Source organism: Listeria sp. PSOL-1 (assembly GCF_902806445.1).
Classification (GTDB): Bacteria; Bacillota; Bacilli; order Lactobacillales; family Listeriaceae; genus Listeria.
In genome coordinates this window covers 1,441,784-1,499,454 of sequence record NZ_LR760298.1, presented here as the reverse complement: position 1 = coordinate 1,499,454, position 57,671 = coordinate 1,441,784, and the positions used below count along the sequence as shown (strand labels likewise).

The 57,671-nt window shown below is 35.8% G+C and carries 47 protein-coding genes, 15 tRNA genes, 2 rRNA genes and 2 pseudogenes (1 of these 66 cut by a window edge); 48 read left to right on the top strand and 18 right to left on the bottom strand.

Annotation, left to right across the window (positions count from 1 at the left end):
- The 16 genes from G6Q10_RS07335 to G6Q10_RS07260 form a co-directional block, all read left to right on the top strand.
- Positions 1–125 (top strand): 23S ribosomal RNA (locus G6Q10_RS07335); it begins 2,809 nt to the left of the window's first position.
- 75 nt (positions 126–200) lie between these two features.
- A 5S ribosomal RNA gene (rrf, locus tag G6Q10_RS07330) occupies positions 201–316 on the top strand.
- A 12-nt stretch (positions 317–328) separates the two neighbouring features.
- Positions 329–404 (top strand) — tRNA-Asn (locus tag G6Q10_RS07325).
- A gap of 5 nt (positions 405–409) precedes the next feature.
- Positions 410–497 (top strand) — tRNA-Ser (locus tag G6Q10_RS07320).
- 24 nt (positions 498–521) lie between these two features.
- Positions 522–593: transfer RNA gene (locus G6Q10_RS07315), tRNA-Glu, on the top strand.
- 43 nt (positions 594–636) lie between these two features.
- Positions 637–712: transfer RNA gene (locus tag G6Q10_RS07310), tRNA-Val, on the top strand.
- A gap of 9 nt (positions 713–721) precedes the next feature.
- Positions 722–795, top strand: a tRNA-Met gene (locus tag G6Q10_RS07305).
- Positions 796–798: 3 nt separating this feature from the next.
- A tRNA-Asp gene (locus tag G6Q10_RS07300) sits at positions 799–874 on the top strand.
- 4 nt (positions 875–878) lie between these two features.
- Positions 879–951 (top strand) — tRNA-Phe (locus G6Q10_RS07295).
- Positions 952–968: 17 nt separating this feature from the next.
- Positions 969–1,052, top strand: a tRNA-Tyr gene (locus G6Q10_RS07290).
- A 13-nt stretch (positions 1,053–1,065) separates the two neighbouring features.
- Positions 1,066–1,139: transfer RNA gene (locus tag G6Q10_RS07285), tRNA-Trp, on the top strand.
- A gap of 11 nt (positions 1,140–1,150) precedes the next feature.
- A tRNA-His gene (locus tag G6Q10_RS07280) sits at positions 1,151–1,223 on the top strand.
- 22 nt (positions 1,224–1,245) lie between these two features.
- Positions 1,246–1,317: transfer RNA gene (locus tag G6Q10_RS07275), tRNA-Gln, on the top strand.
- 6 nt (positions 1,318–1,323) lie between these two features.
- A tRNA-Gly gene (locus tag G6Q10_RS07270) sits at positions 1,324–1,395 on the top strand.
- Between the two features lie 13 nt (positions 1,396–1,408).
- Positions 1,409–1,482, top strand: a tRNA-Cys gene (locus G6Q10_RS07265).
- 16 nt (positions 1,483–1,498) lie between these two features.
- Positions 1,499–1,582, top strand: a tRNA-Leu gene (locus G6Q10_RS07260).
- Positions 1,583–1,733: 151 nt separating this feature from the next.
- On the opposite strand, the gene G6Q10_RS10160 is transcribed toward G6Q10_RS07260, so the two are convergent.
- The 3 genes and pseudogenes from G6Q10_RS10160 to G6Q10_RS10155 form a co-directional block, all read right to left on the bottom strand.
- On the bottom strand, positions 1,734–1,982 hold the full coding sequence (locus G6Q10_RS10160) for an integrase core domain-containing protein (protein ID WP_163654659.1): 249 nt from the start codon (positions 1,980–1,982) through the stop codon (positions 1,734–1,736).
- Positions 1,983–2,042: 60 nt separating this feature from the next.
- Positions 2,043–2,543: an IS3 family transposase gene (locus G6Q10_RS07250; protein ID WP_163654657.1), complete on the bottom strand. Its 501-nt coding sequence runs from the start codon at positions 2,541–2,543 to the stop codon at positions 2,043–2,045.
- 46 nt (positions 2,544–2,589) lie between these two features.
- Positions 2,590–2,775 (bottom strand): annotated as a pseudogene (locus G6Q10_RS10155) (transposase); the annotation flags it as partial.
- A 295-nt stretch (positions 2,776–3,070) separates the two neighbouring features.
- Between G6Q10_RS10155 and G6Q10_RS07240 the strand changes: the two are divergent.
- The 4 genes from G6Q10_RS07240 to G6Q10_RS07225 all read left to right on the top strand — a co-directional run bounded on the left by G6Q10_RS07240 (position 3,071) and on the right by G6Q10_RS07225 (position 7,520).
- Complete coding sequence (locus G6Q10_RS07240) at positions 3,071–4,246, top strand: SIR2 family protein (protein WP_232057803.1); 1,176 nt, start codon at positions 3,071–3,073, stop codon at positions 4,244–4,246.
- The gene (locus G6Q10_RS07235) at positions 4,236–5,957 is read left to right on the top strand and encodes an ATP-binding protein (RefSeq protein WP_232057802.1); all 1,722 of its coding nucleotides are present in this window, start codon (positions 4,236–4,238) and stop codon (positions 5,955–5,957) included. Before G6Q10_RS07240 ends, G6Q10_RS07235 begins: the two co-directional genes overlap by 11 nt.
- 138 nt (positions 5,958–6,095) lie before the next feature.
- The gene (locus G6Q10_RS07230) at positions 6,096–6,677 is read left to right on the top strand and encodes a recombinase family protein (protein ID WP_163654655.1); all 582 of its coding nucleotides are present in this window, start codon (positions 6,096–6,098) and stop codon (positions 6,675–6,677) included.
- A gap of 141 nt (positions 6,678–6,818) precedes the next feature.
- Positions 6,819–7,520 carry a cell surface protein gene (locus G6Q10_RS07225; protein ID WP_163654653.1) on the top strand — a complete coding sequence of 234 codons (702 nt, stop codon included), beginning with the start codon at positions 6,819–6,821 and terminating at the stop codon, positions 7,518–7,520.
- Positions 7,521–7,539: 19 nt separating this feature from the next.
- Here the strand turns inward: G6Q10_RS07225 and G6Q10_RS07220 are convergent, their stop codons facing one another.
- Positions 7,540–7,707 carry a hypothetical protein gene (locus G6Q10_RS07220; protein ID WP_163654651.1) on the bottom strand — a complete coding sequence of 56 codons (168 nt, stop codon included), beginning with the start codon at positions 7,705–7,707 and terminating at the stop codon, positions 7,540–7,542.
- Between the two features lie 129 nt (positions 7,708–7,836).
- Between G6Q10_RS07220 and G6Q10_RS10130 the strand changes: the two genes are divergently transcribed.
- On the top strand, positions 7,837–8,169 hold the full coding sequence (locus G6Q10_RS10130; protein WP_163654649.1) for a PD-(D/E)XK nuclease family transposase: 333 nt from the start codon (positions 7,837–7,839) through the stop codon (positions 8,167–8,169).
- Positions 8,166–8,714: an Rpn family recombination-promoting nuclease/putative transposase gene (locus G6Q10_RS10125; RefSeq protein ID WP_163654647.1), complete on the top strand. Its 549-nt coding sequence runs from the start codon at positions 8,166–8,168 to the stop codon at positions 8,712–8,714. Before G6Q10_RS10130 ends, G6Q10_RS10125 begins: the two co-directional genes overlap by 4 nt.
- A 166-nt stretch (positions 8,715–8,880) precedes the next feature.
- Here the strand turns inward: G6Q10_RS10125 and G6Q10_RS07205 are convergent.
- Positions 8,881–9,159: pseudogene (locus G6Q10_RS07205) on the bottom strand (pyrimidine dimer DNA glycosylase/endonuclease V); the annotation flags it as partial.
- A gap of 528 nt (positions 9,160–9,687) precedes the next feature.
- Between G6Q10_RS07205 and G6Q10_RS07200 the strand changes: the two are divergent.
- The 3 genes from G6Q10_RS07200 (at position 9,688) to G6Q10_RS07190 (ending at position 11,832) form a co-directional block, all read left to right on the top strand.
- The gene (locus tag G6Q10_RS07200; RefSeq protein ID WP_232057801.1) at positions 9,688–10,188 is read left to right on the top strand and encodes a lacticin RM; all 501 of its coding nucleotides are present in this window, start codon (positions 9,688–9,690) and stop codon (positions 10,186–10,188) included.
- Between the two features lie 80 nt (positions 10,189–10,268).
- Entirely contained in the window at positions 10,269–10,922 is a 654-nt protein-coding gene (locus tag G6Q10_RS07195) for an ATP-binding cassette domain-containing protein (protein ID WP_163654646.1), read from the top strand.
- Positions 10,903–11,832, top strand: coding sequence for an ABC-2 transporter permease (locus G6Q10_RS07190; RefSeq protein WP_163654644.1), 930 nt, complete (start codon positions 10,903–10,905; stop codon positions 11,830–11,832). Before G6Q10_RS07195 ends, G6Q10_RS07190 begins: the two co-directional genes overlap by 20 nt.
- A gap of 136 nt (positions 11,833–11,968) precedes the next feature.
- On the opposite strand, the gene G6Q10_RS10150 is transcribed toward G6Q10_RS07190, so the two are convergent.
- Both G6Q10_RS10150 and G6Q10_RS07180 read right to left on the bottom strand, forming a co-directional pair.
- On the bottom strand, positions 11,969–12,187 hold the full coding sequence (locus G6Q10_RS10150) for a transposase (RefSeq protein ID WP_163654642.1): 219 nt from the start codon (positions 12,185–12,187) through the stop codon (positions 11,969–11,971).
- A 519-nt stretch (positions 12,188–12,706) separates the two neighbouring features.
- Positions 12,707–13,006 carry an MGMT family protein gene (locus tag G6Q10_RS07180; RefSeq protein ID WP_163654640.1) on the bottom strand — a complete coding sequence of 100 codons (300 nt, stop codon included), beginning with the start codon at positions 13,004–13,006 and terminating at the stop codon, positions 12,707–12,709.
- 113 nt (positions 13,007–13,119) lie between these two features.
- On the opposite strand from G6Q10_RS07180, the gene G6Q10_RS07175 reads away from it, so the two are divergent.
- Complete coding sequence (locus G6Q10_RS07175) at positions 13,120–14,151, top strand: nucleoid-associated protein (RefSeq protein WP_163654638.1); 1,032 nt, start codon at positions 13,120–13,122, stop codon at positions 14,149–14,151.
- Between the two features lie 17 nt (positions 14,152–14,168).
- Here G6Q10_RS07175 and G6Q10_RS07170 read toward each other — a convergent pair whose 3' ends face one another.
- Complete coding sequence (locus G6Q10_RS07170) at positions 14,169–14,561, bottom strand: lactoylglutathione lyase (RefSeq protein WP_163654636.1); 393 nt, start codon at positions 14,559–14,561, stop codon at positions 14,169–14,171.
- Positions 14,562–14,646: 85 nt separating this feature from the next.
- Between G6Q10_RS07170 and G6Q10_RS07165 the strand changes: the two genes are divergently transcribed.
- Positions 14,647–15,273 carry an MBL fold metallo-hydrolase gene (locus G6Q10_RS07165; RefSeq protein ID WP_163654634.1) on the top strand — a complete coding sequence of 209 codons (627 nt, stop codon included), beginning with the start codon at positions 14,647–14,649 and terminating at the stop codon, positions 15,271–15,273.
- 113 nt (positions 15,274–15,386) lie between these two features.
- The gene (locus G6Q10_RS07160; protein WP_163654632.1) at positions 15,387–16,754 is read left to right on the top strand and encodes an Nramp family divalent metal transporter; all 1,368 of its coding nucleotides are present in this window, start codon (positions 15,387–15,389) and stop codon (positions 16,752–16,754) included.
- Here the strand turns inward: G6Q10_RS07160 and G6Q10_RS07155 are convergent.
- Complete coding sequence (locus G6Q10_RS07155; RefSeq protein WP_163654630.1) at positions 16,751–17,434, bottom strand: VIT1/CCC1 transporter family protein; 684 nt, start codon at positions 17,432–17,434, stop codon at positions 16,751–16,753. The genes G6Q10_RS07160 and G6Q10_RS07155 overlap by 4 nt on opposite strands.
- Positions 17,435–17,601: 167 nt before the next feature.
- On the opposite strand from G6Q10_RS07155, the gene G6Q10_RS07150 reads away from it, so the two are divergent.
- From G6Q10_RS07150 to G6Q10_RS07140, 3 genes are read left to right on the top strand one after another with little or no spacing between them, the layout of a single operon-like run.
- Positions 17,602–18,675, top strand: a complete 1,074-nt coding sequence (locus G6Q10_RS07150; RefSeq protein WP_163654628.1) for an FAD:protein FMN transferase — start codon at positions 17,602–17,604, stop codon at positions 18,673–18,675.
- Between the two features lie 40 nt (positions 18,676–18,715).
- Entirely contained in the window at positions 18,716–18,979 is a 264-nt protein-coding gene (locus G6Q10_RS07145) for a transporter permease (RefSeq protein WP_163654626.1), read from the top strand.
- Positions 18,976–19,818: an SLC13 family permease gene (locus tag G6Q10_RS07140; RefSeq protein ID WP_163654624.1), complete on the top strand. Its 843-nt coding sequence runs from the start codon at positions 18,976–18,978 to the stop codon at positions 19,816–19,818. Before G6Q10_RS07145 ends, G6Q10_RS07140 begins: the two co-directional genes overlap by 4 nt.
- 157 nt (positions 19,819–19,975) lie before the next feature.
- On the opposite strand, the gene G6Q10_RS07135 is transcribed toward G6Q10_RS07140, so the two are convergent.
- A tRNA-Ser gene (locus G6Q10_RS07135) sits at positions 19,976–20,065 on the bottom strand.
- Positions 20,066–20,201: 136 nt separating this feature from the next.
- On the opposite strand from G6Q10_RS07135, the gene G6Q10_RS07130 reads away from it, so the two are divergent.
- From G6Q10_RS07130 to G6Q10_RS07070, 13 genes are all read left to right on the top strand, one after another.
- Positions 20,202–21,116, top strand: a complete 915-nt coding sequence (locus G6Q10_RS07130; protein WP_163654623.1) for an aldo/keto reductase — start codon at positions 20,202–20,204, stop codon at positions 21,114–21,116.
- A gap of 214 nt (positions 21,117–21,330) precedes the next feature.
- Complete coding sequence (locus G6Q10_RS07125) at positions 21,331–23,505, top strand: peptidoglycan D,D-transpeptidase FtsI family protein (RefSeq protein WP_232057800.1); 2,175 nt, start codon at positions 21,331–21,333, stop codon at positions 23,503–23,505.
- Between the two features lie 98 nt (positions 23,506–23,603).
- Entirely contained in the window at positions 23,604–24,485 is an 882-nt protein-coding gene (locus G6Q10_RS07120; protein WP_163654621.1) for a metallophosphoesterase, read from the top strand.
- Between the two features lie 176 nt (positions 24,486–24,661).
- Positions 24,662–25,417 carry a hypothetical protein gene (locus tag G6Q10_RS07115; protein WP_163654619.1) on the top strand — a complete coding sequence of 252 codons (756 nt, stop codon included), beginning with the start codon at positions 24,662–24,664 and terminating at the stop codon, positions 25,415–25,417.
- A 30-nt stretch (positions 25,418–25,447) separates the two neighbouring features.
- Positions 25,448–26,098, top strand: coding sequence for a GntR family transcriptional regulator (locus tag G6Q10_RS07110; protein ID WP_163654617.1), 651 nt, complete (start codon positions 25,448–25,450; stop codon positions 26,096–26,098).
- A 15-nt stretch (positions 26,099–26,113) separates the two neighbouring features.
- Positions 26,114–26,941: a polysaccharide deacetylase family protein gene (locus tag G6Q10_RS07105; protein ID WP_163654615.1), complete on the top strand. Its 828-nt coding sequence runs from the start codon at positions 26,114–26,116 to the stop codon at positions 26,939–26,941.
- A gap of 323 nt (positions 26,942–27,264) precedes the next feature.
- Entirely contained in the window at positions 27,265–30,225 is a 2,961-nt protein-coding gene (locus tag G6Q10_RS07100) for a binary toxin-like calcium binding domain-containing protein (protein WP_163654613.1), read from the top strand.
- 138 nt (positions 30,226–30,363) lie between these two features.
- On the top strand, positions 30,364–31,995 hold the full coding sequence (locus G6Q10_RS07095; RefSeq protein WP_163654611.1) for a pyridoxal phosphate-dependent decarboxylase family protein: 1,632 nt from the start codon (positions 30,364–30,366) through the stop codon (positions 31,993–31,995).
- A gap of 11 nt (positions 31,996–32,006) precedes the next feature.
- Entirely contained in the window at positions 32,007–33,167 is a 1,161-nt protein-coding gene (locus tag G6Q10_RS07090) for a pyridoxal phosphate-dependent aminotransferase (protein WP_163654609.1), read from the top strand.
- A gap of 69 nt (positions 33,168–33,236) precedes the next feature.
- Entirely contained in the window at positions 33,237–33,572 is a 336-nt protein-coding gene (locus G6Q10_RS07085; protein ID WP_163654607.1) for a YflT domain-containing protein, read from the top strand.
- A 206-nt stretch (positions 33,573–33,778) separates the two neighbouring features.
- The gene (locus tag G6Q10_RS07080; RefSeq protein WP_163655811.1) at positions 33,779–34,669 is read left to right on the top strand and encodes a diacylglycerol/lipid kinase family protein; all 891 of its coding nucleotides are present in this window, start codon (positions 33,779–33,781) and stop codon (positions 34,667–34,669) included.
- Between the two features lie 156 nt (positions 34,670–34,825).
- Positions 34,826–35,989 (top strand): serine hydrolase domain-containing protein, encoded by a 1,164-nt coding sequence (locus G6Q10_RS07075; RefSeq protein WP_163654605.1) that lies wholly within the window; start codon positions 34,826–34,828, stop codon positions 35,987–35,989.
- Between the two features lie 61 nt (positions 35,990–36,050).
- The gene (locus G6Q10_RS07070; RefSeq protein ID WP_163654603.1) at positions 36,051–36,434 is read left to right on the top strand and encodes a hypothetical protein; all 384 of its coding nucleotides are present in this window, start codon (positions 36,051–36,053) and stop codon (positions 36,432–36,434) included.
- Between the two features lie 22 nt (positions 36,435–36,456).
- Here the strand turns inward: G6Q10_RS07070 and G6Q10_RS07065 are convergent, their stop codons facing one another.
- From G6Q10_RS07065 to G6Q10_RS07035, 7 genes are all read right to left on the bottom strand, one after another.
- Positions 36,457–36,933, bottom strand: coding sequence for a DUF986 family protein (locus G6Q10_RS07065; protein ID WP_163654601.1), 477 nt, complete (start codon positions 36,931–36,933; stop codon positions 36,457–36,459).
- Between the two features lie 45 nt (positions 36,934–36,978).
- Positions 36,979–37,458 carry a mannose/fructose/sorbose PTS transporter subunit IIB gene (locus tag G6Q10_RS07060; RefSeq protein ID WP_163654599.1) on the bottom strand — a complete coding sequence of 160 codons (480 nt, stop codon included), beginning with the start codon at positions 37,456–37,458 and terminating at the stop codon, positions 36,979–36,981.
- Positions 37,459–37,758: 300 nt separating this feature from the next.
- A complete protein-coding gene (locus tag G6Q10_RS07055) occupies positions 37,759–38,136 on the bottom strand; it encodes a DUF956 family protein (protein WP_163654597.1) in 378 nt (125 codons plus the stop codon).
- 263 nt (positions 38,137–38,399) lie between these two features.
- Positions 38,400–39,314, bottom strand: coding sequence for a PTS system mannose/fructose/sorbose family transporter subunit IID (locus G6Q10_RS07050; protein ID WP_163654596.1), 915 nt, complete (start codon positions 39,312–39,314; stop codon positions 38,400–38,402).
- Between the two features lie 23 nt (positions 39,315–39,337).
- Positions 39,338–40,147, bottom strand: coding sequence for a PTS mannose/fructose/sorbose transporter subunit IIC (locus G6Q10_RS07045; RefSeq protein ID WP_163654594.1), 810 nt, complete (start codon positions 40,145–40,147; stop codon positions 39,338–39,340).
- Between the two features lie 28 nt (positions 40,148–40,175).
- Positions 40,176–41,168, bottom strand: a complete 993-nt coding sequence (locus G6Q10_RS07040) for a mannose/fructose/sorbose PTS transporter subunit IIA (protein WP_163654592.1) — start codon at positions 41,166–41,168, stop codon at positions 40,176–40,178.
- A gap of 390 nt (positions 41,169–41,558) precedes the next feature.
- Positions 41,559–44,369, bottom strand: a complete 2,811-nt coding sequence (locus G6Q10_RS07035) for a sigma-54-dependent transcriptional regulator (protein WP_163655809.1) — start codon at positions 44,367–44,369, stop codon at positions 41,559–41,561.
- Between the two features lie 197 nt (positions 44,370–44,566).
- On the opposite strand from G6Q10_RS07035, the gene G6Q10_RS07030 reads away from it, so the two are divergent.
- Positions 44,567–45,199: an FMN-dependent NADH-azoreductase gene (locus G6Q10_RS07030; protein WP_163654590.1), complete on the top strand. Its 633-nt coding sequence runs from the start codon at positions 44,567–44,569 to the stop codon at positions 45,197–45,199.
- A gap of 124 nt (positions 45,200–45,323) precedes the next feature.
- Here the strand turns inward: G6Q10_RS07030 and G6Q10_RS07025 are convergent, their stop codons facing one another.
- Positions 45,324–46,667 (bottom strand): alpha/beta hydrolase, encoded by a 1,344-nt coding sequence (locus G6Q10_RS07025; protein WP_163654588.1) that lies wholly within the window; start codon positions 46,665–46,667, stop codon positions 45,324–45,326.
- 638 nt (positions 46,668–47,305) lie between these two features.
- Here G6Q10_RS07025 and G6Q10_RS10040 point away from each other — a divergent pair.
- The 3 genes from G6Q10_RS10040 (at position 47,306) to G6Q10_RS06995 (ending at position 57,626) form a co-directional block, all read left to right on the top strand.
- Positions 47,306–51,709, top strand: a complete 4,404-nt coding sequence (locus G6Q10_RS10040) for a glycosyl hydrolase family 18 protein (RefSeq protein WP_197914086.1) — start codon at positions 47,306–47,308, stop codon at positions 51,707–51,709.
- Between the two features lie 335 nt (positions 51,710–52,044).
- The gene (locus G6Q10_RS07000) at positions 52,045–55,257 is read left to right on the top strand and encodes a glycosyl hydrolase family 18 protein (protein WP_163654586.1); all 3,213 of its coding nucleotides are present in this window, start codon (positions 52,045–52,047) and stop codon (positions 55,255–55,257) included.
- Positions 55,251–57,626, top strand: a complete 2,376-nt coding sequence (locus tag G6Q10_RS06995; protein ID WP_163654584.1) for a fibronectin type III domain-containing protein — start codon at positions 55,251–55,253, stop codon at positions 57,624–57,626. The genes G6Q10_RS07000 and G6Q10_RS06995 overlap by 7 nt, the downstream gene beginning before the upstream one ends.
- The last annotated feature ends 45 nt before the right edge of the window (positions 57,627–57,671 follow it).

Here is a 57,671-nt window from a genome sequence, read left to right as displayed (position 1 = left end):
GAGATGAGATTTCCCATTTCGAAAGAAAGTAAGATCCCTGAAAGAAGATCAGGTAGATAGGTTTGGAGTGGAAGTATGGCGACATATGGAGCGGACAAATACTAATCGATCGAGGACTTATCCTTAAAAAAAGACTCTTGGAGTCAGGTTAAATCACCCTTTTTATCTAGTTTTGAAAGAATCATCTTTCAATGAATAAGTCTGGTAGCAATGGCGAGAAGGTCACACCCGTTCCCATCCCGAACACGGTAGTTAAGCTTCTCTGCGCCGATGGTAGTGGGGGGCTTCCCCCTGTGAGAGTAGGTCGCTGCCGGGCTTTGATTTTTATTCCACAGTAGCTCAGTTGGTAGAGCAATCGGCTGTTAACCGATCGGTCGCAGGTTCGAGTCCTGCCTGTGGAGCCATTCTTGGAGAGCTGTCCGAGAGGCCGAAGGAGCACGGTTGGAAACCGTGTAGGCGGGTCAACCGTCTCAAGGGTTCGAATCCCTTGCTCTCCGTTTCTCTTCCTTTTCTATTATTCTGGCCCGTTGGTCAAGCGGTTAAGACACCGCCCTTTCACGGCGGTAACACGGGTTCGAATCCCGTACGGGTCATTTTATTTATTATCAAATAAATAATAATTTATATACATTCCATGGAGGTTTAGCTCAGCTGGGAGAGCATCTGCCTTACAAGCAGAGGGTCAGCGGTTCGATCCCGTTAACCTCCACCATAATATTATCGCGGGGTGGAGCAGTCTGGTAGCTCGTCGGGCTCATAACCCGAAGGTCGCAGGTTCAAATCCTGTCCCCGCAATTCGGTTCCGTGGTGTAGGGGTTAACATGCCTGCCTGTCACGCAGGAGATCGCGGGTTCAAATCCCGTCGGAACCGCCATTAAGGCTTGGTAGCTCAGTTGGTAGAGCACTTGATTGAAGCTCAAGGTGTCGGCAGTTCGATTCTGTCCCAAGCCACTTTTTAACTAAATATTGGAGGAGTAGCGAAGTGGCTAAACGCGGCGGACTGTAAATCCGCTCCTTAGGGTTCAGTGGTTCGAATCCACTCTCCTCCACCAGTAATATTTTTATAGGGGCATAGTTTAACGGTAGAACAGAGGTCTCCAAAACCTCCAGTGTGGGTTCGATTCCTACTGCCCCTGCCATGAATTTTGTGGCGGGTGTGGCGAAGTGGTTAACGCATCGGATTGTGGTTCCGACATTCGTGGGTTCGATTCCCATCATCCGCCCTTTTTGATTGTTTTAAAGCAATGGGCCATAGCCAAGCGGTAAGGCAACGGACTTTGACTCCGTCATGCGTTGGTTCGAATCCAGCTGGCCCAGTTTTTCGCGGAAGTAGTTCAGTGGTAGAACATCACCTTGCCAAGGTGGGGGTCGCGGGTTCGAACCCCGTCTTCCGCTTCTTGAAAAGCATGGCGCCATAGCCAAGTGGTAAGGCAGAGGTCTGCAAAACCTTTATCACCGGTTCAAATCCGGTTGGCGCCTCCATTAGACTAGATAACATGCCGGCGTGGCGGAATTGGCAGACGCGCTGGACTCAAAATCCAGTTCCCATTAGGGAGTGTCGGTTCGACCCCGACCGCCGGTATCTACTAATACCAACGACTTTGAAGTTTAGTCGTTGGTATTTTTTTGCTATAAAAAATAATTGACTATCATTTTGACTGGATCAATGTCAATAAAATAGACACAAAAAGAAGAATAATTTTGGAATGTCAATAGAAAAGTGGACACTAAAATTAAGCGAATTCGTGAAAATGTTCAAATTCAATCGGGGTTTGAAAGTTCAAACTAGAATGAATTCGCTTGTAATTATAATATGTTTCCAGATAATCAGTGAGCTCTAATCGAGCTTGTGCCTTGGTTAAGTATGTTTTAGACGGGAATACTTCTCGCTTTAATGTTTTATAAAAAGACGCCATCATCGCATTATCATAAGGATTTCCTTTGTGTGACTGGCTATGAACAAAAGGTGAGTTGTAACGCATTCATAAAATCGATACCCTGTATATTGGGCGCCCTGATCTGTATGGACAATCAATCCCTTTTTAGGTTTTTCTCGATGAATGGCCCCATTCGAGGCTGTCAATGACGAGAGCATCTTTCATCTGTTCACGGATGGAAAAGCCAACACACTTTCGTGTGAAACAATCGATAAAAACACTACAGTAAAGAGTACCTTCGTGTGTAGGGATATAGCTAATATCGCCAAACCAGATTTGATTAGGTCTTTGAGCGTGAAAGTTTTGCTTGACTAAGTTAGGGGACTTGTAGAGTATTGCTCTCTGCTTATGGTATCTCCGACGTCTTCCTTTCGTGTACAATCCTTGCTTAGAAAGTAAACGTCCAATTCTTTTCTGACTTACAGTCATTGCATATTCTTTTTTTAAGACCATCTGTATCCTTCTCGCACCATATCGCCCTTTACGGAGGAAGAAAATGGTTTGGATGAGTTCAGCTAGTGTGACATTTTCAATTTCAAGAGGCGAAGGTGTATGTTGTAAAAATTTATAATAGCCTGAACGAGATACACCTAAATAGGCGCACACTCTTTTAACAGGTATTCCGGAAAGGTTATGTTAATATACTCAAAAACTACCTGTGGCTTTGCTTGAGAAAAACTTGGAGCTTTTTTAGGAGGGCCAACTCCTCCTTCAGTCGACGATTTTCTGTTTCTAAACGTTTCTTTTCTTTTTGCGTAGCAAATTCTCGACTTCCTTTTCCTGGAAAAGCTCGTTCTCCGTATTGTTCATACTCCGCTACCCAGCGATAAAGCGTGTTCTCATGTACTTCTCTAGTTGTTTAGAAACAATCTTACGGGTTGCTTATCTACCAAGATCAGACTAACAGCCTGTCGTTTAAATTCGATGGAATAGTTTTTTCGTTGCATCAAAGTGTCCTTTCTCAAATCCGCGTATTTTTAGTGTCCACTTTAGTATAATCATTCAAATTTTCATGCTATAATTAACTTGAGAAATTTCTGTTTTTTAAACAAGGTGAAATTTAGATTTTGACCAAATGCTTTTAATTGATGTTAATGAAGTGAAAAATTCTAACTATAAAGGAGAGAATTAGCTTGAAAAAAGGGATAATATATAAAGATGGTCGAAATGAAATTACGTGTAATGAAAATCAGGTGAAAATAAATGGTGTGGAGATAGATGAAGAAGAAAAATTAAAAGGAGAGGAGTGGAAAGATGTAGCAGCAAGACATAGAAAAAATTTTTTACATAAACATTTAAAAAGACAGTATGAAAATACGATTATTTTAACGGGTGCAGGAAGTTCTTATAAAGTAGGTAATGGGAGTAAACAAGGAAAATTGATGAGTGGCCTTTGGGAAGAAGCTGAGAATAAGTTTTCCTATGATAGAATTCAGAAGGTTTGTAAAATTATAAAGTTTAAAGATTTAAAAGAAGAGGGAGAAACTACAGACATAGAAAAATTACTTACACACGCTCAATTATATCAATATGTACATAAAGATAAAAAGGTAGACAAATTCATCAAGGAACTTAAAAAAATGGTGAAAACATGCTGTACATTAAAACTGCCCAACGATAATTGGCATCAGATATTTTTAAAAAAATTAGTATCGAAAAAAATGAAATACACACGACCAAAAATATTTACATTAAATTATGATACTTTATTTGAACAAGCTGCTGAAAAGAATGGCTATATGATTATTGATGGTTTTTCTTTTAATTATCCTAGAAAGTTCAAGGGAACAAATTTTGATTTAGATGTGGTAACAAGAATAACGAATAAAAATGTATTAGAAGATAACTTCGTTTCAAATGTTGTTCATATTTATAAACCTCATGGATCAATTGATTGGGAACAAGGAAATGAAGATGATGTGATTAAGGGTGAAAAGGGCGAAGCTTTGATGATATATCCCAGCTCTAATAAGTACGAGAGCTCGTATCGACAACCTTTTTTTGAAATGATGAGTCGCTTTCAACAAGAAACCAGAGCTAAAAACACTCTTCTGATAATTATTGGCTATAGTTTTGGAGATGAACATATTAATGCAATGATTTTTGAAGCCTTAAATGTCAATTCTAGTATAACGGTAATATTAGTTTCTCCGGATGCTTGTCAAAAGAATAGGTATGAAAAGTTGCATACTAAAGTTTCTCAAACTGGAAATGTAGTATTAACGGGACAAACATTTGAAGAATTTGTACAGACATATCCGGGTTCTAAAATTTATGCTCAGAACGAAGGGGGGGATTATGATGGTTAAGAAGCACCCATTTGACAACAATTATTTTATCGGTTATATCAGCCATGTAAGTCCTCAATTTGTAAAAGTACATTTTCCATCATCCACTTTACTAAATAAAACAATTTTTTCTGGAGAAGAATTTAATGGTGGGCTAGTAGGAAATTTTGTTACTATCGAAGCCGAAAATGATGGATTTATTGGTAAAATTTCTGAAATTAACTTACCCGAGAAAGAGAGGCTAGCTTTATCAGAAAAGTCATTTCAAAATTCGGATTTTCATCCGACAGCAACAATCGAGGTGTTACTGTCATTTGATTATTTTGATGGAAAAGCCAAACATACATTAAATGCCTTTCCTAATATAGGGGCAAAAGTATTTGTATGTCCAAGTGGTTTTATCGAAAAGTATGTTAAAAATTTTGGGCAAAAAGATAGTAAAGAAGTTCCTTATGTTAATTTAGGATGTTTAACTTCAAATTTAGATACGGAAGTATGTGTAAGTCAACAAGCTCTTTTTAATCGACATTGCGCTATTGTTGGGACAACAGGCGGAGGGAAGAGCTATACAATAGCAAAACTCATTGATAATATGGTGAATAATAAGTCTAAAGTTATTTTATTAGATCCTACTGGAGAATATTCGGTGATTGAAAAAGGTGTTCAATCAGTTACCATGGGAGAAGGTGCTTTTTTCCCATATCAGAAGTTAACAAAGGAGGACTTATTCTTTTTAATAAAACCGTCTGAAGGGGTTCAGAAACCCAAATTGTTAGAAGCGATACGTTCTTTAAAAGCTGTTAAAATTTATCAAGAAAATAATGATGTTGCAACGAGTCGTCCTTTTTTGGCTCCGTTTGTTAATAATGGGTTAATAGTCAAACCAAATAATAGTATCAAATTATATGAGAAGTATATGAAAGAAAACTTTAGTGAAATTGAAACTACAAATTTAGAATTAGATATCTTACAATTAGGGAATCAAGTACTTAAGGAATGTATATATCCAACCGATTTTACAGATCATAAAAAATTTGGTAAACCTTATGAAAATAATGCTAATTTTTGTTATGGGATGGTTAGTAGAATACATAATTTAGTAAATACAAAAATATATAATGATGCCTTTAATTTTAGTGATGAAAAGCAAGACGAGCAAAGTCTAACGGAAATTATTAAGCAATTTATCGCTGAAGAACAACAGGGAAATTTTATTTTGAGGATAGGCTTTGAGAGTATAGGCTATGAGTTCCAAGCACGTGAAATTTTAGCTAATGCCATTGGTAGATATCTTCTTAAATTAGCACGAGAAAAACATTTTAAAGACAATCCGATAGTGCTAATATTAGATGAAGCGCATCAATTTCTAAATAAAATAGTTGTGGATGATTTCTTTCAATCTACAGCCCTTAGTTCCTTTGAGCAAATATCAAAAGAAAGTCGGAAATTTGGTTTGTTTCTATGTATAGCAACACAGATGCCTAGAGATATTCCAGCTGGAACATTATCACAGATGGGAACATTTATAGTGCATAGACTTATAAATTATAATGATAAAGAAGCAATCCGACAATCTTGTTCTTCTGCCAATTCGGAAATCTTATCCTATTTGCCTGTACTTGGTGAGGGAGAAGCTATTTTAACAGGAGTAGATTTTTCAATGCCTTTGAGTATTAAAATTTCGAAACCAAGTGTTCCTCCAGATTCAAGCACACCTATGTTTAAAATTTAAAAATAAAAGTTAAATAAAGAGTTTTTTTAATGCCAATAGAGTATACGCTATTGAACACTTTTGGATTTATTGATATACTTGATTTCATAGGGTGTTCAATAGAACTGTCCAAAATGAATTTTGAAATAGGTGATCGTTATGGAAAAAATTGGATATATACGAGTAAGCTCTAGTGAACAAAATATTGAAAGACAAGTCCAACAACTTTCCACTTGTCAAAAAGTATTCATTGATAAAATGAGTGGAAAAACAAAAGAACGACCAGAATTAGAAAAAATGTTAACGTATATTCGTAAAGGTGATCTGGTCATTGTTACAGAATTAGATCGTCTTGGAAGAAATAATCAGGATTTAACGACGATCATGGATCAGATAAAACAAAAAGGTGCGACATTGGAAGTATTAAATTTGCCACAATTAAATGGGATCCAAGATGAGAATTTACGGTTACTATTAAATAATTTAATTTTAGAATTGTATAAGTATCAAGCAGAGTCTGAGAGAAAGCGAATTATTGAACGTCAGCAACAAGGCATTCAATTAGCCAAAGTGGCAGGTAAGTATAAGGGAAGAAAACCAAAATACACAGAAAAAAGTGAAAATCTACAACATGCCTTTTATTTGTTGCAGCAGGGATGTAGTGAAGCAGAAGCAGCGAGGAAAGCCGGAATGAGTCGTTCTACATTTAGACGCTATCGAGAGAAGTATTTTTTAACGTGACAAGAGTCGTGAATTAAAAATATAAAATGGGAGTTAAATGAATGCTTATCTTGTATGGCTTATTTGATAGTTAATTAAAAGTTTGCTTCATGTATCCGTTTTCTTGTATACTATATGTATGTTATATAAGGAGATGATAAAATGAAACTAAAAAAAGAAAAGTTATTAAAAGTTATGTCCCCAGTTTTAATTGGTAGTCTGATTTTTACACCAGTGGCTCCTGCAGTATCTGTTTTGGCTAATTCTAATAATAAGGTAGAAACATCTAATGTGACTGAAAAGGGAGAAGAAAATAACCTTTCCCAAAAGTTAATTGATAAAGTGGATTCCCTAATAGTCATAAAAGATCAACTTTTCTATATCTCAGAAGAAAATTTAGCTAAATTAACATTAAAAGAGCAAAAACAAATAAGACAATCAATTCAAGAGGTTAATGCCAGTATTATAGAATCTCTACAAAGTTCCTACATAACAGTTAATTCTTCTCAAAAAACCATTACAACTTCTGTATCTGGAAATCCGACATCTTTATTCCAAACGAAAAAATCACCTTATGTAGCTGTTTACTATAAATGGTGGGGAGCACAAATTCAATTTTCACATAAAGCAGTCAATGATTTAAACGATTATCTAGCGATTGGTGGTATTGTTGGCGGATTAGGTGCAGCAAAAGGGATTAGTAAATTTTTAGCTAAAAATGGATTAAAACTTGCTGCCAAATTTTTAGGCCCTATTAGTTTATTTGGAAGTGGAGTTGCTTGGGCTATGAGTAAAGTAGATAGAGGAAGAGGCGTTAGCTTGAATTGTGTTATGTATGTTCCAGCTACGATCACAGCTCGATAAAAATAATGACAAACGTAAACTAGTTACGTTTGTCATTATTTTTAGTATCTAAAGAATTACCAATTAGAAAACCTACTAAAATAAAGCCAATGAGCTTGATTGTAGATTCTAAAGAATTAAAAAAGCATAAAAGAATGATTAAAAGAATAATACCCATTAATAAAAGCCATTTATTTTTTATATACATATTTCAATCCTCCCTATCTACTCTATTATCTCATAAATGAAGTATTTATTCGATTTTTTTCTCAGATGAAATTGTTTCTCATAAGAAATTCCTTTATAATAAAGGAAAGACGGATAAAGGAGGCAAAGAATGGCAGAACAGAGATGGACAGCTAAAAATGATTTGTTATTTAAAAAAGTCTTCGCCAGCCCCAAATGGCGTCACATTCTGATTGGTTTTATTCAAGACATCTTGAACTTAGACGTAGAAGATGTGACGATTGATAATCCATATAGCATCGAAACTTTTTACAAAGCCTCCAAAGAAGAGAACAAATTATTTTATACGGAAGTGGATGTGTTGGCTCGACTAGCAGATGGAACGCTTGTGACAATTGAAATTCAAGTCAATCCTCAAAGCTATTTTAAAGAGCGTGCTTTATATTATCTAGCAGACAAGTACGTGTCAAATTATGGACGATGACCGTAGATCCCAAGAAATCGGGAGCTAAATATAGTGCGCTCTATCCAACCTACGGCATTAATATAGTCGACTTTCATTTATTTAAAGAGGATAATGCTTTACTTCATCACTATACCCTTTATGAACAAGAACTACAGCAAGTCTTGACCAATACTGAGAATAAAGCTTTATTCAATCTTACCTTTTTTGAGCTTAAAAAACATCCGACTGAAAAAACGAAACGGCATGTAAAATATTGGTTAGACTATTTTAATCTGGGTAAAGTAGATGGGGAAGCACCAGAATATATTCAAGAAGCCAGCGAAATCATTGCTTATCAAAACTTAGCGAAGGAGGAACGCGAGATGGTAGATGTGCTAGAGAAAGCAAGAGAAGATTATAAAGCATCAATTGAATATGCTGAAGAAAAAGGCCGAGAAGAAGAAAAACATTGGTTAGCTAAACAATTATTAGCAGATCGTATGTCACTTGAAATCGTTCAGCGTTATACAGGGCTAGATATAGAAACGCTAAAACACTTAGATAAAAAGACAAAAGACAAGTAATGTTTATTCGTTACTTGTCTTTTGTCTCAGTATAATGTGTATAACCTTTGGGTTCTATATATCGGTTAGGTCATTTTTAAGTTAAAAAACATCTAACTGAAAAAACCAGGATAAACGATTTATGAATCATCCTGGTTTTTATATGGAAATGATTAACTTATCTAGGTTATTTAATTTCTATATAAATATCTTTTTGTTTTAAGTTTTCGAGACAAGTTTTGAAATAGGCAGAGTCATGTTCTGGATAAATAGGAAAGCTTTCTTTTAATAAAAGTATATCCGTCGGAAGATAAGAGAAACAGTTTTTACCACGATAATAAGGATTGTACCACAGTGAAGTAACTGCATACCCTCTTTTTGTCATCTCGTCCATAACCTTTTTGTGGTATTGAAATAGCCGATAAGGAGGATGGGTAAAGATATAATTAACAGTAGAATGTGACTTTCTCCATCCTCTACCTCTTAATGCACAACATTCTCTATGTTGTCCAAGTAATTGTTGACGAGATTAATAGTGGAATAAGTTGTTCGTGCCACAATCGCATAAAACTCCTCCTTCTATTAGATCACTGATTAAATATAAGTAAGTTTTGTTTGCAAGAATCTATAAGTAGATCAATCTACTTGTAGATTTTTATTTAAAGAGGATAATGCCGTATTTTATCACTATACCCTTTATGAACAAGAACTACAATAAGTCTTGACAAGTAATGATAATAAAGCTTTATTCAATCTCACCCTTTTTAAGTTAAAAAAAGCCAACTGAAAAAAACAGGATAAACAATTTATGAGTAGCCCTAGTTTTTATATTGGATCAATGTCAATAATGTTTGACACGATAATGCAATGATTATACAATTAAGACTGTTAAAAAAATATAGATAAAAGAGGGGAATTCATTATATTAAAGGTATGGAGCAAAAAAAAGGTAAAAACGATTGCATTATCATTATCATGTTCACTTACGTTCACAGTGGCGGCACCAGCTCTACAAGCGAATGCGGAAGAAAATGATACGGAGGCAGTCACATCACAAGAAATTACGAATTTTGATATTGATGCAACACAAGCTATTTCTGAAATTGATAGTGTTGGAGTAGAGGAAGAAATAACAGAAGATGCAGAAACGGGTTCCAATAGTGTCATGTTGCGAGCAGCAGCATACAAAAATAAAACATATTCTTATAAAAGAGGTGGGTTTGCTGCGTGGTGTAAGGATTTCATTAGTTACAAATACAATGGAACGAGGGTAGCAGAAAATAGTAAGTGGCAAGAAGCAGGGTATATTTTCCCGAATATCATTAAGAAAAAGGGCATTTCAAACTATGCAAATGGTTCAGGATATAAAGATTATCGAGGAACTAAAACCTATAAAATTGGATCACCAACGCCGTGGGGCGATATTTCAGTCGCTCAATTCGATAGATCCGATTACTACAGAGTGAAGTCTAATGGTTCAGGATATTTAAAATAAAAGCACCATTTGAATAGAGAAGGCAGTTGCAGGTTTGGTGTCCCTAAACGTGTAGCTGCATTATCTTCGGATGACTAACAGTGGATGGAAGAGGTAGTGAGATGCTGGAAATTATTAATTTAGAGAAGACATATGATCAAAAAAAAATACTAGATGGCTTTCATTTAAAGCTGGATTCCAACGGCATTATTTTTTTTCTTGGCAAAAATGGCGCGGGTAAAACCACATTTTTCAACTGTATTATGGGATTTGAAAACTATACAGGTGATATTATAAAGCCGTTAAGAATTGCCGCGGTCTTTGATGAATCAAACGTATATACTCATTTAAATGGATACGATAATATAAAACTTTTGGTGAGAAGAGCTTTGAAGAAAGAAGAATCGTTAGTATTGTTGGAATACATAGATGATAGTGTGTTAAAGAGAAAAGTAAAGACTTATTCGTTAGGACAAAAAAAGATTTTGTCAATACTGATCGCCATATTTACACAACCAGAAATGCTTATATTGGATGAAGTATCCAACGGCCTAGATTACGAGACGGCAAAGCAAGTGAAAAACTTGTTGCTATCCTACAAAAAGGAAATGCTTATTTTAGTTTGTGGTCATCAGTTTGATTTTTATAATCGAATCCTGGATGAAGTGTTTGTTATTCATCATACGTCATTGACTCATGTAGATATAAATGAATTTACAGATTTGGAGAGCGTCTATGAAAAATATGTGGGATAATGTGAAGATGCAGTTGTTTTATCAATGGAAGGCTAACTATTTTATCATACTGTTCCTATTTGTCCTTGTTCTGTGTGGCTTTTCTAGCTACGCACAGTATAGTGCACTTCATCAAAAAGAGGCAGATTTCGATAGAACGATGGAGGTATATAAGAAAGATGGCATTACTTTAAAACAAGCACTATCAGAGGAACTAGAGGTGAAAAAGAATGGCAATTCAGAAGAAATTAGTAACATTCTGAAATATGATTATTACCGTGTCATTGCAGCCAAGGTGGCATTAAATCCGTTAAATGCACCCAATCAAATTTTCACATCGATTGCTATTTTACTCTTACCATTGATTTTTGGTATATATAGTTGTCAACTAGCGAATTACGATTTCAAATATAAAACAGCGAAGAGTCAGTTGTTGTTGAATGGCTATAAAAACTTCTTTTTCAGCAAACTTTTATCCATCCTATTAGTTGCCATTGCGACTGTTTTCATAACCATCATACTTTCTATAGGCATTCAGTATGTATTCAATGCCATAATGGGAGTTCAGCCTAATACAAGTGTTAATTATTTAGGAGAACTGCCTTTACAGGTGGTGTATCAAATCTTAGTTTTGATTTTATTTGGCGTTTTCTTCTTTATTTTAACGACGGTGATACGCTCTACCTTGGTTAGTATTGTTGTTTTGTTCGTATACATGTTACTTTTACCTAACCTAGGGGGTTATGATTTAAAAAATTTAATGCTTCTTACGGTATCGAAAATATACAATACTTCTGCTGCTACCATGGATGTCGTATCTGGAGAGAACACAAATATCCTACTGGGATATGCAGTCATCCTTCTGTTGTGGTGCTCGCTTACAGTCCTAGCATATAGATGGGATAAAAATAGAATGTGTCCTAAACTTTGAGTCTCTAAGCAACTATCAGACATTTTATGATTACTGTCGAATATCGCGCTGGAGCTTGACAGCATTCATAATAATTAATATTAGCGCAAGATAGAAAACTAAAATGGGGAGTGGAGAATGTGACTTTTCATAGTAGTCAGGAAGAAGACAGGCTATCTGACACGATAAAAGAATTCAGAAAAATTACTAGGTATTGTTCATACTCCGCTACCCAGCGATAAAGCGTGTTCTCATGTACTTCTAGTTGTTTAGAAACCAATCTTACGGGTTGCATATCTACCAAGATCAGGCTAACAGCCTGTCGTTTAAATTCTATGGAGTAGTTTTTTCGTTGTATAAAAGTGTCCTTTCTCAAATCCGCGTATTTTTAGTGTCCACTTTAGTATAACCATTTCATAATTATCTAAAAAATAAGAAATCAAATTACCATTCATAACAAAGCCATTTTGTGAAAATGAACATCAATTTGACTATCAAAATTAAGTGTTTAGGGAAACGCATAAAAAATAATAGAAAATAAAATTGGCTATACAGCGCCATAAAATATCAACAGGAACTCAAAAAATATATCAGAAAACTGAATGATGAATCTCAAAATCCAGTTCCCATTAGGGAGTGTCGGTTCGACCCCGACCGCCGGTATCTACTAATACCAACGACTTTGAAGTTTAGTCGTTGGTATTTTTTTGCTATAAAAAATAATTGACGATTACAATGAATTTTATTTAAATAAATATTAGTCGGTTATGGCAAAAAAATGAATCTTTCATTATGTTTTTATTTTTTGCTTCCCATTTTATATTGTGATAAAGACATAAGATAATGATAGTATATTAAAACTGCTTAAACCATAGAGCGAGAAAGTACTCATAATCTATCCCTGCCAAAAGTAACGTCTAAGATCTACATTCCCATTTGACTTAAACAAAACACCTTCTTTTTGAAGCAGGGCTTGTTGCTCATTCCAGCCAGGAACAAGTCGTCCAGAATGATTAACAACTCGGTGGCAGGGTAGGTTAAGCTTAGGATTTATACGATGTAAAACATTTCCCACTAAACGAGCATTTTTAGGATGATTAATCATATAGGCAATTTGTCCATAAGTTGTTACTTTTCCCTTAGGAATCTTTTTTACTGTTTGATGGACAGCTTGGATAAAAGCTTCTGTTGGCATTTTTTTACTCCTTTTTAAGCTTAGTATAGCAGAATTTATTTGTTTTGCGCTAGCGTACATGGCAAAATTTCTTTATACTGGGTATAGAATAAATAAAGATAGGACGAGATAAAATGGTGGATTTTTCTTATGCTAAAATAGATCGCTTAGTTGTTCATTTTGTTGGAAATAAAGCACAAGAAGAGGGTTATGAAGCAGCGGGAAATGTATTAGAAGAGATTCATTCTGAGTTGAATGTTCATTTAGGTGCGATCTTTTTTGCACCCTTTATAGAAGATAAATATTATCATTTTATACACGAGACCGAATTGAAGTTTAATGAAGTTTATACATACTGCCAAAATATATTTAACGACCCAAGTTATTTTCTTGAGGATACAGTGAATATCTTGAAACACTTATACAGCGAGTCTACACATCCAAATATTAAAAATGGTGATCTGTGGGTTTTTCATGTTGAAAATGTTGTTACCGACGGGGAAATGGCAGATGCAATCGGTATCTTTAAAGTCGAGAATAAAGAGGTATTCTTGAAAAATAATTTTAAAAATGAAGAATTTGAAATTGGCTATGACAAAGGCATTAATGGGATGGATCTCGATAAAGGCTGTTTTATTTTTAATTGTGACAATGAATCAGGAAATAAAGTACTTGTCCTTGATCGCCTGAACAAAAATGATTCCGTTTATTGGAAAAATCGTTTTTTAAATATCGAGCAGACAACAAGTAGTCGTTTTTATACAGAAGGCTTTGTTGAAATTTGTACAGATTATATTAAACAAAAAGAAGATTCTCTTCATGAAAAATCTAATTTTGTAAAAGCAACGAGTGAATATCTTGCAGCAGAAGAATCATTAGATATTCAAAGCTTTGCTGAATCAACGCTTTTGCAACCAGCGAAGCAAGCAGAATTTAAGACAATAGTTGAGAATTTTGAACGCGAAAATAATATACGCTTTCCAGAAACATTTGAATTAGACGAAGAGCGAGCTGAAAAACTAGCAAAAAAAATGCGTAAAACGGTTAAGCTAGGAAAGAATATGGCTCTTGTTATCAAGGACTTAGAGCATTTGGAGGAAAGCGATATTGTTCAAGGTTATGATCAAGAAAAAGGAAAGAACTACATGATCGTTTATTATGATTAAAAAAGCTAGGACATGTCCTAGCTTAATGTATTATTTTGAATGATTTCCGTTTTATAGCCATCAGGATCGGTAATAAAATAGTAAATTGTTTTCGAACCTGGTAAGCTGAAAATTTTTGTTACTGTATAGTCGTTTGCTACATGCTTTTCATGAGCTGCGTTTAAATCATCGACGCCAATTGCCAAGTGACCATAGCCATTACCGATATCGTAAGCTTTCATTTGATCATAATTATAGGTTAACTCTAATTCAAAACCATTTTCTTCAAAAGCAAGATAAACCAGTGTGAACTTATTTTCTGGGACATCTTTGCGACGGACTTCTCTTAATCCTAAAGCTTCTTGATAAAAAGTTAATGATTTTTCTAAATCTCGCACGCGAATGCAAGTATGTAGCATCGTGTTACTCATTATGTATCCCTCCGTTTTTATCTTTAGTGTGATATAATTTTACCACTTGGTATAATAAAAAGAAAAGGAAAAGGTGTGACTAGCTATGTTGACTGTAAAACAAGTAATAACAGGAAGTCTAGAAGAAAATTGCTATATTATTCATAATGGAAAATCAGCACTTATTGTTGATCCAGGTGCAGATAAAGAAAAAATCGAGCACGCAATAACACAAGAAAATGTAAAGCCGCTTGCAATTTTACTAACGCATTGCCATTTAGATCATATTGGTGCAGTAACTGAAATTCGTTCAACCTATGAAATTCCAGTTTATGTTAGTACCAAAGAACAAGAATGGTTGGGAAATCCGCTTCATAACGGGTCAGCTGACATGGACATGTATGGGATTTCGCCAATTATTGTTGAGCCTGCCGAATATGAATTCGATTTAAAAATGTATGATTTTGATGGAATGAAGTTTCGCGTAGTGGAGACACCGGGGCATTCAATCGGTAGTGTTAGTTTTATTTTTGATGATTTTGCGATCGTTGGAGACGCTCTTTTTAAAGGAAGTATCGGGCGGACAGACTTGTATACAGGAGATAAGGAGACATTGCTTCATAGTATTACGACAGAACTTTTTACTTTACCAGATGAGTTGATTGTTTATCCAGGACATCGCGAAGCAAGTACAATTGGCCATGAGAAAACAACGAATCCATTTTTTGTTTAAAAGCTGCAATAAAGCAGCTTTTTTTTAATGCTATTGATAATGTTTTCCTATTGACAAAAAAGTTTCCTTAAGGCAAAATGTAATTAGAAACAGATTAGAAAGAAGGAGAACATGTGGTATCAGAAGAATCAACCTGTAAAAAAAAGAAAGAAAAAAAAGCATGGATTTCCAAATCTCACAACGTTAGTTTAGAAGAAGTAAACAATTCCGTTTCAGTGCCCAAAAATGCGGGCTTCTTAAAAAAATTACTTGCTTTTATGGGACCAGGATCCCTTGTTGCAGTTGGTTACGTTGATCCGGGGAACTGGGCAACATCTATCGCTGGTGGGGCAAGATTTGGATATGCACTGCTTAGTGTCATTTTAATTTCCAATTTAATTGCGATGTTACTCCAAACATTGTCAGCTAAACTTGGAATTGCAACTGGAAAGGATTTAGCCCAAGCTACGCGAGCTGCAGTTGGGAAGAAAGTAGCGCTCTTTTTATGGGTTTTAACAGAACTGGCCATTATTGCAACAGATATTGCTGAAGTTATCGGCTCGGCAATTGCGCTTAATTTGCTGTTTGGTATTCCACTTCTAGCTGGCGTAGCAATTACGACGCTCGATGTGTTACTACTCCTTTTATTGCAAAAAAAAGGCTTCCGTATTATCGAGTCGATCGTCATTGTTCTAATGATAACGATTTTTGCCATTTTTATTTTTGAAGTTGCAGTTAGCCATCCTTCCGTTAGCGCTATTTTAGAAGGTTATTTGCCTCATACTGAAATTGCTACTAATCCGCAAATGCTGTTTATTGCACTCGGGATCTTAGGGGCAACAGTAATGCCTCATAACCTATACCTTCACTCTTCACTTGTTCAAACAAGAAAGTATGAACGAACAAAAGCAGGTAAAAAAGAGGCTGTGAAATTTGCTAAAATTGATTCAACGTTTTCATTAACGGTTGCTTTTGCGATTAATTCATTAATCTTAATTCTTGGGTCATCCGCATTTTTTGGAAAAGGATTAGATGTTTCTGAAATCGAAGGAGCTTATCGTTTGCTTGGTCCAACGCTTGGAACGGGGCTTGCTAGTACACTTTTTGCGGTAGCATTACTAGCTTCAGGACAAAATTCAACAATTACAGGAACTTTGAGTGGACAAATTGTCATGGAAGGCTTTATCCATTTACGAATGAAACCTTGGCTTAGAAGAATGATTACGCGTCTGCTTGCAGTTATCCCCGTCTTTATTGTGACATTGATCGCCGGAGAAAAAGGGACAGGCTCTTTACTTTTATGGAGCCAAGTGATCTTAAGCTTGCAATTACCATTTGCTGTTGTTCCACTCGTATTATTTACGAGTGATAAGAAGAAAATGGGTGAATTTGCTAATACCTTCTCAGTAAAAATGTTAGCATGGTTAGCAACACTTGTGATTGTTGCTTTAAATATTTTCTTGCTTTGTTACATTATTTTAACTGGACAAGATCTAGGTTAAATACCAACCCATAAGCCAACAAGGTACGTGATGATCATTGTTAGCATCCCAACACACATGTTGCGCAAAACAGCATTTCGTTTCGGAGCACTGCCTAAGTAAGCACTGATATACCCTGTTAACCCAAGAGAGGCTAGCACAACTAAAAAAGTGAGCCCAATACGTACATTAGGCGGGAAAAGCAAAATCGTTAAAAGTGGTAAAAGTGCGCCTACTGAGAAAGACAACATAGAAGAAAGTGCAGCGTTCCAGGGATTAACATAATTATTAGGATTTAGTCCTAATTCCGATTCAGCATGAGCATTAAGTGCATCTTTTGCCATTAACTCAAAGGCTACTTGGTAGGCTAGATCTTTTGCTAGCCCTTTATTTTCATAAAAGGTTGCCAGTTCTTTTAACTCACCTTGATAATCAGCAGCAATTTCCTCTCGTTCAGTTTGGATTGCTGCTTTTTCGGTGTCTTTTTGTGTGCTGACAGAAACATATTCACCGCCAGCCATCGATAAGGCCCCAGCAACAAGTCCAGCAATTCCAGAAATAAAAATGGTATTGAGGTGGGTTGTTGCACCAGCAACGCCAATAACAATACCCGCTGTTGAAACAATACCATCATTGGCACCAAGGACTCCTGCACGTAAAATATTTAAGTTTTGGCTAATACTTTTTTTATTATGTTTCACCTTTTTCGCCCCTTTTTAGTGTAAGCTAATTTTCTTATACCCTTTTTTAGCAGAGAATATCAGAACGCGAGATCCTGGTGTAAAGAAGGTTCCCGCTCTTTTTTATATTGACTTCATTTGTTATAAAGGATACATTATTAGCGTAGGATAAATTATGAGGTGAGTTTATGAAGAAAAAAGGCTTTACAATCATTATTTTTAGTTGTTTAACACTACTTCTTGCTAGCTGTGCATCAAGCGGTAACTCTTCAGGAAAAAAGGATACACGGAATCTGATCACAACACCTTATGCCAAAACAGAATTTTTAATGGGGACGGTTGTAACGTTAAAAATTTATGATAACGGAAAAGAAGCTGTTTTAGATAAAGGGTTTAAGCGAGTTCGAGAATTAGCTGATAAAATTGATGTCAATGACGAAGAAAAAAGGAGCTCACAAGTTGATAAGATCAATGCAGCAAGTGGGAAACAACCAGTTAAAGTAGATAACGATATTTATTATTTAATTAAAGAAGGGATAAAGTATAGTCAGGCAACAGGTGGTTCTAAAGATATTTCAATTGGTCCCATTACTTCACTTTGGCATATTGGTTTTCCAGATGCTAGAAAACCAGCACAAAGTGAAATTAATCAGCGGTTACCACTAATCGGGTATAAAAACATCGAATTAAACGATCAAAATAAAACAGTCTATCTAAAAAAAGCAGGAATGCAGTTAGATTTAGGCGGCATTGCCAAAGGTTTCATTGCCGATCAAGTTGAACAAGTATTTAAAGCAAATGGCGTTACCACTTCAATTATTGATTTAGGAGGAAATGTAATTGTTCAAGGTGAAAGTCCAAAAGGTGGGGATTGGAATGTCGGCATTCAAGATCCTTTTTCGCCAAGAGGAACAATCCTTGGCAAATTACCTGAACAAAATAAATCAATTGTGACTTCCGGTATTTATGAGCGCTTTTTAGAAGTAGATGGGAAAAAATATCATCATTTATTTAATCCAAAAACAGGTTATCCATTTGATAATGATATTGCAGGTGTATCTATCATTAGTGATCAATCAATTACCGGTGATGGTCTTAGTTCCGCAGCCTTTTCTGAAGGAATTGAAAGTGGACTTAAGTTTATTAAGAAGCAAAAAGGTGTGGAAGCCATTTTTGTAAGCAAAAATAAAAAAGTTTATATCACACCGGGGTTAAAGGGAAGGTTTGAGCTAACAAGTAAAGACTTTAAAATGGGGAATTAAATGTGTCTAAATCGCTATTTCATTCTTGAGGGGCTAAAGCATGAAAATATTAATGTTTTTAAAAAAGGATTGGTTATTTACCATTTCATTTTTACTTGCCATAGCTAGCTGCTTATATGGAAAATTTGCCATCTCTTACATTGATGTCAAGATGATTTTTTCACTGTTTGGTTTGATGCTAGTTATAAAATCTTTTGAAAGAGTGGGCGTACTAAATGTTCTAGCTGAAAAAATGATCAGGAGTGCTAAATCTACACGTGTTCTTGTTCGTCGTTTAGTATGGCTTGCTTTTTTTCGTCCATGATTTTAACGAATGATGTCGCGCTTTTAAGCTTAATCCCGATTTTTATTATGATTGTAAAAAAGGTAAAAGATTTTCCTGAAATTATTTGGAGTGTTGTTTTACTTATTATAGCGGCTAATTTGGGAAGTGTATTATTGCCATTTGGAAATCCGCAAAATCTTTTTTTATTTGCTTACTACCATTTAAGCATTGTCACATTCTTACGCTGGTTATTACCATTATCGTTTATTTCGCTCGTGCTTTTATTCGTGTTAACGTTGAAAATCCCGTTAAAAGAACTCACACTAGCAAATATTTCGGAAACTCAAACCATAAATAAGAAAGCTGTGATTGTTCCTGTTTTCCTATTTATAGCTATGGTTTTGACAGTATTAAAGCTTATACCATATTTTATCGTTGTTCCGCTATTATGTATTGTACTGCTGTTTTTTGATCGTACTGCATTTAGGAAAATCGATTATCGGCTACTTCTTACGTTTGTGTTTTTCTTTTTAATTGTTGGAAATTTAATGTCTATTTCTTTGATGAAGCATTTTCTTCCGCAGCTTTTGACGCGCCCACTATCTAGTTTAATTGGCTCAGCTATAGTAAGTCAGCTGATTAGTAATGTTCCTGCTGCAATTTTAATTGCGCCATTTTCTGCCCATGCGCATGCTGTTTTGTTAGGTGTAAACATTGGCGGAATAGGAACACTCATTGCTTCAGTAGCCAATTTAATTGGATTTCGTATTTTTTCTCTTTATTTTCCGAATTTAAAAGCTGCTTTTTGGAAAACTTTTAGTTGGATTAATGGTTTTCTGCTAGCCATTTTACTTCTAGTATTTAGCTTGCTTGTCTGATTTTCTTTTTTTGAAAAAATGATAAAAAACCAGTATGGGAAAGAGAGAACCATACTGGTAAAAGACATAGATTGATTTCGAATGGATATCATATCCAACTAAACTTGAAACTCGCTTTATATTCGTTAAGAATTATATGAGAAATCAATCTGGAAAACGGAGAAACGGGGATTCGAACCCCGGCGCGGCATACACCGCCTAACAGATTTCGAGTCTGTCCCCTTCAGCCGGACTTGGGTATTTCTCCATCATGAAAACTTGCCAACAAAAGGTATTGTATAATAAATAAATGAAAAATACCAGTTCTAATTCCTCATTCAAGTGAAATCCTACGTTTTTTCGTAAAATTATCATATAATGAATGAAAGAAAGGTGGAATAGTCATGAAACAAATTAATTTAGGTGGAAAGATAAAAGCTCCGGCAATTGCACTTGGTTGTATGCGTATGGCCAACCTTTCAACAAATGAAGCTGAGAAAATAGTGATGACTGCGCTTGAACAAGGAATTAATTTTTTTGATCATGCCGATATTTATGGAGCTGGAAAATCGGAAGAAATTTTTGCAAATGTTGTTTCGCAAAAAGCGCATTTAAGAGAAAAAATGATTCTACAATCAAAATGTGGGATCAGAAAAGGTCTTTTTGATTTTTCAAAGAAACATATTATTGCTTCGGTAGATGGTACTTTAAAACGCTTAAAAACGGACTACTTGGATATTTTATTGTTGCATCGCCCAGACACATTGATGGAGCCTGAAGAAGTTGCAGCAGCATTTGATGAGTTAGAAAAGGCGGGGAAAGTCCGTCATTTTGGTGTAAGTAATCAAAATCCAATGCAAATTGAATTGCTGAAAACGGCGGTAAATCAAGAATTACTCATTAATCAGCTTCAATTTGGTCTTAAGCATACAGGAATGATTGATGCAGGTTTTAATGTAAATATGACCAATGAAGCGGGCATTAACCGTGACAATGGGATCTTAGAATATAGTAGGATTCAGCAGATGACGATTCAAGCTTGGTCTCCATTTCAATATGGTTATTTTGAAGGCGTTTTTCTAGATAATGAAAAATTTCCAGAAGTTAATAAAAAATTAAAGCAAGTGGCTGAAAAATATCATGTAACTAACGCTGCAATTGCAATTGCTTGGATCTTGCATCATCCTGCACAAATGCAAGCAATTGTTGGGACAATGACGCCTGAACGATTACAAAAAATTAGTAAGGCTAGCGAAGTCACCTTGACGCGTGAGGAATGGTATGACATTTATTTGTCTGCTGGGAATAAATTGCCGTAAAGGTAAAAATTTGAGGCTAGACTTCTACGATATGTTTGAGTGATACTAACTTAAGTTAGTGACTGTTGATGAGGAAATGATAGAAAAAAGCTTCTATCATTTCTCATGCATTTTTAAGAAATCTTTAAACGACGAATTGGAGATAATCTGTTAAAATAAAAAGAGCAGGGTTTTTATTACCTTATTTTAATCATTAAAGAAAGGATTTGTATGTGTGAAATTTCGTATAAGGCGAACGCCTAACACTGATAAAAAAGAAAAGAAAAAGATTCCTGTGCTACCCCTTCGTTTAAATATTTTATTTTTTATCGTTTTTTTACTTTTTTCAGCGCTTATTTTACGTCTCGGAGTTGTGCAAATTGTTGACGGTAATTCGTATAAGAAAAAAGCAGAACGAACCAATAATGTAATGATCAAAAAAAATATGCCCCGTGGTGGGATTTATGATAGCCATTACAACTTACTTGTCGGTAATAGCGCAGTAAACACCATTACTTACACACGAAGCAGCAAAACACAAAACGATGAGATTTTACGAGTGGCGAAGAAATTAAATAATTTGATCGATGTTCCAGATGAAAAAATATCAACACGTACGTTAAAAAACTACTGGATCGCAACAAATGAAGACGAATCAAGCAAACGTTTAACAAAAAAAGAGCGTGAAAAGAGTTCTAATGAGCAGTACAAGGCTCAATTAAATGAAGTGACTAAAGCGGACCTTGATAAGCTTACTAAAACAGACATTAAAATTGCTACACTCTATAAGCGGATGACAAACGGTTATGCGTTAAGTGAGCAAATTATTAAAGATAAAAATGTTTCTCAAAGTGAAATTGCACGTGTTAGTGAAAATCTAGATGAACTTCCAGGTGTTGATTCCACGATGAATTGGAATAGATATTACCCTTATGATGAGACGCTACGCTCCATTTTAGGATCTGTTAGTACTGAAAAAGAAGGTTTGCCAGAAGATAAAGTAAAATATTATTTATCACAAGGCTACAACCGAAATGATCGTGTTGGAAAAAGCTATCTTGAATCCGAATATGAAAAGGTCTTAGCTGGAAAAAAAGCAGAATACGAAACCGTGCTTGATTCTAACAATAATATTATTAACACGGTCCAAAAAGAAGCTGGTCAAAACGGGAAAGACCTAGTTCTTTCGCTTGATGTGAATTTGCAAAAAGCCACCGAAGAAATTTTGCGCACAAATATTAATCAAGGTAAGTCTTATGGGCAATCTGATTTGTTCGACCGAGCGTTTGTTGTCGCAATGGATCCAAGGGATGGACAAGTTTTAGCTATGGCTGGTCAGCGCTTGAATGAAAAAGGTAAATTTGAGGATTATTCACTTGGTGCTTTCACAACCGCTTATAATATGGGTTCAACTGTAAAGGGTGCTACTGAACTTGGCGCGATGATGGATGGCGTTATTACACCAAGTACTGTCTTTGTTGACCAACCAATTAAGATCAAAGGAACGAAGAAGAAGAGTTCTTGGTTCAATAATAGTGGCTATAATAATATCTCTTTAAATCCAGAACAAGCTTTAGAGCGTTCATCTAACTCGTATATGTTCCAAACCGCAATGAAATGGTCTGGTGCTAAGTATGTTTATGATGCGCCACTTCATGCAAATTTAGACACCTTCTCTAAAATGAGAAAGTATTACCGGATGTTCGGATTAGGTGCTAAAACAGAAATTGATTTACCTGGTGAACAAGTTGGTTATAAAGGACCAGACGATGTAGGCGGTAAATTACTTGACTTTGCTATCGGACAATATGACTCTTATACACCGCTACAACTTGCCCAATATAGCGCAACCATTGCCAATGGAGGTAAGCGGCTAAAGCCAACCTTAATTAAAGAAATTCGTGATCCAAGTGACAAAGGTGATGAACTTGGTAAAATAAAATCAAAATCAAATGCTACTGTTTTAAATAAAATTCCTGCTACTGAACAACAAATGAAAACGGTTAGAGATGGTTTTTATCTTGTGACACATGGCTCTTCAGGTACAGCAAGAAGTGTCTTTACATCAAGTGACTACGATGTGGCTGGGAAAACTGGTACGGCACAAGCCTTCTATGATGGTCCAAAAAAAGGCAATAAGATGGCTGAAGTTTGGAATACAACCTTCATTGGATATGCTCCTGCTAAGGATCCTAAAATCGCCATTTCTGTGGTCGTTCCTTGGGGTTACCGTGTCAATGGTCAAGATCATAAGATTAACATGCAAATTGCTAAACAAGTTTTAGATAAATACTTTGAACTTCAGAAAAAAGCAGCAGAAGATCCAAACAACAAGAAAGAAAATCCAACCATTGCGAATAAAGATCTAGCACGTGAGCAACAAGCTAAAGCAAATAAAAAAGACGAGTAAATAAAGCTATCGTTAGTGCGTGTGGGCGTAGCCATGATATCCCACACGCACTAACACAGCTTTTGGATAACGAAAAAATTGTAAAAGAGGAAGTCAAAATGTCTAAAAGATGGATGACGCTAGCGGGTTCTTTAGCAGCGATCGCTGGCTATGCCTATTATTCAACCAAGAAATTACAAATCACAGAATATGAGGTTAGTTCCACTAAAATTCCAATTGAATGGAAGGGAAAAAAATTTATTCAACTGTCTGATTTACATAGTAGTAAATTTGGACGTGCAAACCACAAATTATTAGAGATTGTCAAACGGGTTGAGCCAACTGGGATTTTCCTTACTGGCGATTTGTTAGATGGCGACGAATGGATTGATGTCGCTATTTCTTTAGTACGTAAATTAGTCAAAATTTGCCCAGTCTTTTATATTAATGGCAATCATGAACAGCGTAGTGCTTTTTATGAAGAGCTACTTATTTTTTTAAAACAAGCAGGTGTAACCATTTTAGAAAATGAACATTGTTTGCTGGAAGCTGAGGGCGAGACAATTGTAGTTGCAGGTGTGACGGATCCTTCTTTTGCACTGGAAGAATTAGAAGGTGAAGAGCTTACGAAATCTGAAAAATTCAAGCTAGGACTAGAAGTTTTAAAAGAAAATATTATCTCTGCAACTAAAAATATTCGAGAAGATCAATTTACGATTTTGCTTTCCCATCGTCCGGAATTTTGGGCACTTTATCAAACCATGCCAGTTGATTTGATCTTAGCTGGACATGCTCATGGCGGTCAAATCCGCTTGCCATTTACAGAAGGACTTTTTGCTCCGGGACAGGGCTTTTTTCCGAAAATTACAGCTGGTAGCCATCAACAAAATGGGAGAGAACTCATTGTTAGTCGTGGATTAGGGAATTCAGTTTTCTTCGTACCCCGTGTATTAAATAATCCTGAGGTCGTTGTTTTAACTTTAAAAAATAATTCAAAATAAAAGCGCGATATGTTTAGAAAATCATGCGGAAGTTTTAACCAATTTATCTCGCACATCAAATATTTAAAATCGCCTATTTATCAGATTTGCGGTAAGATTTATTATAAATAAGTTTACATCTTTTCTCTGACGTAAACTCATGGTAAACTAGAATCAGATAGAAAGAGGGATGTGCCATGATTTCATTCAATAAATTAATTTATTTTTATAAGCGAAAATTGGGAAATTGGAATTTAGTACACAGTTTTATTAGCAGATGGTGGAAGAGTTATCTTTTACTTTTTCTCCTTCTGACTGTTGCTTTTGTTTGCGGGGTCTACTATTTAAAAGCTTATTTAATTGCTATTTTTATTAGTTATGTCTGTTTAATCATCATTTTATTTTATTGGATGATTGTGGCGCGAGCACGCCGTTTTCTTCGTTTGCGCTATAAATTAAGAAGTTTTAAAGAGTTTATGCAACTTAGAGAGTATTTATTTTATGCATATCTTTGTAGAAATGGTTTTAAAACACGTGATGATCTCGACGAATTAATTGATTTTATAAAATCTGAAAGCAAGCTGGATAAGAAAAATAATCATTTCGTTTGGTTAAAAGGTTTTGGTTATTTTATGATTATCTTCTTTGCGGTTTTAGCAGGTCGACTTTTATTTGAATTAAAAGAAGTAGAGGTTCAAGTTTTTACAGTTATCTTCATACTTCTCTTTGTGTTTTTACTATTTATTTTAATAAGCAGAATCAGCCAAATTAGTCGTTATTTTAGTACAAAGAAAAAACGACATGCACTTTCAATGATTGAAGAAATTATTGCGATGAAAATGCGCCTGCTTGTTGCAGAAAACACGGAATATACCCCGTATCTATCAATGGAAAAAAAGGTTTCAGAAAATGACTTTTTAAAAGAAATCATTTCTAGTAAATCTTTTATATAATTACATCAAAAGAAAGAGATGATATGACTTATGGTGCAAAAGCAAAAAGAAACAATGGAAAGTAGATGTTACCGCGAGATTAAAGAAAAAATCAAAAATGGTGAGATGCTCCCAGGAACAAGGTTAATTGAAGTAGCGATATCAAAAGAATTAAATATTAGTCGCACCCCTGTTAGACGTGCTATTGCAATGCTTGCTTCAGATGGATACATTGAAAATACGGACTATAAAGGCGCGGTCGTACGAGATAGCACGATCACTAAAGAGCGCTATTTAGAAATGGTAGATATTATTGCGCTATTCTTAAAAAATACGGTTAAACGGATTATAACAAAGAAAATACCCATCGATTGCAATCTTTTTTCCAATAAATATAGTGAACTGAAATCGCATTATAAAGAAGATGAAGTGCTAGCTAACCGTAAATATCTACATTTTTTGATTATTCAACTATTACTATATTTAAAAAATGATTATTATAAACAAATCGTTGAAGACTTTTGTGATAAAATAGACCAATTTGGTGATTCTGAAGTGACAGGAATCATTCGTTCAACAAGCACGAGTTTGATTGCCCAGTTAGAGGAGCTAATTCAAGTAACTTCAGCCGGTGAATCTGAACGAGCGATGGAAATAATAGATACGATTAGTGAGCAACAGATTTTAGCAGCTTTTCGCTAAGCAGAGAGGATTTTTATGAAAAAAACAAGCATACTTGTCATCGTTTGTTGTCTTGCAATTTTTTTAAGTGCTTGTAGCTCGAATAAAATAAGTGCAGATGAAAGTACAAAAAGTGAACGTAAACAAGAAAAAAAAGAAATCAGAGACTTTAAAAAGAAAAAAGCCGAACAACCCACGCGTGATTTACCAAAAGAAAAAGTAACGATTCCTGTACTCATGTACCATTCCATTAATCAAGATGTACGCAATAGTTTAATTGTTAAACCAAGTGAATTCGCAGAGCAAATGAAATGGCTAAAAGATCAGCATTATACAACAATCGACATGGACGAATTAGCGAACATGCTTAAAACTGGGAAAAATATTCCAGAAAAGCCTGTTGTGATTACGTTTGACGATGGCTATTTGGACAATTATCAAAATGCTTATCCGATCTTAAAGAAATATCAATTCAAAGCAACAATCTTTGTCATCACAGATAAAATTGGCCAAGATAATCATTTTGACCAGCGTGCAATGAAAGAAATGAGTAAAAATGGCATTAAAATGGAAAGCCATACCGTTACACACCGTGAATTGAATCAATTAGATTACGTGAGTCAATTAAAAGAACTTACTGATTCTAAGAAAACCATCAGCGAAATTACGGGAAAACCAGTTGTCGGACTTTGTTATCCGGTGGGTCGCTTTAATGCCGATACGGAAAAAGCAGCTAAAGAATCGGGCTACGAATTAGGCTTCACAACAAAACCAGGTTTTGCTAATGAAAATAAAGGGATGTACCAATTGCCTCGCGTAAGGATGGCACCTGGAATTAAATTGGATAGTGTTCTTCCTAAGTAAAAAAACAAAACAAGCGTTCTTTTTTCCAAGTGAGAAAAGAGCGTTTTTTATTTGGGGCATGCAAGTGCAGTATTTAAGTCGGAATATTTAAAATAGATTCACAAAAAATTCACATTTTAAAATTAAAGACGTTTTTTAAATACATTTATCTATCAGAAAAAGCATTAAAATAAGTTTAAAGAAAGCGTATTCCAAAAAGAAGAGGAGGTGGTTTTATAACGAGCAGTAAAAAAAAGCATATTCATTATTTGTAAGCGTTTTCTTGAAAAAGAAGCTTCAACCAGAAATCTTGCAGTTAAATAGAAATAGGGAGGGTAAACAAAATGAAAAAACAATTACTAGGAGTAGCAGCATGTGCCCTGATAGGATCTACTTTTTTACAAGGAGGAGTTCCTTTAAGTAGCCAAGCAAAAAAAACGGTGGGTAGTCAAATAAAAGCAACTACCCCAAATAAAGAAAAACAAGGAGATAAAACCGGATTACTTGGATATTATTTCCAAGATAAAGATTTGAAAAAATTGAGCTTAATGTCAATGACAACGAATGGACACCTAAGTTATGAAACAGAAAGCGCAAATAAATTATTAAAGAAAACAACCCAAGAATATCAAGCTGTTCGGTGGGTAGGTTTAATTAAAAGTGAACAAGCAGGTAATTTTTCTTTCCAATTAACAAATGATAAATATGCCACCATAAAAATTAATGGGGAAATAATTTCAGAAAAAGGGCAAAATAAAAAAACGGTTCAGTTAAATAAAGGTGAGAAGAAAGAAATCGAAATCATTTATCAACCTCAAACTACGCTAACAAATGAAGATTTGAAAGGAATAAAACTCCAGAAGAAAAGCTCAGCACAAAATTGGACAGATGTTAAGCAAAATGAATTATTTATACCTTATTCAAATGCAAAAGCTTCACTAAAAGATGCTACTTTACCTGATTCTGATAAAGATAACATCCCAGATGAATGGGAAAAAAATGGTTATACTGTAAAAGATCGGAATTTAGTGAAGTGGGATGATTCACTAGGAGCAATGGGCTATCAAAAATATGTCTCGAACCCTTATAAAAAATACACCACAGCAGACCCTTATTCTGATTATGATAAGGTAATGGGGCTAATACCAAATACAAATGCTAAAGCAACAAAAAACCCTTTAATTGCTGCCTTTCCACGAGTAAATGTAGGACTAGAAGATGTGGCACTTTCAAAACGTACGACAACGACTGAATCTATCCAATCAGTCACCCAAACGAACTGGTCCTATACGAACACAGAAGAAGTGACAATCAATGCGGGACTTGGATGGGACAGTCAGAAGGGGTTCAATTTTTCAGCCGGTGTATCGACGAAGTATGGCCATGCAGAGACTGTTGCTAAACAATGGGGACAGACGATAGGTAAGACGTTTCAGCTAATGGAAGCAGAGGCCGCTTCTTTGAACGCGAATATGCGTTATTATAATATTGGAACTGGAGCCATTTATGAGGTTGCACCGACTGTAAGCTTAGTATTAGATAATACAACGATTTCAACTAATACAGCTCCAAAAGAATTAACAGCTAATGGCTTGTTACCAGATTCAACATATCCATCACTCGATCAAACGGGAATTTCGCTTTCCAAAAATAGTACAGGGAAGGATATTACACTAAATAAACAGCAGTTTGAGTCCTATACCACGAATTCTCCTTTGCTAATGAATACAAACCAAACCAGTGGTAAATATGCAAAACTCAATGAAGAATCGCAAATTGTCATTGGCGGTGACTGGAATGGTATCGAACAGGAAATTAGCACCCAAACAGCATCGATTATGATTGATAGTGGAAGCCGTATCTCAGAAAGAAAGATTGCAGCAAAGGATTATAGCCAAGCAGAAGACGATGGCGTTCCAAGTCTAACATTCAAACAAGCAATGAAACTTGCTTACCCAGAAGAAGTAACAGAAAAAGGTGGTATCCTCTATTACAAAGATAAAGTATTAGATGAAGCAAGTGTCATGATGTATATCGATGAAAAAACAAGAGATGAGATCAAAAAACAGATAGAAAGTACAACAGGTGTATTTAAAGATGTAAAGAAATTGTATGATGTGAAGATTACGCCAAAAATGAACTTTACTATCAAATTAGCTGCTCTCTATGATAATGCAGAAGACAACAAGGGGAAAGTGCCATTTGGAAATTGGCTCTATACTTACCAAGTTCCAGGTGGAAATACTGGGAAGAAGCAATATCGTTCTCACCATCCTGATGCAGGAGTAAGACTAACAGCTGAAGCTAAGAAAAAACTAACACCAGATACAAAATATTATTTAAGTCTTTATATGAAAGCATATAAAGATACAACACCAACGATTGAAGTTCAAGGTGAAAATGGCAAGATAGTTAGTGAACAAGTCAAATTAACGAATAATGGTTATCAAAGAGTTGATATTTTGGTGAAGAATATGGAAGACAATCCAATTAAACAGATATTTGTTCGTGGTGACTATAAAACCGATGTTTACTGGGATGATGTTTCTTTGACTGAAATCTCGCACCAAAAAACCGATCTGTTATCAGAAAGCGATGTAAAAAAAGCGCATACATTTAAATATGAGAATTATTATTACGAGTCTATCTGGCGGGGGCCTAACAGCTCACTAGCAGGCTTGACAATGAATGTAAAACCTGTGACAGGTACAAATGGAAAACCAGCAGCTTTTGAATACAAGGTAATGGTTGACGGAAAAGAGCTAGATCAAAGAGCTTATAAACCTAACAGCCAAGGGGATATTACCTTTGATTTTCTTAAAATGAACAGCAATAATCCAATTTCTAAGGATAGTTCGATTCAAATTTATGCTGTTCATAAAAATCAAGAAATCAAGGTTGCAGAATTAAATAAGTATACGATTAGTGGAAAAATTAATTTCTCTAATGATGGCGAATCGGGAGGTCCAGAGCTTGGAGGTACAATAGATCTGTATTTAGATAAGCAGGGTATGAGTAATGGCGCGATAGTACATCCTATTAATTTGTGGAATGATCTGTATGATGCAGATGATAAATGGTCAGTGAGTTATAAGAAAGATTTTGCCTCATTCCAAGATCAATTGAGTAAGTTTAAGTTTTCAGCAGCAGTGTATGAACTGGATGATACTAACGGTAGTGATCAGCTAGCTTATCCTAGTGATGAAAAAACTTTCAATACATCTAAAGGAAGCATGAAATTTCAAGGTGATGAAAGCGGAAGTTACGTCCGCTTAGATTACGAAGTTGTAAAAAACGAAAATTAAGTTCATAACAAGCCGATTTTACTTCTTGAATGAAAAAACGATAGAAGTAAAATCGGTTTATTTATCTTTTGAAATGATCTAAAAACAGATACTAGCACTAGTGTATTGAACCATAAAACGATTTGAAGGAGTTGTCATATGAATACGATAAACCATGGCTTATTTGATAACCTAAATAAAGAATTTTTAAATAGTGAGGAAAACAATATTTCCTTATTATTTGAAAAAATAAAATATATTCAAGGAGAAAATGTAATAGGTAAATCTCCCAAAATACAAACCAAAAATTTCTTTTATGAGGAAGAACTAGTTAAATTTTCTCTCAACGAAGAAGGGCTAGATAGTCTAAGTACTTTGAAAGAAGTAGCACAATTATTCCAAGGAGTGATTAGGCCACATTCACCTTTTGCGTTGTTTAACATGTTACCTTCTCCTTTGTTAGATACAATTGCAGCGTCTACAATGACTCAGCTATATAATGTGAATAGTTTAATGGATAACTTTGGAGGTAAATCACTCATCTTTGAGCAAAAAGTAGCTAGAAGTTTAGGTAGATTAATTGGTTGGCCACAATCAGTTGGAATATCTTGTAATGGAGGGAAGTTAACTTTACTATATGCTATTCGTATGGCGTTATCTCGAATGTTTCCAGATTCCAACACGAAAGGAATTCCAACTAATTGCGTTATTTTAACAAATGAGCCCTCCCATTATTGCGTAGAGCATGTATGTATGCTTTTAGGTTTAGGTTCTGAAAGTTGTATTCGAGTTGCAGCAGATGAGAATTGGCAAATGTGTGAGCGGGCATTGACTGAAACGATTAAAGAGCAGGTAGCGAGAGGGAAAAAGATAGCAGCTGTTATTTGCTGTGGCGGAACAACCATTAATTTTGCACATGATGACACAGAAAAAATATACCATATTGTAATGCAGGTTTTGGATAAATTGAACCAAAATTATAAGCCACACTTTCATTTAGACAGTGTCATTGGCTGGCTGGTTTTTTCATTTAAGCGTGATTCGAGGATACATGATATGGATCCAATTATAAAAGGAAAAATCCAGCAAATCATTCATCGCCAAAAAGGGTTACTATTTTTTGACTCATGTGGTGTAGATTTTCATAAAACTGGACTATGTCCGTATTCGACAAGTTTTTTTATCGCGTCATCTAAAGATATGTTTAATTTACTAAACGATGGAAGTTATGTCTATGAAGAAGAGGATTTTTTATACGGTAATTTTAGAGCATATCGTTATACTGTTGAAAACTCTCGTCCTGCTTCGGGCATTGCTTCAGCATATGTCGCTTTACGACGATTAGGAATTGATGGCATGCAGCGATATTTTGTTGCTTTACATAGGATGTCACTTGATATTGCCAAGGAATTAGAAAAAAAAGTAGCTTTTAAAGTATTAAATAAAGATTCTTTAGGTTGGGAAATTATTTTTTCCATTCGTTTTGAGAAGCTGAAAAGAAAGGAGCAATTTTCTACATTAAATATTGAACAAAATTTTATCACTTTTTGTTGGAATAAATGTGAGAATGGTGATAACTTTCCATTTATTAGTTTTGTACCTGGGTATAAAGCGAGTCCTTTTTCGGATTCGCAAATGGCATTTTTAATCTACCCAATGAATTTAAATGGTAGAGAGTGCATAGAAGAAATTATTGATCATTTAGAAAAAGCGGTTCATGATTTTGAAAAAAGTGTTTTGGAAGGAACGCTTATCTTAAATGTTATTGAGAAGGAAAAAACCATTAAATAGGAGAGATGGATATGATGGAAGAGGATGTTTTTTCATTTATTGATCGTATGTCTAAGGAACATGAAGACCTTATTGATCTATCTATAGGTAACCCAGATGGCATGCCACACCCATTATTATTAGAAAAATTAAAATCAGAAATAGATTGTCAAGGAAACCATGGATATGGCTGTTTTAATAAAAACACGATTCAAGAATTACGACAGGCGCTTAGTCACTACTATAAGAGAAAATTTCACGTTGAGTTAGATAAACGAACAGAAGTAGCTGAGGTATCTGGGACAAAAACGGCGATTTATCATATTTTGTCACTTTTAATTAATAAAGGAGATAAAGTTTTAATTCCTTCTCCTTCTTATAGTGTCTATGCCACGTGTGTGAATTTGCTTGGTGGGGAAGTCACTCATTTCCCAAGTGATCCAATAAATTTTCAACCTGAATATGAAAAACTTAATGAAGACCAGTTACGTGATGCAAAAGTTATGATTTTATGTTCACCGGGGAATCCAACTAGTGCTATCTTAATGAAAGAAAAATTGAAGCTAGCTGTAACCATCGCTAGGAAATATGATATCAAAATTATTCACGATTTGGCTTACGTTGAATTAAATTATTCAGAAGACACAATAAGCAGTATTTTTTCAGTTTCAACAGATAAAACAAATCTTTTAGAACTATATAGTTTAAGTAAATCATGTAATGTGCCTGGATGGAGGTTAGGATTTGTAAGTGGATGCCCTGTAATTATTAGTAAATTGAAAAAGTTGCAGTTTGATATTGAATTTGGTGTATTTATTCCTTTTCAAAAAGTGGGAATTAGTGCACTACAAAACATGAGCACGATTGCAAACTGTGAAAAAGAAAGATATAAAGAAAGAATAGATTATTTTGTTGATGAGATGAAAAAGTGTGGCTGGATGATAGAGAAGCCTAAAGCTAGTTTCTTTATTTGGACAAAGGTACCTAAACAATTTCAACATATAACGGATAAAGAATTTGTATTGTTAATTGTAAAGGAATGTGGTGTTTTATTTTCTCCTGGAAGTGGTTTTGGTCTTGGCGGCGAAGGATTTATCAGAATTGCATTGGTACAGCCTATTTCTAAAATCAAACGTGCAACAAAATGCCTGCAACAATTCTTTTCTTGCGATGGCGAGGCATCTCTTCACTAATTCATGTTTTAGAAAATGTTCATCGGGAAAATCCATTAATATAAAATAAAAAACATATTGGAGGAATAAATGATGACTTTTGTAAAAGAATATGAAAATGATGAAATGCTAGAAAGAGAAATTAACCAACTAAAAGATGCAGGTGTGGACGCAGAAGGCATTTTTGTTTTATCCCATGATGATGATCGGACGGCGCGAATTGTAAAGAATACACAGCTTTCTGATATTGACTATAATAAAAAAGCTTTAGGACAAACCTTTGCAAAAAAAGGAGACGAGTTGCGAGCAAAGTTAAAAGAATTAGGTTTACCCCAGGAGGAAGCTGAAAAATACGAAGCTGAAATGGATCAAGGAAAAGTTTTCTTACTTGTAAAAGATGAAAAAGCAAAACAAATTTTAAGTTAAAAATCGATCAGGCAAAAGATAGAAGTGAGCGCTTGTTCCAGACTTCGCTCACTTCGCCATATCTCAAAATGTTAAATAAGATAGCAAAATTGGAGCTTTCGTTTTTTCACCATTTCCTAAAAATTTTATTATCCTTCGCTTTTTAGTTTTGTTATTTTTTTCTGCTGGGTATAATAGAAGAAGAGATGATGAAAGGATTGTTTAATGTGACAAAAGCACTCTTAATCGTTAATCCTTCTTCTGGAAAAGAAAAAGGACGAAGTTACCAAAAAAAAGCAGAACAGGCCTTATTAAAACGATTTTGCGAAGTAGAGGTTCAGCAAACAAAAAAGCAAGGGGACGCCACAGATTTTGCTTTTAAAGCGGCAGAGCAAGGCTATGATGCTGTCATTGCCATGGGAGGGGATGGAACGCTTAATGAAACGATCAATGGGCTTGCAGTACACGACAAACGTCCTGCTTTTGGCTTTGTGCCGCTTGGGACTGTCAATGATTTGGCAAGGTCAGCTGGGATCCCGCTTAAACCAAAAAAAGCCATTGAAGCTTTAAAGGATGCTGTTTTGGAACCGATGGACATTGGTAAAATTGGCAATACATATTTTATGAACGTATTGGCAATTGGTATGATTGCACAAGCTGTTGACCAAGTAAGCATCAAACAAAAAACAAAATTTGGTTTTACGGCTTATTTTATGGAAGGCTTAAAGGCATTTAATCGAAAAGAGGTACTGACTTTTAGCATTGAATTTGTTGACGGAAACTTTGAAGGGGAGGCAGCGCTAGTTGTTGCTGGTTTGACCAGTTCTGTTGGCGGAATGAAAAAATGGGCACCAGAAGCAGAGTTAGCAGACGGCCTGCTCCATGTATTTATTCTTAAAAAATTGGATTTACTGAATGCGCCGGGAATGATTCACCAATTAATGCGTGGAAAGCTTAAAGATAGTAGCAGCGTTGAATACATTCAAACAGCAAAAATGAAAATAAGAGCAGAAAATGAAGGCATTTCTGTCAATGTTGATGGAGACTCAGGCCCTGAGCTTCCTGTATCGATTGAAGTACTACCCAGCCATTTACAAATTTTGCTTCCTAAAAAATAATCGATTAGAATCGTGTCGATGGGCTTCTTTATTACTAGTTTATTTTCTCCATAATTAAAGCGTAGCATTTTCATAATAGGTATTATGACGTAATTTACAATTAGGTTACATTATGTTACTATATTAGCAATCACCTAAGATGGAGGCAAGTTTAAAATGAAAAGAAAGTCTAGGGCTGCGACATTTCGCAGCAGACGCAGAAAAAAATGGGTTATAAATGGGGCTGTACTTCTTATAGTATTGATTTTAGCTGCAGGAGGTTACAAAGGCTATAAAAAAATACAGGCATTACAAGCAAGAAATAACGCTAAGCAAGCGATCCAAACTAAACGAACAGAAGAAAAAAAAGACTTAGCAATTCATGCAGAAGCAAGCACAATGAAAGAAAAAGAAATAGAAGAGTATTTATACTCGATCAACTTTAATGGTTCAGCCTATATCGAAGATAAAGGGAAATTTGTTATTTCAAGAGGTTATGGTTTTGCTAACCTTGAAAAATACAAAGCGAATAATGCAGAAACAGCACATCTAATTGGCTCAGCACAAAAGACAGTCATTGCAACAGCTGTGTTACAATTAGTTGAACAAGGGAAACTCTCACTTACTGCTCCTATTAGCCAATATATTCCTGGTTTTCCAAATGGGACGAAGATATTAGTTCGTGATTTTTTGCGTCATACGTCTGGAATTAAGGGGCATCGAGTAAGACCGTTTTATATTTCACCAACCCAGTTAATTGAGAGTATCAAAGCGCAAGGGATTCGAAGTCAACCTGGAAAGTGGCATTATTTAGATGACAATTATTCTGTTTTAGCCTACCTTATTCAAAAAGAAAGCGGGCAATCGCTAGCGAGCTATCTTAAGCAGCATATCTTTGATGTCGCTAATATGCCATCTGCAGGTTTGGGCAAAAGTTTTTATAGCGTGCCTAATCATGGGTCTAGTTATATGCAGTCAAAAGATGGCATTTTAGAGGCACGATCGGTGATAGAAGATTTTAGTCAGGTGTTTGGTGCGGGGGACATGTACATGAATGCCATTGACTTAGCTAGATTCGATCAAGCTTTACAATCAGGGAAACTTATTTCAAAGTCGTCTGTGAAGCAAATGCTTACGAAAGGTCCGCATAGTAAATATGGGTATGGTGTCTATGAATATCCATCATTTTACGTTGCGAGGGGCGTGTATTATGGCTATCAAGCGACGAATTTCTTTTCCAAAGATGGCAAAAAAACAATTGTTCTTTTAACTAATGGCCGCGCAGAACTTAGCTTAATTAAGGCATCAGAGAATATTTTTCAGATCATGAATAAAAAATAGCTAGTTATTTTAATTCATGCTATAATATGGGAAGAACTTGAAACACAGGAGGAAGTTGTTAGTGGAAATAAAAGTTCAAGATTTTACCGGGAATAAAGTCGCTTTTATGAGCGATTTTGGTGAATGTATAGGAACTTGGCCAGAAGAAGAGCCGGACCCGGGAAGAAAGTATACCGTGGAAATTAACATTCCAGAAAAAATAACAGTTGATTTACTTCATGAAAGTGAAGAAAAACATTGCCTTCTTGAATTCGATGCTGATGAAGAAATGGTTCACATTGTTGGACAGCTAGAAGACTATGAAGAAGATGGCTTTGCTGTTCTTCGTTTGGAAGAAAGCATTATCTGTTTTGACACTGATTTTGATGAAGAAATTGAAGCACTACATGGCAAGTTCATCGAATTTTTTGTGCCAGAAATTATTTTAAATAGTGTAGGTATATAAATAACCAAGCCTTAGCGAAAAACTAGGGCTTGGTTATTTTTTTATCCTTTAAGAAAGTCAATATTTTTTGTAAATCATCCGGATTTTTAGCAAAAAGAAGTAGTCTTTGCCTCCCAGTTTCAAGTACAAGGATGCCATCTTCTGATAAATTTACACGCTCAATCTGTATATAAGGGTAGAAAATAACTCTATAAAAAAGACCATTTTCTTTAAAAATCACTTTCGGCTGACGAATAAAACAAATAAATAGAAATAAAATCTCCATTATAGCTAAAAGAATGGTCGTTGAAAACGCGCCATCACGGAAAATATTGGAAAAAAGCAAGAGCGCAATTAAACCAACAAAGATGTAACTATCAGAGCGATTACGCGATTTTAAGTTAACTTTAAGTCGTGTTTGTCCTTTCCATAAAGTTAAGATGAGCCCATCATAAATTATAAATAGTAACGCGCCAATATTTAAGATGAGTAAAAAAAGATCTGTTATTGTCCATTCCATTTCTATCCCTCACTTAAAATCAATCTTTTGTTTATTATAGCATAATTAATTTGTTAGTAAGGGGAGCAATTTTACTTTATTGTCTGAAATGACTTTGCGGACCTCTAATTCGATCCCTTTTTCAGCTAAATTTCGAAAAGCTAGTTCATCTTGTTCATCTACAGAGACAGCATTTGTGATCATGTATTTACCTTCTTTAAAAACCATACCACCAATATTAACGCTTTTTATAGGAATGCCAGCTTCTACTAAGGTTAATACATCTTTTGGATTTGTGAAAAGGAGCATGACCCGAGTTGTTTCGTAGAGTGGATTATGGTATACACGAATGGCTTTTGCAATATCAACCACGTTAGCTTTTATGCCAGGAGGTGTGACTTGTTGAAGCAATGTGCTACGAAGTTTATCTTTTGCAACATCATCATTGATGACAATAATGCGCTCTATTTGAGTTGCCTTTGCCCAAACCGTTGTTACTTGGCCATGGATTAAGCGGTCGTCTATCCTTGCTAGACGGATGTTCATTTTAACGTTTCCTCCTCGTGTCTAATAAAAGGTATTTTGCCATAAATAGTATACCATGAATAGATCCTTCATTGACTGTTTAATTTTTGTGCAGCAAAAAAGAATCTGGGACATGCACGATTCAGCTCTATTTTTTTAAGAAAATACGAGTTGAAAAATGATGTTTCAAACACGACAAATCGAACGAAAACGTTTGCATTTTAAAAAATTGCCAGAATCCAGAAGCGGGCTGTACGTGAGAACTGTAAGCCTAGCAAACTGCTGTTGGCAATTTATTTTGTTTATGTCGTCCTAGAGGCTTTACTTTTTTCGTTTAAATATAGATTTAAAAGCACGCTTGATAACATCAAAGAAGCTAATAGAAGGAACCATCTTAGCAGGATCGACGTAAACTCTTATTGCTCGAAGTACTACTTTAGGTTTTTTAGAAGAAAATGTATACGTACCATTTCGCTTTGTTTTGATGGCATAGCGTGGAATCCATTTACCCCATAACATGACAGAAACAATGACTTGATCTACTTCTTCCCATGGGATTTGGATAAATTTACGTACATCACGAGCATGGAAAAATTCAAATCCTTTATCGCCAATCATAATTTTTCCGTAATCTGTAAGCCCAGTAAAGGAAGTGGCATCCATTGTTAAGTCAGCCTTTGTGTTTATCGATTGTACCAATTGTATTCGCTCCATTTCTTTTTCACTTGTTTCATTTATTATATGATTTTTTGGAGGATAAGCCAATAAATATTTTAAGCGCTTGGGACATAAATGGAATAAATCAAAGAGAAGCACTTGTACTTAAGGAGTTTGATGGTTTTCCATTTCCGGATTTCCACCAAACTCCTTAGATACGCTTGATTTATTATGCTTGAGATGCCCACTTTTTTAAAAAAGATATGGCGAAATCAGTTTATATCTTAGCAAATGATCGGAATGAATTATAGTAGTCCGATCAAATGACCACCTACACCGACTACAAATAATCCTAAAATAATAATGATCGGGCTGACTTTCTTTCTAAGTAGCCACATACATAAGAATGTGAGTAGTAATGGTGCAAGGCCTGGAATTAAGTTATCTAAGTTATCTTGTAGTGTAGTAACTTTTGTTCTTGCAAGGGCTAGTCCGGCATCATGTTGTTGAAGCGCTGTTTTAATACCTTCAGCACCTTTTGGCAATTTGTTCCAGTCAATATAAGCTCCGTGATCAAGTTTTACTTTGGAAATAACAGGGGTAAACTTGATGGTTACCCACCTTTCAACCAGGGCGGCGAGAACGAACATCCCCAGTATCGATGCTCCTTTTGTTATATTTTGAAGCAACCCACCAGAAAGGTCATCTGTAATTTTAGCACCTGCTTTGTAAGCAAATTCTTGTGTGTACCACATAAAGCCCCAACGAATAAGGTTCCAAGCGACAAAGAATAGGATTGGTCCGAGGATATTTCCGCTCATTGCAAGAGAGGCACCTAATGCACCTAACATTGGACGGATGGTAAACCAGAATACTGGATCCCCAACACCAGCAAGAGGTCCCATCATACCAACTTTAACACCTTGGATCGCTACATCATCAACTGGAGCGCCTTTTGCACGTTCTTCTTCTAAAGCTAGCGTTACTCCAATAATAGGAGAAGCGATATATGGGTGAGTATTAAAGAACTCTAAGTGACGTTTTAAGGCTAAAGAACGGTCTTCTTTCGTTTTATATAATTTTTTAATTGCGGGAATCATAGCGAAAACCCAGCCGCCATTTTGCATACGTTCATAGTTCCAAGAGCCCTGGATGTATGTGCAACGCCATGCGACTTTAAGCCGGTCTCTTTTTGTTAACTCAATTTTTTCTTCTGCCATTTTCTTTTCCTCCTTTATTTAGGTTAATAATCATTTAAGATATCACCGAGTGGATCGCCTGAATTTCCGCCGCTGCTGCCGCCGTCTGAGCTGCCACCGCCTACTTTAGATAGTTGTAGGTAGATAAGAGCAAGCGCAACACCGATTGCACCTAATGCAATAAGTGTTAATTGAGAAATAGCAGCAAGTACGAATCCAAGGATAAAGAATGGCCATACTTCTTTTGTTGCCATCATATTGATAACAAGTGCATAACCAACAGCAACAACCATACCGCCGCCGATAGCCATACCATCTGTTAACCAATGAGGCATCGATTCTAGAAATGAACGAACTGCATTTGCTGGAATGAAGAGAAGGGCTGCTGCTGGAATAGCAATCCGTAAACCTTGCATACATACAGCACCAATATGAAGCCACTCTATTCTTTTAATATCAGCTTTTTCAGCTGCCCCGTCCATTAAATGAACAATTGGAACGGCTAAAGTACGAACGATCATTGTTAAGAAAAGTCCTGCTACTGCAAGTGGAATGGCAATGGCAATAGCGGAAGGAATACCTTGAACGCCTTGTCCACCTAATGCTAGAATAATTGCTGAAGCGACTGAAGCAAGCGCAGCATCTGGTGCTACTGCTGCTCCGATATTTGCCCATCCAAGTGCGATCATTTGAAGTGTTCCTCCAAGAATGATCCCTGCAGTTAAGTTACCAGTTACTAAACCGATTAATGTACATGCCACTAGCGGTTGATGGAATTGGAATTCGTCCAAAATCCCTTCAATCCCTGCTAGAAAGGCAACAATGACTACTAAAATGATTGATATTATAGACATAATAGGCCTCCTGTTTTAATTTTTCCTGTTATCTTTCATTTAATTCGGATTTTGCACGTTTGAGAATTTCTTCCATGTTTGCTCGTGAATCGTTAGGAACTTTACGAACATCAAACTTAACGCCTTTTGCTTTTAACTTTTCGAAAGTTTCTACGTCTTCTTGTCCCATAGAAAGAACTTTGCTTACTACTACTTTTCCTACTGAGTGTGCCATTGAACCAACATTGACTTCTTGGATATCAACGCCGCCTTCAATAGCTCTAAGGACATCTTCAGGATTTTCGAACAATAAGAGTGCTTTTGTATTTCCAAAGCGTGTATCTTTTGCTACTTCAATCATTTTGCTTATTGGAACCACATTTGCTTTAACTCCAGGGGGAGCAGCTTGTTCGATCAATTTTTTACGAAGATCATCTTTAGAGACAGTATCAGAAACAACGATGATTCGATTAGGCTGGGTTGATTTAGTCCAAGCTGTTGCGACTTGCCCGTGAAGTAAGCGTGTATCGATACGCGCCAAGACAAACTTGATTTTACCATCACCGATAACTGTTCCTTTAGCAAGTGCTTCTTTTGGCTGTTCTGTAGCAGCATCAGCGGTAGGTGCAGCATCTTTTGGCTCAAGTTCTTCAGGTTTAACGCGGATACCTTCTTTACCAGTACCAATAATATGAGCGGCTATTTCCTGAGCTGATTCCATTGTAAAGCGTGAGGCATAGGCTTCAATCAACATTGGTAAATTCAAGCCGGCAACGATTGCCCATTTATCTTTATGTTCTTCAAATAAGTTGTTTGCTTGATTAAATGGTGTCCCTCCCCAAAGGTCGACTAAGAATAGTACTTCATCTTGATTATCAAAGCCTGCGATAGCTTCTTCCATCTTTGCCTTGACATTATCTGGTCCTTCGCTTGGCATAAGTGTTATCGCTTTAACATTTTCTTGCTCTCCAAAAATCATTGACCCGGATTGCAATATACCTTCAGCAAATTCCCCATGGGTTGCGAGGATAATTCCTACCATCTTCTTACCTCCTAAATAAATTTTATTGTTTTGAATAGCTAGAACTAATTATGAATCTTATATATTAGGTTCATTAGTTTTCTATTCTAAAGCTAATTACATCCCTTTTTAATCGCCCCCTTTGTTTTTTATTCCCATATAGTAGTAAGCAATTTTCGTGCCACATTTAGTGTATTGGTTTTCAGGCCTTATAAACCAGTCCTCCCACACAATGGCCAGTGATGAAACGAATAGAGTATTATTTTTTTAATACACTAAAGAAAATAAAGTCGTAATGAATGATTTACTAAAAAATTGCTATCGTATTTAAATGCGGCTTGAAAAAAAGGTATACAAACTTATATTATCCTAAAGGGAAGGAGCATAAACAAGATTAAAGAAAAATGTTTTTCAAGCGTACATAGCATCGGCCTCAAGAATCGTATCATAAATATAACAAAGCTCATCAACAGTTAAAGAAAGATTGATTCGTTTAATAACTGTATCATTGACTTTTTGAAGGGCATTAAATAATTCGGTATCAAGCATTGATTTTTCTTCGCGATAAATGAGGCCATCATTTAATACCATTCGCTCTAACGCACAACCAAGGTGTACTAATAAGTTAATTTTAAAACTATTATCTAGTTTTTTATCTGTTAATTGTTCGAATTCTTTTTCAAATGCAATCAAGATATCCATCGTTTTTTTCGGATTTAGATAGGTTAGGAATTCGGTTAAACTATCTTCAATCACTTCTTTTGCAATCCGATTTGTTTCACTGCGTTTGACGAAGATATTGCGCTGTTTCACGAGATTGATTAATTGTTCTTCCCCATCATTTGCGAAAAGTTTTTCGAGAGGGATAAAGGGAATGTGAATTTTGGGATTCTCGATGCCAACCGCCATTAAAATATCATTTTCTTTCTGTAAGGTTTCTAGGCGTTGATTCATTTCGTGGACGCCGATAGGGATGACTTTAATAGGCTCCGTTGTCATCGTATCGATAATATTCTCGATAAAAAGTTGTAATTTTTCAGCTGTTCCGCCGCCCGTTGCGCAAATGGTGACAATCGCGTGAGGTTTTTGTTCATTAGCTGAAGGATTTTCTTGTTCGTAGCCACCATATCCGCGAAAATCTTTTAACGAATCATAGATAGCACTTAAATCCATATCAAGAATGTTAGACTTGCGTACAGCTTCAATAACAGTTGCTGTGGAGACCATATCAATTGAACGAACAGCAATGCCAGTGCGTTCACTAATGACAGGTGCAAAGCTTGTGAGCGATCCCATATCAACAAGAAGTAATGCACCGCGGCCCATATCCATTTCTTTAGTAAGTTCTGTTAGTTGATCAAGGATTCCTTTAGGACTTTGATCAAGTGGCATGTCAACGCCTTTGACGAGGCCTTCACCAAGAAGTTTCGTCGCCACATTAACCATACTAGATGCCGTGTTATTACCATGTGTTGCTACGAGTATAGCTACACGTGCATTTTCTTGTTCTTTAAGAAGCGAGCTGATTAAAAGCGTTAAATACATGACTTCCATATTTGGGACATGAATGTTAAATGCTTCTTCAATGTCTGCTTTAATGGAACAAGATAGTTCGTAAGCTTCAGGTTTGTCATTAATCACATTTTTGATATTTGTGTATTTAAGCGGCTTATGACTTTCGGCGCGTTTGATAAAAGATGTCAAGTGGAGGCTAAAAGCAAGTAAAAAGCGTTCATTTAATTTTTTGCCAAAGCGGACTTCGATTCGTTCTTTCATTTCTTCTGCAAAATTTAAAATATCTTCATTTACGATTTTTAAAACGTTTTCGCGTGTTTGAATGGTATTTTTGAATTTATTGTAGAAGCTGTTTAAGTGAATATCGATATCCATTGTAATAAATTTCTTAATGTCGTCATCTTGTACGCCTTGATCCATTAAAATCGCAGCTTTATCTTCTATAATTTTGTATAAATTAAAATTGGCTTCATATTCATCAGTAGCAATGAAAGGTTTATTTTTTTCAGGTTGGATAAGGGTATAAGGTTCAAGGTATGTTGAAATTTCTTGGAGTTCCTTACGTCTACCACTAAAGTGAAAGAAACCATCTTTAATATTAATTGGTAATGTCTTAAAATCAATCAAGATTTCATCATGCTGATCAAAACTGTTTAAAAAGCCTTGCGCGCATACAAGTTGAATATTTGATTTTAGTTGCCCGATATTACCTGAAGCAGTATTGCCAAGTAGAGCCTTTGCCGCTTCATCCTCAATGCGAATCGGTTTATTGACACGATGGGCCTCATTTGATAAAAGATAGCTTAATAGTTCAACACGTTCTTTTGCCGTACGCTCTTCTAATGAAGGAAGTGAAATAATAATTGGAATCCGTCTGACAAATGTTTTGAGTAGAGAAGAATCAGGATCCTCTGTTGTTGCTCCGATAATTAAAACATTTGATTTGCGCTTTCGATCGGTTTCACCAAGTTTATTATAAGAGCCAGAGTCCATCAGATAAAAAATCATTTCTTGTCCTTCTGGAGGGAGGCGATGAATCTCATCAAGAAAAAGGATACCGCCATCTGCTTTTTCAACAAGACCTTCTTTTTCATCATCAGCACCAGTAAATGCACCTTTGATATGGCCAAAAATATGCGACATTAGCAATTGCGGATTATTATAGTAATCAGCGCAATTGAAAATGATAAAGGGAGAGTCATCAGCCAAGCGTTTGGCATGTTGGGCATAACGATACATTAGATTCGCAAAAAGTGTTTTCCCAACACCAGTTTGTCCAAGAATAAGTGTATGAAGACCGCTTGGGGGATAAAGAACAGCTGCTTTTGCTTGCTCGACGGGTGTACGTAAACTTTCACTAGCACCAATTAAATCGTCAAAAGGGCTCTGGTTTGTTGCAGTTGGGAGCATCTCTTTTAATAGTTCCTCGGTGGAGTTAAATGTTACTTCCTCATCATCAAGGGAACGTTGTAGCGCTTGTTCAATTTTGGTGCGAGAAAAATATTGAACAGGTCGCCCAAGTACTTTGACAATTCGCCCTTGTCGATGTAGTTCATTTAATTCCATGCTTACATTGTTGCGTAAAATTTGCAGGGCATCGGCAATCGATGTGGCAGTGAACCCGGAGCTTTCTAAGAGATCTGCTTCAAACGCTTGGTCAGTAGACTCTTGTTCTAAGTATTGATAAATTTTATCAATGCGTTTCATCATTTAGGCTCCTTTTAGTGTATTGAAAATAAGTTAGTGTATTACCTTAAGATAATACACTAAGGAATTCTGTATTTATTTTAACAATCTTTATGAAAAAGTCAATGAAATTTTTTTAAGACCAGATCGTTGACGAGTTCGTTTAAAGCGATTATGATAAAAAGGCAAGTGAAATTTAATTTTAGAAGGTGAAAAATTTGGCAAAAGTTTTATTTATAAAAGCTTCTCCACTCGCTGATACCGCTTCAAGAAGTACACAAGTAGCGAATACATTTGTAAAAGCATATCAAGAAAAAAATCCAGCAGATGAAGTGATTACGCTTGATCTTTATAAAATGAATATCCCACTCATTGATTTAGATCTTCTAACAGCTGGTGCTGATTTACGAGCAGGAAAAGATTTTGAGGAATTAGAAAAGCCCTTACAAGAAAAATTAACCGAATTTAATGCGCTAACGGATCAGTTTGTGGATGCTGACAAATATATCATCGCTTCGCCGCTTTGGAATCTTGGCGTACCACCGTTGTTAAAAGCGTATATTGATACAATCGTTGTAGCGGGAAAAACATTTAAGTATACGGAAAAAGGCCCTATTGGTTTGCTTAAAAATAAAAAAGCGATTCAAATCCATGGTAGTGGCGGTGTATATTCTAATATGGATGTTAATTTCTCTCACGGGGAGCCTTATCTTAATACGGTTTTAAATTTTATTGGTGTCAAAACAGAACCGACTATTTTTATTGAAGGCGTTGACCACGATCCAAGTAAAAAAGATGAAATTGTTGCAGCAGCAGAAAAACTCGCTTATGAAAGTGCTCAAAAATTCTAATTTAAAAACCGGTTTTACTTTTTGTATAAGAAAGTAAAATGGGCTTTTTAATGGAAAGAAAAATTCATTTGACTAAAAAACACTCCGTTTCTAATTCATTGAAACGGAGTGTTTTGTTTGCAGTTTATTTTTTAAGAGGTAAGTCGTTTAGAAACTGATCTATATGTTCTTTTATGAAAGCAGTATTTTCTGTCCCATCTTTGCTGAACAGATTACTATGTGTACCACCAGGTATATAATACAGGTAATTTTGATCACCAATTGCATTGTCTTTTAAGCTCTCAGCATTGCCTGGTAACACAAATTTATCAGCGTCCCCGTGTAAAAATAGTTTAGGGATCTCAGAGCTTTTAACACCTTGCATAGGTACTTCATCTTGCAAGTTAAGATTTGCTCGAGGAATCAGATATCTGCTTTCTAAGTTGGTTAAAATTAATAATCTAGTTGTAGCATCTATTTCAAGAGCGTTTAAGAGGTCATCTAGTTCCGCTTTGATTGATTTATAGCCTGAAATAGAAATAACACCTTTTACTTGATCAGAATAAGAATTGGCAAGCGAACCTAAGGCTGTACTTGATCCCATGGAGCCACCATAAAGGACGATTTTCTGTTGTGGATTTTTAGCTAACTCATCATTTATAAAAGCAGTGTAATCATCCTTTTCGTGAAATCCCATTGTGATGAACTCGCCCTCACTTTCACCAGATGCACGTGGTTCAGTTAGAAGTACATTATAGCCAAAGCTTTCTAACATTTTGGTTTCATGTCCAAAATCTTCATCTGTTGGATCAGGCCATCCATTTCCTCTAAAACCGCCTATAGCAACAATTGTTGTGTCTGAATTATTATCTTTATAAAAACCTGATAGATTTAACGTTTGGCTACTTCCTGCAAATTCTGGGACATTTACTGTTCGTTTTTCATAGCCAGATGGGGAAGGGTTTATTGGGTTGTAATTATATTGTTGTAAAATGGCGTTTAGAAGACTATTTCTGATAAATCCATAATCATACATCGTATAGGTTGCCCATGTTATATCCACTAAAGCTTGCTGCGTTTCATAATAAGTGCGATCAAATTCCCACTCAGCGACAATAAGAGCTAAAGCAACTAAAGCAGTTCCAGGCGAATCGACTATAGCTAAGTTATCTTTAAATAGATTTTCAACGACTTGTGCATAGGCATCTGGATCAAGGTCTTTGAGATTAGTTGGTTTATTTGCGTTTTTCTCATTTATATATACGTTTGCTTTGTTTTCGACAAGATTAACAATTTCCTCTTTTTTTGCAGGAGATAGTTGATCGCGAAATGTAAGTGTTACGAGACTTTCAGTGAGCTGGTGAAGGCTTAATGATTTTGCTTGTATGTCTTGTGCAGATGCCGGAGTTTGTCCCCCAAGCATCGAACTGAATAATATCCCCATTACACATAAAGTAGCCATTATTTTTTTTATTAACAAATTTTTCATCCTCTCCACATTTTTTTAAATGTCTATTATATAGAATAAACTTTTTTATTTTGTGTCTATAAGCATAATCTTTACTTCATATTATCCCGTTGTATAAACAGATTCTGCTGTAAATATGAAAAAAAGGAATAACACCTCCTCTACATTATTTTGTTTATTCTAATTAAGACACTTTTAAAGCTAGCATAAAATGAATGAAAGGAAGTTTGAAAGTTCAAAGAATCACAATATAATTGTGACAAAAAGGTGAACTTTTATCTATATAGTATGATTTTGAAGGGAAAATAGCTTAACTAGCAATTTTTGTGGATAACGCTAGCTTTTTTTTATTAAAAAAGACATTTAAACAGACACATAATCAATTATTTTATATATTTTTGTCTATTAATATCTAAAAAAACATATTTGTTTTGAATTTCGACACATTTTCGTTGTTTTTATATTAAGCTTTATAATTTATGTATTTATTTTTTGATAATATACTAAGTAGCTATTCCGGAATAGTAGCGTATTAATAAGCCATTTAGAGTACTAAATGGCTCAAAACAATCAGACGTTTGTTTAATTTAAGCAAACAATACACAATTCAAAATAAAAATATAATGTATTTAAAAGGACATTTAGGAGGATAATTATTAATGAACCAAAAGAAAAAAGGCTTAAGCAAGTATCTAAACATAACTCTAACAGTAGGGATGTTGTCAATGACGGCAATCAATGGTGTGTCGCCTATTGTAGCAGCTGCGAAAGAAAATACAACTTCTAATCAAGTTGTAAATATTGAAACAAAAAAACAAGAAAACGCAAAAACAACTGTGCCTTACCGAAACGTTATGTACTACGGGGATTGGTCAGTATGGGGTGGACAAGGTAATTATTATCCAAAAGATATCCCTGCTGATTTGTATACTCACTTGAATTTTGCTTTCTTAGATTTTGATTCAAACGGGAACTTACAATTAACAGATAAAGATGCTGCATTTGGAAATCCAGTTGGTTCTGGTAATACTTGGGGAGATGCACTTTCAGGTGCGATTCCAGCTCTAGCAGCGATTAAAGAACAACACCCTAACATGAAACTAGGAATTTCTATTGGTGGTTGGTCGAAATCAGGAGACTTCTCCGAGGTTGCAGCCAATCCAACAAAACGCGCTAAATTTGTAGAAAATATTATGAAATTTGTTAAATACACAGGCATGGATTTTGTCGATATCGATTGGGAATATCCAACAAGCGTACGACAAGGAGATACTGTTGACAATAAAAATGACGAAGGAACACCTAACGCTCGTCCAGAAGATCGCGATAACTATATTAAGTTAATGCAAGATATTCGTGATGGTTTAGATAAACTTGGTACAAAAGAAGACAAAACTTATGAACTAAGTACCGCATTACCAGGAACAAAAACACAACTAGAAGCTTCAGTAGATGTAGCAAAATTATTTAACATTATCGATTTTGGTAATATGATGACTTACGATATGAACGGAGCATGGGGAGAAAAGTCTGGACACCAAACCGCATTATATACAAATCCGAATGATCCTACAGGCTTTTCAATTGAAGCAGCAGTAGACTATCTGAAAAGTAAAAATGTTCAAATGGATAAAGTGGTAATTGGAGCAGCAATGTACACACGTGGTTGGGATTCTGTTGAAAAAGGAAATGACCCCGCACATCCAGGCTTGTTCCAAAACGCCGCTTTAACGGCGAAAGATGCTGACAACTCGCCTACACGTGGAGCGATCAATGAAGCACCCGTGAAAAGTGGTGACGGAGGACGACGTGGTGGCGTTTGGTCTTACCGTAAAATTGATGAGTTAAAAGCGAAAGATCCTTCACTAAAAGAATATTGGGATGATATAGCTAAAGCCCCTTATTTATACAGTGAAACAACAAAACAATTCTTTACTTTCGATAATGAAGAATCTGTTACAGAAAAAGCAAACTTTGTTAAAAAGAATCACCTTGGTGGAGTTATTTCTTGGATGGCCTCTCAAGATAAAGATTCAGATAACAACGGTTCAAGAGAAGAATTAAGTAATGACATTAAAAAAGGATTATACGGTGAGGCCGCTATTCCAAACACAGTCGAAGCGAACAAGAGTGATTTAGACTTAGGCTTAGACGTTAGTGTAACAACTACTGATAATGGTAAAAAAGGCTTCTCATTCACAATGAACAATAATGAAACAAAATCTTCTGAAGGCGAAGCACTAGCTTTAGCTAAGGCGTATTACAGCACAATCAAAAAAGGAAAACTGATTATTACGCTAAAAGATGGAAGCACATTATCAAAAGGTGATTATAAAGCAGGAAACGTTACAGCAAAAGACGGTAAAACATATGTTGAATTTAGTTCAACTTATGATGGAAAAGCAATTGAACCAGGAGCATCTTATGAACTTAAACTAGCAAGTGATAAAGAGAGTAGTGTAAACGAAAATAACATCGAAAAAGTTGAATTAGAACAATATTATGATGTGAACACTAAACTAGCTTCACAAGTTCTTTATGGTGATGATAGCCATGTAAATAACGAGCCCGTTCTTTCTGGTGTTCAAGATAAAACCATCTATATTAATGACAGCTTTGATCCACTTGCTGGTGTAACAGCTGCAGATAAAGAAGATGGCGATTTAACAAGTAAAATCAAAGTGGACGGCAGCGTTAATACGAAAGAAGCAGGTGTTTACACATTAGTCTATACAGTTAGCGACTCTGAAGGAGCAACAACAAAAGCAACACGTAAAATTACCGTGAATAAAGTAAGTGCTCTAGTTATTTCTGGTATCAAAGACACAGAAATTAGCATGGGTGATACTTTTGATAAACTTGCTGGCATAACAGCGAAAGATGGTAAAGGTAAAGATATTACAAGTAAGATCAAAGTTAGTGGCACAGTAGACACAAATGTAGCAGGAACTTACACACTAACATATAGCGTAACAGATGACTATAACCAAACATCAGAAGCAAAACGTCAAATTACAGTTAGCCCAGTAGCAGCTCCAGTTATTTCTGGTGTTAAAGACACAACGATTAGCATGGGTGATACTTTTGACAAACTTGCTGGCGTAACAGCAAAAGACGGCAAAGGTAAAGATATTACAAGTAAGATTAAAGTTAGTGGTACAGTAGATACAAATGTAGCAGGAACTTATACACTAACGTATAGCGTAACAGATGATTACAACCAAACATCAGAAGCAAAACGTCAAATTACAGTTAGTCCAATAGCAGCACCAGTCATTTCTGGAGCAAAAGATGTAACGATTAATGTTGGAGATGATTTTAATCCATTAACAGGCGTAACAGCGAAAGATGGTAAGGGTCAAGATATTACAAGTAAAATCAATGTTAGTGGTAAAGTAGATACGAAAGTAGCAGGAGCATATAAGTTAACTTACAGCGTAACAGACAGCTACAACCAAACTGCAAAAGCAGAACGCACAGTAACCGTACGTGATGAAGCTAAAGCTGACTTTGGCGTAGGGCAAGGTATTGAGTGGCCAAACCAAGTAGTTGCACCATTTGTTGATGATGCAGCATGGATGAACGATGCCAATTATTCAAATAACGGCGCACCAAATATTCAAAAATTAAGCAGTGAATCAGGCGTTAAATTCTTTAACTTAGGATTTATCCAATCATCAGGTGGAACAAAAGACGGTAAATTAAATTGGGGCTGGGCAGGTCTTAGCGCATTAAGCGAAGAAGGCGACACAGACCAATACAAAGGAATTAAAAAAGGAATTAAAGAACTTCGTGATTCTGGCGGAGATGTGACGATTTCATTCGGTGGATTGAATTCAGGCGCATTCTGGACAGCTACTCAAGATACAGATGTACTTTATAACACGTATAAAGAAATTGTTGATGGTTACGGCTTAACACGCATTGATTTTGACGTAGAAGGCGGCGCGATGGATTATAAGCAAAACCAAGCCAACGCAAAAGCTGTTAAAGAATTACAAGAGAAAACAGGCGTAAAAGTAACCTTAACTCTACCAGTTATGCCAAGTGGTTTAACAGTTGCTGGGGAAAATGTTGTAAAAGCTTACCTTGAAGCAGGCGTTGAGCTAACAAATGTTAATATTATGGCAATGTGTTACGGAGAAAGTGTACCAGATTATGCTCAAGGTTCTATTGAAGCAATTGATAATACAAAAGACCAAGTGAAAACAGCATTTAAACAATATGCTAAACAAACTTTATCTGATTCTGAAGCTTACGGAAAAGTAGGTGTTACACCATCTATTGGTTTTGAAAGCTCAAACCACCCGTACTTCTCAACAGAAATGATGAATAAAGTGGTTCAACATGCGAAAGATAAAGGACTTGGTATGGTCGCATTCTGGTCAATGAACCGTGATGCACAAATTGATGGTGGACAAGGAAAAGTAGAAAATCGTTATGAATTTACAGATGTTGCTAAACAATTTACAAGCGAAGATAATAACGATACTGATAAACCACAACAACCACAAAATCTGTCAGTAAGCAACATTACCCAAACTTCAGCAGATGTAACTTGGACAGAATCAGCAAGCAAAGTTGGCATTGCAAAATATATTGTTGAACTTTCAGGAGCAGGCCAAACGAAAACATTCGAAACAAGCGATCTATCTTATGCATTAACTGGCTTAACAGCTAACAAAACTTATACAGTAAAAGTGATTGCTGAAGATCGCAACGGTCAAAAATCAGAAGCTGCTATGACTACTTTCACAACATTAGCTGAAGATAATGATGGCACTCCTGCTTGGAATGCAGACACAACTTACTTTGGTGGAGAAGTTGTCCAATATAACGGTAAAAAATATACTGCTAAATGGTGGACACAAGGCGATCGTCCTGACCAAGGTGGCGCGTATGGCCCTTGGGCAGAGATGTTTGATCCAGCTGATATGGAATGGAATGCAGAACGTATTTATGTAGGTGGCGAGGAAGTCACTTATCATGGTGCTAAATACCGTGCTAAATGGTGGACGCTAGGAAATGAACCAGGCGCATCTGATGTATGGGAAAAACTATAAACGAGTAGCTTAAGTTAGTAAAAGTTTAAGCACAAAACAAGAGAGCAGGATACTCCTGCTCTCTTTTTAGTTTTATAAAAGATAATGGATAAAATTGTACGAAAACATATTTTAGACAGAATTTAATACATTAATTAATCAAACTTCAACTTTTTAATGCGATTATTTATGGTAATCTTTTATTGGCTATTCCGGAATAGTTACGTACTAATAAGCATTTAAAGTACTAAAATGCCCAAAACAATCAGATGTTTGCTTTATTTAAGCGAAAGATAAACACAGCTCAAAGCAAAAGTATAATGTATTTAAAAGGACATTTAGGAGGTTAATTATTAATGAACCAAAAGAAAAAAAGCTTAAGTAAGTACCTAAACATCACTCTCGCTGTAGGGATGTTGTCAATGACGGCGATTAACGGTATATCGCCTATTGTATCAGTTGCGAAAGAAAACCCAACTGTAAAGCAAGTAAGTGCAAAAACAACGGTGCCTTACCGAAACGTTATGTACTACGGAGATTGGTCAGTATGGGGTGGACAAGGTAATTATTATCCAAAAAATATCCCTGCTAATTTGTATACTCACTTGAATTTTGCTTTCTTAGATTTTGATTCAAACGGGAACTTACAATTAACAGATAAAGATGCCGCGTTTGGAAATCCAGTTGGTTCTGGTAATGCATGGGGAGATGAACTTTCAGGTGCAATCCCAGCTCTAGCAGCGATTAGAGAGCAACATCCTAACATGAAACTAGGAATTTCTATTGGTGGTTGGTCGAAATCAGGAGACTTCTCTGAGGTTGCAGCCAATCCAACAAAACGCGCTAAATTTGTAGAAAATATTATGAAATTTGTTAAATACACAGGCATGGACTTTGTCGATGTCGATTGGGAATATCCAGCAAGCGTACGACAAGGAGACACTGTTGACAATAAAAATGACGAAGGAACACCTAACGCTCGTCCAGAAGATCGCGATAACTATATCAAGTTAATGCAAGACATTCGTAACGGCTTGGATAAGCTTGGTGTAAAAGAAGAAAAAACCTATGAATTAAGTACCGCATTACCAGGAACAAAAACACAACTAGAAGCTTCAGTAGATGTGGCAAAATTATTTAATATCATCGATTTTGGTAATATAATGACGTATGACCTAAACGGAGCATGGGAAGAGAAATCAGGACATCAAACCGCATTATATACAAACCCGAATGACCCTACAGGCAATTCAATTGAAGCGGCAGTAGACTATTTGAAAAGTAAAAATGTTCAAATGGATAAAGTGGTGATTGGAGCAGCAATGTACACACGTGGTTGGGACTCTGTTGAAAAGGGAAACGATCCAGCACATCCAGGGTTGTTCCAAAATGCTGCTTTAACAGCGAAAGATGCTGATGATTCGCCTTCACGTGGAGCGATCAATGAAGCACCCGTGAAAATTGGCGACGGAGGACGAAGCGGAGGAATCTGGTCTTATCGTAAAATTGATGAACTAAAAGCAAAAGATCCTTCACTAAAAGAATATTGGGATGATATAGCTAAAGCCCCTTATTTATACAGTGAAACAACAAAACAATTCTTTACCTTTGACAATAAACAGTCTGTTACAGAAAAAGCGAATTTTGTTAAAAAGAATCACCTTGGTGGAGTCATTTCTTGGATGGCCTCTCAAGATAAAGATTCAGATAACAATGGGGCAAGAGGAGAATTAAGTGGCAGCATTAAAAAAGGGTTATACGGCGATTCTGCTATTCCAAACACAGTCGAAGCGAATAAGAGCGATTTAAACTTAGGTTTAGACTTTAGTATCACGACTGTCGATAATGGTGGAAAAGGTTTCTCATTCACAATGAAAAATAATGAAACACTTGATTCATCTGAAGGCGTAGCACTAGATTTAGCTAAGAAGTATTACAGCACAATCAAAAAAGGAAAACTGATTATTACGCTAAAAGATGGAAGCACATTATCAAAGGGCGACTATAAAGCAGGAAATGTTACAGCAAAAGATGGTAAAACATATGTTGAATTTAGTTCAACTTCTGATGGGAGAATAATCAAACCAGGAGCTTCTTATACGCTTAAGCTAGGAAGTAGCAATGCAAGTAGCGTGAACACTGACAATATAAAAAAAGTTGAGCTAGAACAATATTATGACACGAATGCTAAACTAACTTCACAAGTTATTTATGGTGATGAAGAACATGTAAATAGCGAGCCCGTTCTTTCTGGTGTTCAAGATAAAACCATCTATATTAATGATGGCTTTGACCCGCTTGCTGGCGTAACAGCTACAGATAAAGAAGATGGCGATTTGACAAGCAAAATCAAAGTGGACGGCAGCGTTAATACGAAAGAAGCAGGTGTTTACACATTAGTCTATACAGTTAGCGACTCTGAAGGAGCAACAGCAAAAGCGACACGTAAAATCACGGTAGCTAAGGTAGGCACTCCAGTCATTTCAGGAACAAAAGATGTAACGATTAATGTTGGAGATGATTTTAATCCATTAACAGGCGTAACAGCGAAAGATGGTAAGGGTCAAGATATTACAAGTAAAATCAATGTTAGTGGTAAAGTAGATACGAAAGTAGCAGGAGCATATAAGTTAACTTACAGCGTAACAGACAGCTACAACCAAACTGCAAAAGCAGAACGCACTGTAACCATACGTGAATCTAAAGCTGACTTTGGTGTAGGTCAAGGTATTGAATGGCCAAGCCAAGTAGTTGCACCATTTGTTGATGATGCAGCATGGATGAATGATGCCAATTATTCAAATAACGGCGCACCAAATATTCAAAAGTTAAGCAGTGAATCAGGCGTTAAGTTCTTTAACTTAGGATTTATCCAATCATCAGGTGGAACAAAAGGTGGTAAATTAAATTGGGGCTGGGCAGGTTTTAGCGCATTAAGCGAAGAAGGCGATACAGGCCAATACAAAGGAATTAAAAAAGGAATCAAAGAACTTCGTGATTCTGGTGGAGATGTGACGATTTCATTTGGTGGCCTAAATACAGGCGCATTCTGGACAGCTACCCAAGATACAGATGTACTTTATAACACATATAAAGAAATTGTTGACGGCTACGGCTTAACACGCATTGATCTTGATGTAGAAGGTGGCGCGATGGATTATAAGCAAAACCAAGCCAACGCAACAGCTGTTAAAAAATTACAAGAAAAAACAGGCGTAAAAGTAACCTTAACTCTACCAGTTATGCCAAGTGGCTTAACAGTTGCTGGAGAAAATGTCTTAAAAGCTTACCTTGAAGCAGGCGTTGAGCTAACAAATGTTAATATTATGGCAATGTGTTACGGAGCAGGAGTTCCAGACTATGCTCAAGGTTCCATTGAAGCAATTGATAATACAAAAGATCAAGTGAAAACAGCATTTAAACAATATGCTAAACAAACTTTATCTGATTCTGAAGCTTACGGAAAAGTAGGTGTTACACCATCTATTGGTTTTGAAGGTGAAGATCACCCGTACTTCTCAACAGAAATGATGTTCGACATGCAAAAAATAAAGGACTTGGTATGGTAGCATTCTGGTCAATGAACCGCGATGCACAAATTGATGGTGGACTAGGAAAAGTAGAGAATCGTTATGAATTTACAAATATTGCTAAACAATTTACAAGCGAAGACACTACTCCAGAGAAACCACAAAAACTTACAGTAAATAACATTACGCAAACTTCAGCAGATTTAAACTGGGAAAAACCAGCAAGCAAAGCTGGGATTGCGAAATATATTATTGAACTTTCAGGAGCAGGTCAAGCCAAAACATTTGAAACAAGTAATGTAGCCTATGCGCTAACAGGCTTAACAGCAAATACAGCATATATCGTAAGAGTGGTTGCTGAAGATCAAAATGGACAAAAATCAGAAGCCGCGGTGACGACATTCACAACGTTGAAGGACAAACCAGAGAAACCACAAAAACTTACAGTAAATAACATCACGGAAACTTCAGCAGATTTAAACTGGGAGAAATCAGCAAGTAAAGTTGGCATTACAAAATACATTGTTGAACTTTCAGGAGCAGGCCAAACGAAAACTTTCGAAACAGGCAATGTAACCTATGCACTAACAAGCCTAACAGCAAACACAGCATATACGGTAAAAGTGAGCGCTGAAGATCGAAACGAACAAAAATCAGAATCTGCGGTGACGACATTTACAACATTGAAGGACAAACCAGAGAAACCACAAAAACTTACAGTAAATAACATCATGGAAACTTCAGCAAATTTAAACTGGGAGAAACCAGTAAGCAAAGTTGAGATTGCGAAATACATTGTTGAACTTTCGGGAGCAAGCCAAACAAAAACCTTCGAAACAAGCAATGTAGCCTATGCACTAACAGGCTTAACAGGAAACACAGCATATACAGTAAAAGTAACAGCTGAAGGTCGAAACGGACAAAAATCAGAATCTGCAGTAACGACATTCACAACATTGAAAGATAATGACAATGATTTGACCCGACCACGAAACCTTTCAGTAAGCAACATTGAAGCAGATATAGCTATTTTAAGATGGGAAAGACCAGCAATTTCAAGTAATGCTGGGATTGCGAAATATATTATTGAAGTTTCAGGGGCAGGCGAAACGAAAAGATTCGAAACGAGTAATTTAGCTTGTTACCTACATGGTTTAAAAGAGATGACATTATATACAGTAAAAGTGATGGCAGAAGATCAAAATGGTTTGAGATCCAACCCTGGTATTACTACGTTTACAACATTGAAAGATATTCCAGCTCAACCATATAGACCTTCTGTATCCGGCATTACACATAGCGAAGCCGCTTTAAAATGGGGAGATTCATTCAGCGTAGTTGGCATTGCAAAATATATTATTGAAATTTCAGGCGATGGGCAAACTAAAACATTCAAAACAAGTAGTCTGTACTATGGATTGACTGATTTAAAAGATGCCACAAAATATACTGTAAAAGTCGTTGCCGAAGATCGAAACGGTCGGAGATCAGAACCTGCGACGTTGACATTTACAACATTGAAAGATGGTTTTGAAACCTATCAAATTAAATCTTCCTATGATAATTCTATGGTCATTGATTCGGATCCGGAAACAAAACAAGTATCAGTATGGGATAATGACCGTAGCGGGAGCCAAAAATGGACATTTGAGTATGATCCAGTAAAAGGTGCGTATCAAGTCTTGACAGATAATAAACAAGTTTTAGCGTGGGATAAAAATGGTACCTCAACCCGTGTTGTGTCCACTACTAATAAAAAAGAGACAACCTCTTATTGGAAATTCGAAAAGGTGTCTAATCAATCCTATATTATTCGTAACTATGCAGACACTAGAATGGTATTGGATGTAGATAATTTTTATCCACGGAGTGGGACAAAGATCAAAGTAAATACGTTCCATGGTTATAAATCTCCACAATTAGCAGCACAAGTCTTTGAAATCCCTGGTTTTAATGGTCCTGAAATCCATCAAATCAAATCTTCATATGATCCTTCTATGGTAATCGATGTTGAATGGGGATCAAGACAAGTATTAACATGGAAAAATCAAAGTTCAAGCAACCAAAAATGGACATTCGTGTATGATCCAGCAAAAGATGCCTATCAAATTTTTACAAACGACAAAACTAAACAAGCCCTGGCATGGGATAAGAATGGGACTTCAACTCGTGTTGTGTGTGCAACTAATAAAAAATATGCAACCTATTATTGGAAATTAGAAAAAGTGTCTAGTCAGTCCTATATTATTCGCAACTATGCAGAACCTAAAATGGTGTTAGATATAGATAATTTTTATCCAAAATATGGGACAAAGATCAAAGTAAATGAGTTTCATGGTTACGATTCTCCACAACGAGCAGCACAAGTATTTGAAATCCCTGGTTTTCAAGTGAAAAATAAATTCTAATCGGTGAATTTATTTTATACAGATACGAATGCATTCGTTAGAATA

Coding starts and splice junctions, on each gene's coding strand:
- G6Q10_RS10160 (WP_163654659.1), bottom strand. CDS start 1,982: ATGCGTTACAACTCACCTTTTGTTCATAGCCAGTCACACAAAGGAAAT.
- G6Q10_RS07235 (WP_232057802.1), top strand. CDS start 4,236: ATGATGGTTAAGAAGCACCCATTTGACAACAATTATTTTATCGGTTAT.
- G6Q10_RS07230 (WP_163654655.1), top strand. CDS start 6,096: ATGGAAAAAATTGGATATATACGAGTAAGCTCTAGTGAACAAAATATT.
- G6Q10_RS07225 (WP_163654653.1), top strand. CDS start 6,819: ATGAAACTAAAAAAAGAAAAGTTATTAAAAGTTATGTCCCCAGTTTTA.
- G6Q10_RS07220 (WP_163654651.1), bottom strand. CDS start 7,707: ATGTATATAAAAAATAAATGGCTTTTATTAATGGGTATTATTCTTTTA.
- G6Q10_RS10130 (WP_163654649.1), top strand. CDS start 7,837: ATGGCAGAACAGAGATGGACAGCTAAAAATGATTTGTTATTTAAAAAA.
- G6Q10_RS10125 (WP_163654647.1), top strand. CDS start 8,166: ATGACCGTAGATCCCAAGAAATCGGGAGCTAAATATAGTGCGCTCTAT.
- G6Q10_RS07190 (WP_163654644.1), top strand. CDS start 10,903: ATGAAAAATATGTGGGATAATGTGAAGATGCAGTTGTTTTATCAATGG.
- G6Q10_RS07180 (WP_163654640.1), bottom strand. CDS start 13,006: ATGCCAACAGAAGCTTTTATCCAAGCTGTCCATCAAACAGTAAAAAAG.
- G6Q10_RS07175 (WP_163654638.1), top strand. CDS start 13,120: ATGGTGGATTTTTCTTATGCTAAAATAGATCGCTTAGTTGTTCATTTT.
- G6Q10_RS07170 (WP_163654636.1), bottom strand. CDS start 14,561: ATGAGTAACACGATGCTACATACTTGCATTCGCGTGCGAGATTTAGAA.
- G6Q10_RS07165 (WP_163654634.1), top strand. CDS start 14,647: ATGTTGACTGTAAAACAAGTAATAACAGGAAGTCTAGAAGAAAATTGC.
- G6Q10_RS07150 (WP_163654628.1), top strand. CDS start 17,602: ATGAAGAAAAAAGGCTTTACAATCATTATTTTTAGTTGTTTAACACTA.
- G6Q10_RS07145 (WP_163654626.1), top strand. CDS start 18,716: ATGAAAATATTAATGTTTTTAAAAAAGGATTGGTTATTTACCATTTCA.
- G6Q10_RS07140 (WP_163654624.1), top strand. CDS start 18,976: ATGATTTTAACGAATGATGTCGCGCTTTTAAGCTTAATCCCGATTTTT.
- G6Q10_RS07130 (WP_163654623.1), top strand. CDS start 20,202: ATGAAACAAATTAATTTAGGTGGAAAGATAAAAGCTCCGGCAATTGCA.
- G6Q10_RS07120 (WP_163654621.1), top strand. CDS start 23,604: ATGTCTAAAAGATGGATGACGCTAGCGGGTTCTTTAGCAGCGATCGCT.
- G6Q10_RS07115 (WP_163654619.1), top strand. CDS start 24,662: ATGATTTCATTCAATAAATTAATTTATTTTTATAAGCGAAAATTGGGA.
- G6Q10_RS07110 (WP_163654617.1), top strand. CDS start 25,448: ATGGTGCAAAAGCAAAAAGAAACAATGGAAAGTAGATGTTACCGCGAG.
- G6Q10_RS07105 (WP_163654615.1), top strand. CDS start 26,114: ATGAAAAAAACAAGCATACTTGTCATCGTTTGTTGTCTTGCAATTTTT.
- G6Q10_RS07100 (WP_163654613.1), top strand. CDS start 27,265: ATGAAAAAACAATTACTAGGAGTAGCAGCATGTGCCCTGATAGGATCT.
- G6Q10_RS07095 (WP_163654611.1), top strand. CDS start 30,364: ATGAATACGATAAACCATGGCTTATTTGATAACCTAAATAAAGAATTT.
- G6Q10_RS07090 (WP_163654609.1), top strand. CDS start 32,007: ATGATGGAAGAGGATGTTTTTTCATTTATTGATCGTATGTCTAAGGAA.
- G6Q10_RS07085 (WP_163654607.1), top strand. CDS start 33,237: ATGATGACTTTTGTAAAAGAATATGAAAATGATGAAATGCTAGAAAGA.
- G6Q10_RS07075 (WP_163654605.1), top strand. CDS start 34,826: ATGAAAAGAAAGTCTAGGGCTGCGACATTTCGCAGCAGACGCAGAAAA.
- G6Q10_RS07065 (WP_163654601.1), bottom strand. CDS start 36,933: ATGGAATGGACAATAACAGATCTTTTTTTACTCATCTTAAATATTGGC.
- G6Q10_RS07060 (WP_163654599.1), bottom strand. CDS start 37,458: ATGAACATCCGTCTAGCAAGGATAGACGACCGCTTAATCCATGGCCAA.
- G6Q10_RS07050 (WP_163654596.1), bottom strand. CDS start 39,314: ATGGCAGAAGAAAAAATTGAGTTAACAAAAAGAGACCGGCTTAAAGTC.
- G6Q10_RS07045 (WP_163654594.1), bottom strand. CDS start 40,147: ATGTCTATAATATCAATCATTTTAGTAGTCATTGTTGCCTTTCTAGCA.
- G6Q10_RS07040 (WP_163654592.1), bottom strand. CDS start 41,168: ATGGTAGGAATTATCCTCGCAACCCATGGGGAATTTGCTGAAGGTATA.
- G6Q10_RS07035 (WP_163655809.1), bottom strand. CDS start 44,369: ATGAAACGCATTGATAAAATTTATCAATACTTAGAACAAGAGTCTACT.
- G6Q10_RS07025 (WP_163654588.1), bottom strand. CDS start 46,667: ATGAAAAATTTGTTAATAAAAAAAATAATGGCTACTTTATGTGTAATG.
- G6Q10_RS10040 (WP_197914086.1), top strand. CDS start 47,306: ATGAACCAAAAGAAAAAAGGCTTAAGCAAGTATCTAAACATAACTCTA.
- G6Q10_RS07000 (WP_163654586.1), top strand. CDS start 52,045: ATGAACCAAAAGAAAAAAAGCTTAAGTAAGTACCTAAACATCACTCTC.
- G6Q10_RS06995 (WP_163654584.1), top strand. CDS start 55,251: ATGGTAGCATTCTGGTCAATGAACCGCGATGCACAAATTGATGGTGGA.